Below are 57,671 nucleotides of genomic sequence, written 5' to 3'. Positions count from 1 at the left end.
GGGTCCTGTTCCATGCCCGCGGCGAGGGGAGAATCACGCGGATATGGATGACCGCCCCGCGCGCGGAGCTCGACAAGCCGGGCCAGGAGATCTGGATCGAGATCGACGGGCGCACGGCCTTCCGCGGCTCACCCCACGACTTCTTCGAGGGCCGCGGCCCCTGGAAGCCGCCCCTCGTGCTCGGCGTCGACGCGAGCTCCGGCGCGTTCACCAGCTACGTCCCCTTCGCCTGGTCCAGCGAGGCCAAGGTCCGCTTCCGGGGCGTCCCCATCTATTACCAGGTCACCTACCGCGAGGGCCCCGGCGCCGCGTCGGGGCCGACGCCCGAGGAGCTCGCGGGGTTCATGACCGAGGACTGGACCGCCGCCCTGCCCGCCCCGACGCACCGGCAGGCCCCGAGCCCCGGCGCACCGCTCGTCCTGGCGATCGGCCCAGCGACGGTATCGGGCCTCGATCTCCGGATCCCTGCGGGAAGCCTGAAAGACCTGGACGTGAGGATCGGTGAGCAGCCGCCGGTGCCCGCGTCGTTCTTCTTCGGCCTGGCCAGCACGGGCGCCGAGGCCGACGGCGGATGGACCACGTTCCGGAGCGCGCTGCACGCCGCGCGGGCGCCCGACGCCGCGGGGTTCGGCAGGCTCGCGACGCGCCTGCCCATTCCGCTCGCGGAGGGAGAGGTGCTGTCGCTCGGGGCCGCGCCCGGGTCGTCCATCGCGGGCCTCGAGGCGGCCGTCGATCTCGCGCCCGCCCGCCCCGGCGTGCGGCTCCTCGCGCAATACCGCGATCAGGTGGCCCCCGGACGCGAGACGACGATGCCCCTCTTCGAGGGCGACGGGCCGCTCCAGCTCGTCGCCGTCCTGGAGCACCTCAGCGGCGGCCGGCCCAACGACCGGACCTATCTCGAGGGAGACGAGATGATCCGGACCGACAGGATGTCATACCCCCTGCAGATCGGGACCGGCACCGAGGATTACTTCAACGGAGGCTTCTATTTCCTGGGCGCGCACCATAACCCGTTCAGCGGCCTGCTCCGCTTCATCGTCATCCATCCCGAGAATCGCTGGCGGAACGCCCTGTTCGACCATTCCTTGTACCGCCTGCACGTGGCCGACCCCATCGTGAGCCGCTCCGGCCTGCGCTTCGGCATCGAGGCCGGCCCGACCGGCGCCTATACGCCGCTGCGGGCGCGCTCGCTGGGCCTCGCCTACGCCTTCTCGGATCCTCGGGAGATCGGCGAGCAGGAGGTCCGCCTCGAAGGGAGGCGGCGCCGCGCGCGTCTGGCCTTCGACGCCGAGCGCTCGGAGCTCCGGCGGGTCTCCCGGTCGCGCGAGGGCCGCGGGATCACCCGGATCGAGGTCGACTGCCCGCCGGACGCGCGCGGGCTCTTGCTCCTCCGCGCGTACTCCGCGGCGAAAGCCCCCCAGACGGCGCGCGTGCGGCTCGACGGGCGGGAGGTCGGCGTGATCCACGAGATGCAGGCGAACCCGGTCCGGCCGCTCGCGGAGGACGCGCTCTGGATCGATCTGCTCCCCGGCCAGTGCGGCGCAGACCAGCGCCCGATCCTCGAGATCGACGCGCGGAGCTCCCCCGCGCCGTGGAGCGAGCGCGGCTACACGCTGCGGTTCTTCTCCGGCCCCCCCGCGCCGCACCTGACGCAGGGCCCCGCGAGGAAGATCTTCGACGCCAATGCTCTCCGCGAGGCACCGTCCTACGTGAACGATCACTCGATCGTCCAGCTCTCCGACGGCCGCTGGCTCCTCACGGGCATCTTCAACCGCGAGCCCTATCGGCCGGACACCGAGGTCGAGTTCGTCCTGGCGACGGCGGCCGGGCCCGGGCCGGCGCGCTGGGTCGAAGCCGCCTCGCCGAGCTTCGCGCTGGCGCCCGAGCGCTTCTCCACCCGTGCCCTCCCCGACGAACGCTGGATCTGGGCCCCGCACGTGGTCCGGGACCGCGACGGCAGCCTGGTCATGATCTTTCACGTGGGCACGCCCGACCCCGACCGATCCGGCTTCCGGATCGCGCGCTCGCGCGACGGGATCGCCTGGACCCGCCACGGAGGTACGCTCTTCGAGGACATCTGCGTCGCCCGCGATCCGATGCTCGTCCGGCTCGGCGATCTGTGGGTGGTTTATTATACGCGCTGCGCGTCGCGGGAATCGCGCCGGAGCGGCGTCGCTTACCGCACGTCGCTGGATCTCGTCCACTGGAGCCCGCCGGCCATGGCGCTCACGCTCGGGCCGGAGACCGCGATGAACAACAGCGGTCACACCGAGTCCCCGTTCGTGTTCGCGCGGAAGGGGTGGTTTTACCTGACGATCACGAGCTATCCCGTCGACTACGACGCCACGTTCCTCTACCGCTCGCGCTCGCCGTTCGCGTTCCCCCCGCACCCCGTTGCCCGGCTGCGCGCGCACGCGGCCGAGTGGGTCGCGGAGGGGGGCAGCTTCGACGCGGGGCGCCTGTTCTTCACGCACGCGGGGGCCGGCAAGGGCGGCGTGTTCCTCCAGGAGCTCTTCGGCCTCTGAGCCGCGCCGCGAGGGGGCAAGGCGCCCCCCGAGAAGTTGAGGTCCGGGCACCCTGCCGGTAGGGATCCCCGGGAACCCCGACTGGGACCACCGAAAGGACGGCGATGAAGCTGATTTACTTCCCGATACGCGGGCTCATCGAGCCGGCGCGGCTCCTGCTCGAGCTGGCCGGCGCGCGGTACGAGCTCGAGACGATCCCGATCGAGCTCTGGCAGGGGCCGCAGGGCAAGCAGCGGTTTTTGCCGATCACGCCGTTCGGGCAGCTGCCGGTGCTGGAGGACGGGGCGTTCGTCCTCTGCCAGTCGCAGGCGATCGGCCGCTACGTGGCCCGCAAGCTCGGCCTCTACGGCGGCACGCTCGAGGAGGCCGCGCGCATCGACGAGGTGACCGAGGTCGCGAACGAGATGCTGCGCGACCTCGGCGTGACGTGCTTCGATCCGCGCTTCCACGAGATCCGCGCCGCGCACCGGGCGGCGATGGGCCAGAAGCTCGACCTGCTCGAGCGTTACTTCGCGCGCACGGCCGCCAGCGCGGAGCACTGGGCCCTCCCCGGCCGCTACACGCTGGCCGACGCCACGATGGCGTTCGCCCTGGAGTCGCTGTGGCCCATGCAGCCCGGCCTCCTGGACGAGTTCCCGAAGCTCCGGCACGCGATGACGTCGTTCTTCGCGGCCGAGGGGGTCCGCGGCTACGTGCGCGGCGAGCGGCGGTTCCGCACCTGGACCGCCCCGAGCGCCACGTTCGGCGGGAGGCCCGAGGAGACCTATCACTGGTCGGATTGACCGCGCGACCCCGCGGCCGGCGCGGGGGCGCGCGCGCCGGCCTCGCCGCGCGTCACGAGCCTGTCCCCATCCCGATCGAGCACCCTCAGCAGCTCGCCGACGACCACCTCGGACGGCGTCTCGGCGGTCGCCCGCGAGACGGCCGCCCGCAGCTCGTCGGCCGAGACGCGGCCGTCGCGGTCGGCGTCGATCGCGTCGAAGGGCCCGAGCTGGCGCCAGAGCTCCACGGCGAACGACTCGACGAGGACGAGCTTCGGCTCGCGCCCGGTGTCCGCCGGCGGCACCTCCTCCGGGTGCGCCTCGGCGAAGCGGACCAGCGGGGCGATGTCATCCATGCCGCCGAGGAGCGCTCGCGGGAGGGCGATCCGGTACGCGCGATCGTCGACCAGCGGCAGGCCGCCGATCGCGGTCAGGACGCCCCGGTCGTCGATCGCCATCCGGTCGTCGATCTGGAGGAAGCCGGCGTGCTGGGCGGGGGCGCGCGACCGCGACGCGGCGACGGCCTCGCGCGCGACGCGGCCGGGGAGGCGGACCACAACGAGCTCGTTGCTGAAGGGCACCTCGGCCTTCAGATCCCCGTAGGTGAAGCGCTCGCGGTACTCGCGGCCCCCGCGGATGCCGCCGCCGTTGAAGAGGCACCCGTCGGCCTGGAGCGCGTCCCGCATGCGCGAGCAGAGGAGCGTCCCGAGCGAGGTCTGCCGCGTCCGCGTGCCGATCGACGACAGCGCGCTCCCCGGGGGGAGCCGGAGGAGGGTGGCCGCGTCGAGGTCGCGCACGATCTGCATGTGGCGGTCCACGCGCGCGCGCATCGCCGGATCCTCGGGATAGGCGCGGACGTCCTCGAGCCGGACGGTGACCGCGGGCAGGTCGGGCCCCCCGGCGGGCGGAGGCTCGGCGGGCCACGCGAGATCGATGACGGCCGCGCGCTCGGCGTCGGTGCCGGACTTGACGACCCAGCAGCCGTCCACGTCGTCGATGAGCACCTCGTGCTCGTGGCCGCCGAGGATCACGGGAAAGGGCGGGTCGCGCTGCGCCCGCGCGAGCGCGAGATCCGCGTCGCGGCTCTGGTGCGTTATCGGGATCACGCAGGCGCAGCGCTCCTCGCGGACGAGCCGTTCGGCCCAGCGGACGGCCGCCTCGTTCGCCGGCTCGATGGCGCATCCCCCGAACGCGCCCCGCCGGTACAGGCCCTGGACGTGGACGAGCAGGCCGAGGAGGCCGACCCGGACCGCGCGCCCGCCGGGGCTCGCGATCTCGAGGATCTCGTGGGTGGGCAGCGCCGGAGAGAACGAGGGCATGTTGGTGTTGAGCCACGTTCCCCGGAACTCCTGCACCCGCGCCCTGAGCTCCGGGAGCTCGATGTCGGCCTCGTGGTTGCCGAAGATGGTGTGCGTGATCGGCACCGCGTTCATGCAGTCGACCATGCCCCTGCCGTGATCGAGGCTCGAGAGGAGGCTCGGCGCGAGGAAGTCGCCGGCCAGCACGGCGATGAAGCGATCCGCCGGCCCGGCGGCGTGATGCCTCACGAGGCTCGCGAGGCGCGGGAGGTTGTCGAGCGCGTAGACGTCGTTCACGCAGACGATCCGCAGAGAGGGGCCTCTGGGCGTGCCTTGTTCGCCGGCGGTCATGTCCCCTCGAAGATAGCCCAGCGCGCGGGGGTGTGCCCTCCGCGCGCGCGGCGGCGCCCGGGGATCCACCGTCGCGCCGCGGAGGCGTCAGAGGGTGGTGCGCGCCGGCACGCTCTCGAAGGAGAACACGCGCCAGGGATGCGGGCGGCCCGGGCGCGTCGTCTCCGTCGCAGCGCCGCTCGTGAACTCCGCGACGACGCTGCGCCAGAACGGGAGAGCGCCCGCATTCCCCTCGGAGACGCGCACGGTCCACGCGCCCGGAAAGCGCTGCCATAGAAGGACGGCCGCCCGGCGGCCCACGCCGGAACGGCGGTACCGACGCACGATGAAGAACTCGGCGACATCGAGGACATCCGGGTTATCCGCTGCCGGTGAGCCCCGCGTCGCCAGGACGAAGCCCGCGATGCGCCCGTCACACCGGACGATGAGGGCGAACCGGCGCTCCCGCTCGGACCAGTAAAGAGGGAGCTTGTCGTACCCGAAGCGCCCATCCGGCCCCAGCTCGAGGCCGGGGAACACGTCGCTCAGGTCGTGAATGTACAGCTCGAGGAGGTTGGACAGCAGCAGGGCATCGGCCGAGGTCGCCTCCTCGAGAGCAACTGTGTTGAAATCCGCCATGGCAATTCCTCTGGCCTGATCAGACCCGATGACCGATTCGCCGCAAAGGCCACCGGGACGACACCGCAGGGTAGCAAGGCGCGCGGTCGCCGCGCCAGGGCGGGAACGGTCGAGGCGCGTCGTCGCGGCGTCGGGATGAATGCGGCGCTCCTATCGAGCAACGAAGCGGCCATGGCCGAGGACATGGAACGTCGTGGCTCGCGCCCCGGGGCTCGCCTGTGGGCCGCGTCCGCCCTGACCATCGCGGCGCTCGCGGGCCTCACCGCGTGCGAGCCTATTGGCCGCGGAGGGGACAGCGGCGGTGAAGCAGGCCCGGGCGGCAGCGGCGGCTCTCCGGGGGTAAGCAGCGGCGGCGTCGCGGATGGCGCGGGTGGATCGATCAACGATGGCGGCGCGCCTGGCACCGGCGGCGAGGGCGGCGCCCCTGGCACTGGCGGCGAGGGCGGCGCCCCTGGCACCGGCGGCGACGGCGGCGCCCCTGGCACTGGCGGCGCTCCCGGTACCGGCGGCGCCTCTGGCACCGGCGACGGCGGCGGCGCCCCTGGCACCGGCGGCGACGGCGGCGCCCCTGGCACCGGCGGCGACGGCGGCGCCCCTGGCACCGGCGGCGACGGCGGTGGCGCCCCTGGCACCGGCGGCGACGGCGGCTCGCCGAGCACGTGTATGCCGGGCTCGGTCGTCGCCTGCTACACCGGCCCTGCCGGGACGAACGGTGTCGGGAACTGCGCCTCCGGGACGCAGACCTGCCGCCACGACGGCTTCGGCTACGGCCCATGCACGGGCGACGTAACGCCCGCTCGAGAGCGCTGCGCCACGCCGGAGGACGAGAGCTGCGACGGCGAGCCCCGCTGCGCTCAGCCGCCGCCCTGGGCGCGGGGCTTCGGCGGCCCTGGCATCGACGAGGGCTGGGCCATCGCGAGCGACGCCTACGGCAACTACTACGTCTCCGGCTCCTTCGAAGGAACCGTCGACTTCGGTACCGGCCCTCTGACCAGCGCCGGACGGTCGGACATCTTCTTTCTCAAGCTCGACGCCGCGGGCTCGGTGCTCTGGAGCCATCGCTTCGGGACCGAGGACAACGAGCACGGAGGCGCCCTGACGGTCGACGAGAACGGCAACGTCCTCCTCACCGGCACGTACCGCGTCCTGCCCGAGCAGCCGGGCCTCGATCTGAACGGGTGTCATCTCCCCGCCGTCAACGACTATTACACCGCCTTCTTCGTTACCCAGTTCGATCCCGACGGCAACCCCATCTGGTGCAATGGCCCCTATCCTTCTTCGGACACGCGCTCCGTCGAGCAAATCGCCGTCGACGCTCACGGCGACATGTACGTCGTGTACCTCCAGTGGGAGAGCGCCTATCTCTTGAAGATCGACGCCGCGAGCAAGAGCACCCTTTGGGTAGAGGGGCTGCCAGGATACTACGTCGGCGGCGCGCGGCTCGCGCTCGACAGCGCCGGCAACCCAGTGGCGGTCGTGACCGAAGGCTCGAGCATCACTGACCTCTTTCCGAGCCAGTTCGTCGTCTCCAAGTACGCTCCGACGGGCGATCTGCTCTGGTTGCAACACTACCAATCCAGCTCGGACCCTTGGATGGGCGGCGGCGTGACGGCGCACGCGGTAGCGATCAATGCGGAAGACGAGATCTTCGTGACGGGCGACACGGATGGATCCATCGACTTCGGCAGCGGTGTCCTCCCCGCCGGCTCCGTCCTCGTCAAGCTGGATGCCGCGGGCGAGCCCATGTTCAGCCGCTCGGTCCGCTTCGGCGACAGGATCGCGCTCGTCCCTTCCGGTGATATCGTCATCGGCGGAGTCGGCCTCGCGCAGCTCGACGCGAGCGGGACGGAGCTCTGGTCGGTCAACTTCGATGCCCATGCGCAGGATATCTCCTGGTCCCCGAACGGCGCGGTCGCCGTCGTCGGCCGCTCGGCGGGCCCCGTGGACTTCGGGACCGGCCCGATCACCTATGGTGGAGGGTATGCCGACGCCTATGTCGCCACGTTCAACCCGCCAAGGAGCGGCGACGGCACGATCGCCCTCACCGGCGCTGTCGAGCGGGCCACCGACTTCGGGGACGGGCCCATACCGTACGCGGCCGGCACCGACGCCTTCGTCGCCACGATGACCCCCTGAGCGCCCCGGCGCCGTCGACCTGTGTCGAGCTCCAGCACGGGAATACGACTGCACAGCGATGCTCGCAGCTGCGGGACCAGACGAGGACTCGAACCGTTCTCTCGTCGAGGCCGCATGAATGCGGCGCTCCTGCCGGGCAACGAAGCCGGCATGGCCGGGTACAATGAACGTAGCGGTTCGAGCCGCAGGGGTCGCCTGCGGTCCGCGTCCGCCCTGACCGTCACGGCCCTTGTCGGCCTCGCAGCGTGCGAGCCCACCGGCCCCGGCGGGGACGGCGGCGGCGGAGCAGGCACTGGCGGCAGCGGCGGCTCTCCGGGGGTAAGCGGCGGAAGCGTGACCGATGGTGCGGGAGGCTCGAACGGCGACGGCGGCGCTCCTGGCACCGGCGGCGCTCCTGGCACCGGCGGCGCTCCTGGCACCGGCGGCGCGCCCGGCACCGGCGGCGCTCCTGGAACCGGCGGCGCTCCTGGCACCGGCGGCGACGGCGGCGCGCCCGGCACCGGCGGCAGCAGCTCGAGCAGCGGCGGCGGCTCGCCGAGCACGTGCGTGCCGGGCTCGGTCGTCGCCTGCTACACCGGCCCTGCAGCGACCAGGGACGTCGGGCGCTGCGCCTCCGGGACGCAGACCTGCCGCCCCGACGGCTTCGGCTACGGCCCATGCACGGGCGAGGTGACGCCCGCTCGAGAGCTCTGCGCCACGCCGGAGGACGAGAGCTGCGACGGCGAGCCCCGCTGCGCTCAGCCGCCGCCCTGGGCGCGGGGCTTCGGCAGCCCTGGCATCGACGAGGGCTGGTCCATCGCGAGCGACGGCTCAGGCAACTTCTACGTCTCGGGGTCCTTCGAAGGAACCGTCGACTTCGGCGCCGGCCCGCTGACCAGCGCTGGACGGTCGGACATCTTCTTCCTCAAGCTCGATCCCTCGGGCTCGGTGCTCTGGAGCCAACGCTTCGGGACCTACGACAACGACGAGCGCGGAGGCGCCGTCACCGTCGACGAGAACGGCGACGTCTTCCTCACCGGCGTGTACACGGGCGGCAGCTCGAACCTGGGCCCCGAGCTGGGCGGATGTCCCATCTCCGCCAATTTCACGTCCTTTTTCGTGGCCCAGTTCGATCCCGACGGCAACCACATCTGGAGCGATGGCCCCTATGATCTTCTTTCGGTGCGCTCCGTCCCGCAGATGGCCATCGATGCTGCCGGCGATATCTACATCGTCGCCCTCGATTCGCATGCGACGCTCGTCAAGCTGGACGCCGCGAGCAAGGCCATCGTCTGGACGCGGAGGTTGCCCGGGCCCATCAGCCATGACGTGCACGACGCGCGGCTCGCGCTCGACAGCGCCGGCAACCCGGTCGTGGTGGTGAACCTACCCGGGGAAGGCTCCACCTATGACGGGCCCAGCTTCGTCGTCTCCAAGCTCGCTCCGACCGGCGATGTGCTCTGGGAGCGAGTGTTCATGTCCAGCGCGTACGGTTTGTACAGCGGCCCGACCGCCGACGCGGTGGCGCTCAATGCGGCAGACGAGATCCTCGTGACCGGCGAGACGGATGGATCCGTCGACTTCGGCAGCGGGACTCTCCCCGTCGGCCCCGTGCTCGTCAAGCTGGACGCCGCAGGCGAGCCCATCTCCAGCCGCTCGGTCCGGTTCGGCGACAGGATCGCGCTCGATCCCACAGGCGACATCGTCGTTGCGGGGCGCGGCCTCGCGATGCTCGACGCGGGCGGGACGGAGCTCTGGTCGATCAACTTCGATGCCGATGTGCAGGATATCTCCTGGTCCCCGAGCGGCACGGTCGCCGTCACCGGCCGCGCGATCCGCCCCGTGGACTTCGGAACCGGCCCGATCGCCCATGAAGGAGGCATATTCGACGCCTACGTCGCCACCTTCAATCCGAAGGAGAGCGACGATGGCGACGACGGCGACGATGGCGACGGCGCAGGGTCGACCGGCACGGGCGGCGGCGACCCGCCTGCGACGTGCGCGCCTGGCTCCGTCGTCGCGTGTTACACCGGCGCCGCCGGGACCCGGGGCGTCGGGCGCTGCGCTCCTGGCGCGCAGACCTGTCTTCCCGACGGCGCTGGCTACGGTCCCTGCGTCGGCGAGGTGACGCCCACCGCGGAGGACTGCGCGACGCCGGAGGACGAGGACTGCGACGGCGAGCCCCATTGTCCTCTGCAGCCGCCGTGGTCGCGAGGCTACGGCGACTCCGGCGCCGACGCAGGCTGGTCGATCGCGAGCGACGCCGCCGGCAACTACTATGTCACCGGCTCCTTCGAAGGGACCGTCGACTTCGGCGCGGGCCCGCTGACCAGCGCCGGCCTCACTGACGTGTTCCTCCTCAAGCTCGATCCCGCCGGCGCGTTGCTCTGGAGCAAGCGCTTCGGCAGCCGCTTCCAGGAAGCAGGCCAGGCTGTCGCCGTCGATGAGAGCGGCAACGTCTTGCTGGCCGGCACCCACAAGGCGAACGCGACGTCCGGCATCAGCTTCGGCGGCTGCGAGCTCCTGTCCACGGACTACCTCGACGCGACCTTCGTCGCCAAGCTCGACCCCGAGGGCAATCACCTCTGGAGCCGGGGGTCCGTCACGCCAGGCGCGCGCCTTTACCGACCGTTCGAAGCGTTCGCCGTCGACGCGCTCGGCAACGCTTATGTGACGGTCGTCGCGCAGAGCACGAGCTGGTTGGTGCCCACCCTGGTGAAGCTGGACAGCGCAGGGAACCTGCTCTGGAGCAAGCCGCTCACGGCGGCAGTTCCGTACCATGTCGATGGCCAGCATCAGAGCGACAGCGCCCTCCTCGCGGTCGACAGCGCCGGCTTCGTGATCACGGCGAGCTCGTCCATCACCGAGGACCCGTCCTGCCCCTGCGCTCACCGGTTCACCGTCCAGAAGCTCACCCCGACCGGCGACGTGGTCTGGAGCCGCCAGCTCGGCCCCTCGGACCCCGCCGGCACGGACATCGGAGCGTCCGCCCTCGCGCTGGCCGTCAACGCCGACGATGACATCCTCCTGACCGGCTACACCGACGGGACCGTCGACTTCGGCGGCGGCGTGCTCCCCGAGGGACCCGTCCTCATCAAGCTCGACGCCGCGGGCGAGCACGTCTTCAGCCTGCCCATCCCCTTCGGCGACGCGCTCGCCCTCGAGCCCTCGGGCAGCATCGTCATCGCCGGCGACGGCCTCGCCAGGCTCGACCCCAGCGGCACCGCCCTCTGGACGAGCAGCTTCGACGCCAGCGCGAAGGACATCGCCCTCGCCCCGAACGGCACCATCGCCCTCACCGGCGCTGTCGAGGGGGCCACCGACTTCGGCAGCGGGCCCATACCGTACGCGGCCGGCACCGACGTCTTCGTCGCCACGATGACCCCCTGAGCGCCCTGGCGGCGGCGGCGGGCGCTACCACCGCGCCCGGTCCGCCGTACGGCCGCGGAGCAGAGGAATTCTCGAACGATCATCCGAAGGGACGCACCGGTGAGGTGCGGGAGGTAAGGACAAGTATGCGAGTCATCCGCTTTCTGCTGGCGTCGCTGCTCTGCGCGCTCGCCATGCTGCCTGCGCGCGCGGCCTGGGCAGCCATCGCTGTGACATTCGTGGAGCCCGGGCAGCGCGCATGGAGCCACACGTATGTCAATATCCACGTCGAGGTGAGCTCCACGCTCCAGATCGCGCGCGTTCAGGCGCAGCTCGGCGCAGGATCGGTGATCCTCACGAACACCGGAGGCGTCACCTACAAGGCGGGCATCTCGACCTTCGGGCTGCCCTATGGCGAGCACGTCCTGACCGTCACGGCGACCGACGTCGAGGGCACCAGCGTGTCCGCGCAGCGCACCGTGTTCCAGGACCAGATACCCACCGCCCAGGTCCTGGCGCCGACGCACGAGGCGGTCGCCCATCCGTCGCTCCGGCTCGCCGCCACCTGCGTCGACGACCACCCGGCGGACTGCTCCATCCGGGCCACCGCCAACTTCTACGACACGAACCCGTCGACCTCGGTCGAGCTCGCGCGGGCCACCGCGGCGCTCGACACCGTCGTCGACCTCAGCGCGTACAGCGGCCGTAAATTCGATCTGAAATTCCAAATGGTGGACATCCATAGCAGCATGATCCTCCTCGGGCCGACGATCCAGGTCGAGACCAGTCCGCTGCTCGAGCCGATCGACGAGGTGCCCGGGCGCATCCTCGATTTCGACGGGACGCGGATCCTGTTCGTCAAGAGGCGAGAGGAGCTCTTCGTGCTCGATCGGGCGACGCGGGCCACCACGCGGGTCATGAAGTTGCCCTATCCGTACCAGTTCAACGACGCCACGAGGGCGTTCCTCACCGGCGCCGGCGCCGTGATGGAGGTGCCGGCGCCGCCCACCATCGATCGCCCCCCGAGCGCCGTCTACGAGTGGCGCCACGGCGCCCTGCTGAAGCTGACGGAGAACGGCCGCGTCGCGTTCGTGAGCGGCGATGCCATGGCCTACTCGGGCAGCGGTACGTACGTGCGCGATCTCGCGTCGGGCACCGACGAGCTCGCGCTCGGGGCCGCGCTGGACCGCCCCAGCATGGATGTCGCCGACGACGGGCTCTTCGCGTATGTGAATGGCCGCTGGTCGCTCTACACGCGCAGGAATGGAACGAGCACGCTGCTGGCCACGAGCGGAGATGAAATAACGCGCCCCGTGACGGACGGGATCAATGTCGTATTCACGAAGATCCTCAGATCCGGCCAGCCTCAAAGCATCCTGGCCGCGCCCTCCGGGCAGGTGCCGCTCGGCGTCGTCCCCGTCGCGCGCCCCGAGGGCGCCCAGACGGGCGCCTACCAGCTCCACGCGGGTTACATCGCGTTTCTCAAGGGCTCGCGCGGCGCGGAGCAGGTCTGGCTCCGGACCCCGAGCGGCGCGCAGCACCAGCTCAGCTCCAGCACCCCCAGCCAGCTCGACGATCCGCCCGCGCGCCTGGGGCACGACGGCATCAGCGACACCGGCGAGGTGATGTTCCTCACCCCGCCGAAGCGCTACCTCGGCGCCGCCGGCGCCGCTCCGCGCGAGATTGGCTCGCAGCTGGGACACGCACGCTGGTTCGAGGGCGCCTGGTACGTCGTGATGGGAAACACGCTGTTCCGGGTCGATGACGGGTCGAGCGGCGAGGGCGAGGGCGAAGGTGACGGCGAGCGCGAGGGCGCCGGCGAGGCGGGCGGCTCCACCGGCGCGTCGTTCGCGAGCGCGCGCGCCGCCCTGTCGACGATGAGGATCGGGGAAGCGGGCGCGCGCGCGGCGAGCGCGCCCGCGGCAGCGTCACCCGACCTTCCAGAAGGCGAGCTTCCGGCGTCCAGCGGCTGCGCTCTCGCGGCGCGAAAGCCCGGGCTCGGCGGCGCCCTGGAGGCCGCCGTCCTCGCGGCGCTCGGCCTCGCCATGGCGGCGCGGGGGCGACCCAGGCTCAGGCGAGATCGCGGAGGAGCGGACGCCACGCCGTCGAGGCGAGCGACGCGGCAGCAGGGCTCGGACCCGCCGAGCCCCAGCGCGGCCGGCTACTCCTGCGTGCGCGCGTCGCCCAGGTAGTAATCGCGCTGCGACGGGTAATAGTCGGCGAAGCTCGGCAGCGGCGCGCCGAGCCGGGAGGCGACCAGCATGTCGAGGTAATACTCCCAGCCCGGCCCGGTATCGCCGGCGAGCGCGGGGTCGGTGAGGTGCTGGATGAAGGTGAGCTCGGTGGTCTCGCCCTTCGCCGCGAGCGACAGCTCGAGCCGCCACTCGCCGTAATCGTCCTTGGCCGTGAGCGCGAGGCGACGCGGCGGCTCGCAGGCGTCGATCGTCATGTCGCACCACGGCGCGCCCTTCTCGAACGCCATCTGGAGGCGCGCCGTCTTGCCGGGGCCCGCCTCCCCCTCCCACGGGCCGATCCAGCGCGCCGTGCTCTCCGACGCGGTGACGCTCTGCCAGACGTCCTCGATGGGGGCGCGGAAGCTTCGTTGGATCACGAGATCGGCGCCTGTCGCCGTGCTCCGGACGCGGCCGGTGGGTCGGGGGCTCATGCTGTCTCCTTTCTTCGCTTCGTCTCGTTCTGGGACGGGGTCGCGGCCGCCATGCGCCGCTGCCGGCCGACGCGGTGCACCTCGGTCTCGAGCGCGTCGAACCGGCGGTACCACGGGCTCTCCTCGCGCAGCTCTCGCAGGAACGCCTCGAGCTCGGCGAGCGCGCCGAGATCCAGGCTGTACTCGCGCTCGCGGCCGCGCTGCACGTCGCGCACGAGGCCCGCCTCGCGCAGGACCCGCAGGTGCCGGCTGACCGCCGGGCGGCTGACCGAAAACGCGCCGGCGATGCTGCCGGCCGCAGCGGCGCGGCCGCGCAGCATCCGCAGGATTTCCCGCCGGATCGGATCCGCCAGCGCCTGGGCAACCGCGTCCATCGGCGAACGTGTAACCGATATGTTACGCGTCGTCAAGCGGCGGCGGGTGCGGCGCTCGGGCGGCTCTCGATCGGCGCGCGCGCGCGAATGAGCGCCGCGCCCTCCGAGGCGCGATGTGCAGCTCGTCGCGCAGGACGCTGGAGCTCCCAGCGCCGCCAGGTCCGGACGAACCCGGCGGTGCTGGGATACCGCATCTCACCGGTTGGGGTTCTTGAGATTGGGGCAGCCGCAGCCGCAGCCATGCAGATCGACTGCTCCACCAGCCACGATATCGAGATCGTCGAGCTCAAGCTCGATCTCCGCGACCTCCTCCATTCCAATCACCGTCTCTTCGGTCCTTCCAATCGACTTGTCCACCATGGTGATCTCCTCTCTGCCGGATCACCTCGATCCGGCGGCGGCTCCCCAAGCGAGCTTCGTGCCAGCGATCGAAGCTCGCGCCGCGCGCCGCCGATCCCCGCGATCGCAGTGCCCAGTAGGCTGGCTCGCACGCCCGATCGCTTCCGCCGGCCGAGCGCGGCGTACCCCGTGAACGAGAGCAATCCGTTGCGCGATAGAGCAACTCATCAGCTCAGCGCCCTGCGCGAGCGGCGCTCTCCAGCCCACCCACACCGGCACATGCGTTGCAACCCCGGCCACCATGCTCTGGCCCTTCAGGAATCAGCAGCTCGCCATTACCGGCGCTGCCGTCGCCGTTCCGCTCGCCGGCGCGCTCGCCCTGGCTGGCCTCCGCGCGCCGGACGTCGCGGTCCTCGAGCCGCACCTCGGCGCCTTCCGCGCAGCGGTCCTGCCGGCCGCTCCTACCATCGATGCATCTCCCCCGGACAAGAGCGAACCGCCGCCCGCTCACCGCGGCTTCGTCGGCGTCCTCCTCTCGCATCGATCGGTCGACCTCGCGGCGCGCAACGAGGGGCGCCTCCGCGCCGTTCACGTGCGCCTCGGCGATCGGATCGCTGCCGGCGATCTCCTCGCGACCCTCGATCTCCAGACCCTCCGCTCCGACGCCGCCATCGCCACAGCGGCCCTCCGGGGGGCGGAGGTCGCCTTGAGCCGAGCCAGGGAGGAGCTCGCCGAGGCCGCAGAGCGCCACCGTCGAAAGCAGGCGCTGGCCGTCGAGGGGCTCGCCTCGGGCGAAGACCTGTCGGCCGCGGAGCACCAGACCGCCGTGGCGAGGCTCCAGGTCGACGCCGCCGCCGCAGAGCTCCGCGAGAAGCGCGCGCGCGTCGGCCATCTCCGCAAGGTGGAGGCAGACGCGGAGATCCGCGCCCCCTTCGCCGGCCGGGTCGTGGCCCGCTACGCCGAGCCGGGCGAGAGCGTCGGCACCACGCTGCCCATCCTGCGGCTCATCAGCGACGACGGGCTGCTCGTCCGGTTCGGCGTGCCCGAGGAGCAACGGGGCGAGGTGGACGAGAACGCCAGCGTCCGCGTCCGCGCCGGCGGCGTCGAGCTCCGCGGCACCGTCGAGACCATCGCGCCGGAGATCGACGCCGTGTCCCGCGCCGTCGTGGTCGAGGCGCGCATCGAGCCCGGCGACGCGCCGCGCGAGCTGCTCGTGGCCGGCGCGATGGCGCGCGTCTTTCCGGCAGCGGGCGCGCCGTGAGCCGCGCCGCCAGGATCTTCCGCCCCGAGGCGCTCGAGTTCACCGCCGCCGGCAGGAGCGCCGAGGGCGAGGTGCTCGCCCTCGCCTCCCCCTGGACCGGCTGGGCGTACTGGCTCGTGCTGCTCGCCTTCGCCGCCGCGCTCCTGCTCTGCGCCGTCGCCCAGGTCCACCAGATCGCGAGCGGCCCCGCCGTCGTCCAGATCGCCGGCAGGAGCGACGTGACCGCCGCGGTGCCCGGCTCGGTGAGCGCGATCGAGGTCCGCGCCGGGCAGCGCGTCGAGGCAGGGCAGCCGCTCGTCCGCCTCGAGGCCGCGCGCGAGTCGGCCGAGCTCGAACGCCTCCAGCGCGAGCTCGACGTCCAGCTCGTCAAGCTGCTCCGCGAGCCGGCCGACCAGGCCGCGCAGCAGGCGCTCGCCTCGCTGCGCGCGGAGCGAACGCTCGCCGCCGCGAAGCTCGAGGAGAAGACGATCCGCGCGCCGCACGCAGGGCGCGCCGGCGATCTCCGCATCCGCAGCGGGCAGCGCCTCGAGGCGGGGGACGTGGTGCTCACGCTGCTCGGGGACGACGCGCGCGGCTCGGTCGTGGCCATGCTCCCGGGCCAGCACCGCCCGCAGCTCCGCCCGGGGATGCCGCTCCGCTTCGAGGTGACCGGGTACAGGTACGCCTACCTCGATCTCGAGATCGCGTCGGTGGGCACCGAGCTCATCGGCCCGGGCGAGGTGCGCCGGTCGCTGCGTCAGCCCATCGCCGACACGGTGAAGATCGACGGCCCCGTCGTGCTCGTCGAGGCGCGCCTGCCCTCCGGCGGCTTCCGCGTGGACCAGCGGTCGCTCGACTTCTACCCGGGGATGAGCGGCGTCGCCGAGGTGAAGGTGCGCTCCGAGAGCCTGCTCGTCGCGCTGATCCCCGGGCTCCGCCTGCTCGACGGAGGCGGCCGATGACCGCCCTCGGCGACGCCGGCGGGCTCGTGGCCCGGCTGCCGGCCCTCAAGGGGCTCCGGATGACCGCGCGACCCAGGCGGATCCCGTTCGTGCAGCAGCTGACCGACACCGAGTGCGGCGTGGCCTGCCTCGCGATGGTGCTCGCCTACCTCGGAAAGGGCGTGGGCCGCGACGAGGTGCGCGCGGTCCTCGCGGCCGGGCGCGACGGGACGACCGCGCGGAAGCTGGTCCAGGCCGCTCAGCACTTCGGCCTCCGCGCCCGCGCGGTGAGGCTGAAGCTCGAGGCGCTCGCGCACCTCGCCCCGGGGGCGATCCTGCACTGGGGCTTCAACCACTTCGTCGTGTTCGAGCGGCTCGGCGGGCGCGGCGTGGACATCGTGGATCCCGCGGTGGGCGGCCGCCGGGTGCCGCTCGCGGAGGCGAGCCGGCTCTTCACCGGCGTCGCGCTCGTCTTCGAGCCGTCGGAGCGGTTCGAGCCGGGCGCCGCGGCCAACGGTCGCCGCCCGGTCCACCAGATGCTCCTCGCCTCCGGCAGCTGGGCGCGCATCTTCACCACCTCCTTTTTCCTCCAGCTGCTCGCGCTCGCCTTTCCCCTGCTCACCGGCGCCGTCGTCGACCGCGTCGTGCCCCGGGCCGATCGCCACCTGCTGCTCGTCGTGTCGGTCGGGCTGGCGTCGATCGTTTGCTTCCATTTCCTCGCGTCGATGGTCCGCTCGCACCTGCTCCTGAAGCTCCGCGCGATCTTCGACGCGAGGATGACCGCGAGCTTCCTCGATCGCCTCATCTCGCTCCCCTACGCCTTCTTTCAGCGGAGATCCGCGGGCGATCTCATGATGAGGTTGAACAGCAACACGACCATCCGCGAGATCCTCACCGCCAGCGTCTTCTCGGCGCTGCTCGACGGAGCGATGGTCCTCCTCTACCTCTTCCTCCTGCTCCTGGTGAGCGCCACGCTGGGCGCCGTCGTGATCGCGCTCGGCGCGCTCCAGATCGCGGCCGTGCTGCTGGTGCGCCCGAAGCAGAAGGAGATCAACGCCACCTTGCTCACGAAGCAGGCGCGCCTCCAGGGCTATCAGATCGAGATGCTCGCAGGGATGGAGACGCTCAAGGGCATGGGATGCGAGCAGCGGGCCGAGGTCCACTGGTCGGACCTCTTCGTCGAGGTCCTCAACACCTCGCTGCGGGGCGGCCGGCTCAGCGCGCTCTCCGAGTCGGTGAACGCCACGGTGACCATGGGCGCGCCGCTCGTCGTGCTCTTGATCGGCGCCGGCCAGGTCCTGACCGGCGAGCTCTCGCTCGGATCGATGCTGGCCCTCAACACCTTCGCCGTCGGCCTGCTCGGCCCGCTGTCGAGCCTCGCCGCCACCGCCGCGCAGCTCCAGCTCCTCGACGGCTATGCGGAGCGCATCGACGAGGTGCTCCGGGCGCCGCTCGAGCAGGAGCCGTCCGCCGCGCGCGCGTCGCAGAGGCTCCGCGGCGCCATCGAGCTCGACGGGGTGTCGTTCCGCTACGGGCCGCTCGATCCGCTCGTCGTGGACGACGTCTCGGTGCGCGTGGCCCCCGGCCAGCTCGTCGCCGTCGTGGGGCGCTCCGGGTCGGGCAAATCGACGCTAGCGAGCCTCCTCCTGGGCCTCTACGCGCCCTCGTCGGGCCGCGTCCTCTACGACGGCGCGAACCTGCGCGAGCTCGAGCTGCGCTCGGTCCGGCGCCAGCTCGGCATCGTCGCCCAGCGCCCTTATCTCTTCGGCACCTCGATCCGGGACAACATCGCCTTCTCCGATCCGGATCTGACCTTCGAGGCGGTCCAGCGCGCGGCGGAGCGGGCGCAGATCCACGACGAGATCGTGAAGATGCCGATGGGCTACGAGACGCTCCTGCTCGACGGGGGCGGCTCGCTCTCCGGCGGCCAGCGGCAGCGCGTCGCGCTCGCCCGCGCGCTCGTCCGCGAGCCGGCCATCCTGCTGCTCGACGAGGCCACGAGCGCGCTCGACGCGATCACCGAGCGCAAGGTGCAAGAGCAGCTCGCGGGCCTCCGCTGCACGCGCATCGTCATCGCCCATCGGCTGAGCACCATCCGGGACGCGGACGTCATCCTGGTCATGGACCAGGGCAGGCTCGTAGAGCGGGGGACGCACGCCGAGCTGGTCGCGCAGCAGGGCGTGTATGCGGAGCTCATCGCGGGGCAGCTCGCCGCGCGCGAAGTTGTAACCTGAGCCACCCGTCCTGCCCGGGGTGAGCACGATAAGCGGGCGACTCTGCGGCGCAATCGGCGCCCGCGCTCATTCCGCCAATGCATGCGTCGATCCAGGAGCGCCGCTCCCGCGGGGGACGAATGCGGGGCCGCGCGCATCGACGAATGCACGAAACACTTGATTCCAGAGCGCAGCCGTGCGGTTCTATCCTGAGGGGATATCCCGTTCTTAACCCCGCAAGGAGGTCAGGATGCTCCTACATCGTGATCCACGCTCTCCCAGTTCCCTGCTGGTCACCGCCGCCGCTTTCGCGGGCCTCCTGGCCGGGCGCCAGGCGGAGGCCGCGCCTTCGTATACGCTCTTCGAGAGCGGCCAGGTCAGGCCGCTCGCGCTCTCGCCCGACCGCACCCTGCTCCTCGCGGCCAATACGCCCGACAATCGCCTGGAGATCTTTCGCGTCACCTCGGGCGGCCTCTCCCACCTCTCCTCCGTCAGCGTGGGCCTCGAGCCCGTCGCCGTGGCCGCGCGCAGCGACCACGAGGTGTGGGTCGTCAATCACCTCTCGGACAGCGTCAGCGTCGTCGACGTGTCGTTCCCGCGGTATCCGCGCGTCGTGCGCACGCTCCTCGTCGGGGACGAGCCGCGCGACATCGTCTTCGCGGGCCCCGAGCGCTCGCGCGCCTTCATCACCACCGCCCACCGCGGCCAGAACGCGCCGTTCGATCCGCAGCTGACGACGCCCGGGGTCGGCCGCGCGGACGTCTGGGTGTTCGACGCCGGCACGGCCGTGAACGACGCCTCGCTGGGCGGCTCGCCCCTCTCGATCCTCACCTTCTTCACCGACACCCCGAGGGCGCTCGCCGTCAGCCCGGACGGGGCCTCGGTGTACGCCGCGGGCTTCCACACCGGCAACCGCACCACCGCCGTGCACCGCGTGCTCGTGGAGGAGGGCGGCGGGCTGCCGCCGCCGCTCACCAACTTCCTCGGCGAGCCGCAGCCGTCGACGTCGCTCATCGTCCGCCAAGACGGCGACCACTGGGTCGATATCGCGGGCCGCGCCTGGGACGACGAGGTCATGTTCTCGCTGCCGGACAAGGACGTCTTCGTCATCGACGCCATGGCGACGCCCCCGCAGCAGCGCCCCGGCAGCGCCGGCTACTTCACCGGCGTGGGCACCATCCTCTACAACATGGTCGTCAACCCGGCGAACGGAAAGGTCTATGTCTCCAACACCGAGGCGTTCAACCTCGAGCGCTTCGAGGGCCCGGGCATCTTCGCCGGCTCGAGCGTCCGGGGGCACCTGCACGAGAGCCGGATCACCGTGCTCGGCGGCGGCTCCGCCCTGCCGCGACACCTGAACAAGCACATCGATTACTCGACGTGCTGCGCCCCCGTGCCCAACGCGGAGAGCGAGAAGAGCCTGGCCACGCCGGTCGACATGGCGGTGACCAGCGACGGCTCGAAGCTCTACGTGGCCGCGTTCGGGTCGAGCAAGGTCGGCGTGTTCGACACGGCCCAGCTGGAGAGCGACACCTTCACGCCGAGCCTCGCGAGCCAGATCCAGGTCACGGGCGGCGGGCCGAGCGGGCTCGCGCTCGATCAGCCGCGCGGCCGGCTGTACGTGCTCACGCGCTTCGACAACTCCATCTCGATCGTCGACACGGCTACGCGCGCCGAGCTCGCGCACCTCCCGCTCCACAACCCCGAGCCGGAGAGCGTGGTCCGCGGGCGGGTTTTCCTCCACGACGCGCGCCTCTCGTCGAGCCACGGCGACTCGTCGTGCGCGAGCTGCCACGTGTTCGGCGATCTCGACAGCATCGCCTGGGACCTCGGCAACCCGGACGCGACCACCCAGGCGAACCCCGGGCCGTTCACGAGCATCAACCCGCCGTTCCCCGCCGACACCTCGCTGAAGCCCATGAAGGGGCCGATGACGACCCAGAGCCTGCGCGGCATGGCCAACCACGGGCCGATGCACTGGCGCGGCGACCGCACGGGCGGCAACGACGAGCCCACGGCGCAGCCGGACAGCGGGGCGTTCGACGAGCGCGCGGCGTTCAAGAAGTTCCAGACCGGCTTCACGAACCTGCTCGGCCGGCACGCGCCCATCCCGGACGAGGACATGGAGGCGTTCACCGACTTCATCCTCCAGCTGACGTATCCGCCGAACCCGATCCGGAACCTCGACAACTCCCTCACCCCCGATCAGCAGGCCGGGCGCGATCACTTCGTCCGCGAGGGCGGCGACGGCACGTTCTCGTGCGCGACCTGCCACACGCTGGACCCCGACGGGAACGCCGCCGCCGGCGAGCCGTTCCCCGGCTTCTTCGGGTCCGACGGCTCGAGCATCGGACAGGAGAACGGCCAGAGCTTCAAGAACCCCCACCTGCGCAACCTGTACCAGAAGGTCGGTATGTTCGGCATGGCCGCGGTCCCGAGCCTCTTCCACCCCGGGGACAACGGCTTCATGGGCGACCAGATCCGCGGCTTCGGGTTCATGCACGATGGCGTCATGGACACGCTCTTCCGGTTCCACCAGGCGATCGGGTTCGAGGAGAGCGTGTTCTCGCCGAACGGCTTCCCGCTCGGCCCCTCCGGGGAGGTCCTGCGCCGGCAAGCGGTGGAGTTCATGCTCGCGTTCGACACGAACCTCGCGCCGATCGTCGGCCAGCAGGTCACGCTCGGCGCGCACAACGCGGCGGCGGCCTGGCCGCGCGTCGACCTGCTCGTCGACCGCGCCGAGGCCGGGGAGTGCGACCTCGTGGCGAAGGTCCCCTTCCTCCTGGAGGAGGTCGGCCTGCTCTACGTCGGAGGTGGCCAGTTCATCACGGATCGGAGCGCGGCCCCGCCGGTCGGCGACGTCGGCCTGCGCTGGTTCTCGGTGCTCACCGGCCACCGCGTGACGTACACGTGCATGCCGCCCGGCGCGGGCCCGCGGTGCGGCGTCGACCGCGACGGCGACGGCATCCGCGACGGCGACGAGCGCGACGCCGGCACGGACCCGGCGGATCCGTCGAGCCCCGGGTGAGCGGGCGGCGCGCGCCTCGCCGCGCGCGCGACCCGGCCGGCGCGGCGCGGGGCCTCAGCCGCGCCGCGCCGCGCCCGACCCGAGGCGCGCCGCGCCCGACCCGAGGCGCGCGTCGCTCGACCCGCGGCGCGCCTCGCTCATGCACCAGCGGAGCGCCTCCTTCAGGCTGCGCAGCGTGCATACCTGCGAGAGATCGAAGCCCAGCCCGACCATCGTCTGCGCGACCGGCGGCCGGATCCCGGTGACCACGGCCCGGCAGCCGAGCAGCGTGAGCCCGTTCGTGATCTTGATGAGGTGCTGCGCCGTCGTCGTGTCGACCGAATCGAGGCCGGTGAGGTCGAGGACGGCGAAGGCCGCCTGCCGCTCCACGACGGCCGCGAGCAGTGACTCCATCACCATCGCCGCGCGCTCGGCGTCGACCGAGCCGATCAAGGGGACGATGAGCACGTCCTGCCAGACCTCGATGATCGGGCTCGACAGCCGCGCGATCGACTCCTGCTGTTGCTGGGTGAGCCGCAGCTGCTCGCGCAGCTGCTGGTCGACGCGGCGCTGCTGCGTGACATCCTCGCTGATGGCGCCGACGCCGATGATCGCGCCGAGGACGTCCTTCTGCGGGACGAACCTGGTCCGCCAGATCCTGTCTTGCCGGATCTGCTCGGTGTGCGCGATCTCCCCGGCGAGGGCGCGCTGGAACGCCTCGCGCACGTCGGGCGAGCTGCCGCAGAGCTCGAGCATGTGCTTGCCGACGCCGTTTCGCTCCACGGCGTCGACCTGCGCGAGCGCCCCGCCCTGCGCCACCATGCAGATGCCATCCTTGTCGAACGCCCAGATGATGATCGGCATGCTGTCGATGCACGTGCGGAGCAGCTCCGCCTGCGCGGCGAGGGTCACGTGGTCGGCCAGGTTGATACCGAACGTCTGGACGCCGTCGACCTCGCCGTCGTCGCCGCGGTGGGGCGCGTAGTGCACGATCCAGTGCACGCCGTCGGCCACGGTGTCCGTGCGGATCGTCTCGCCGGCGAGCACGCGCCTGCACAGCTCGAGGACCTGCGAGCCCTCGCCATAGAGATCGCGCATGGTCATTCCGACGATCTGACCTGGCTTGATCCCGAAGTGCGCGAGCCCGTTGCCGTCGGAGACCCGGAGGACGCCCTCCTTGTCGGTGGCCCAGATCACCGCATCCATGGTCTGGAACACGTCGACGAGGATGCGCGCCTGCGTCTCCCACGCCTCGCGATCGGGCTTCACGGCGGCCCAGAGCGCCGTGTCGTCGGCGCGCCACAGGGTCCATTGCATCGAGGTGACCTTGCCGCGGGCGTCCACGAGGCGCGCCGTCGCGGAGGTGCTGCCCGCCGCGTCGCGCGCGGCCGCCATCCGCGCCGACAGCTCGCCGCGATCGCCCTCGTGGACGCGCTCGAGGAGCAGCCCGGGAGGGCCGACGCGCTGCTCCCAGGCGGGGCTGCAGGCGATCACCTGCCCCGTGCCGGAGAGCAGGGCCATCGGCGTGGGCGTGCCGTTCAGCAGCGTCGTCGACGAGAGCGAGCCGAGCCTGTTGTCCATCGGTTCCTTGCAAGGCGGCCAGAAGTGGCGATTCCCGGCGCGCCTCCGCAGGCCCCTCGCGATGGGGGGACAACCGAGCGCCGATCGAAACGAGCGCCGATCGCCGTCGAGACACCAGGTGCGAACAGGTAGGAGAAACCCGTGAATACCTTGATGCTGGAACGGTCGAGCCTAGGAGCAAGCGAGCCGTGACACGGTGATACCATTTGACAGCGCGCGGGCGCTAGATCCATTGCCATGGAGCGCGGTCGACCCGGGTGGTGCCCGCCCCGCTCCGGGAGCGCGACGAAAGGTGGGAGATCGTTGAGAGGTTCTCCTCGCGCTCATGTCGATTCGGATGTGGGTATCGGGGGTCGGCTCGGCGGTCGCGCCCACGGTCTCCTGCTTTCGCAGGAGCCCACACGCTGGTCCCTGGCGTCACACGTCGCATGGGTGCAGGGCTCGGCGAGCCCGCCCTGACGCGCAATTTTTTCGTGGCCTCGTGACCTGCAGAGTCGCGCGGCGCGCGAGGGTCACATCGAGTTCCCGCGGCTCCGCTCCGCGCGCGTCAGGGCCACGAGCTCGTCGACCGACCACTGATCGTCGACGTGCTCGCCGTACTTCACGGCGAGCACCCGCCCGTCGCCCGCGATCAGCAGATCGGCCGGCAGGCCGAGCCGGCCGCCGTGCGGATTGCGCGAGGGGGCCGGCTGCCGCCGCGCCAGGACCGCGGGCAGGCTCGCCGCGATCGCCCTGAGGATCGGCCAGTAGGCGCGCGGATCCAGGAGCGCGCGGGGCGCGGACTCGACGCCGAACTCGCCGTACAGCCGCTTGTCCGGGTCGGCGACGACCGCGAACGGCAGGTCGGCCACGTGCGCGCGCAGCTCGTCGGCGGGCGAATGGAACAGCACCACCTCGACGACGCCCGCGGCGGTGACCTCGGCGTGGCGACGCGCGAAGGAGCGCAGGTGCAGGTTGCAGACAGGGCAGCCGGCGAAGCGCCGGAACTGCAGGTGCGTCAGCCGCGCCGGATCCGGGACGCGGACGGGCGCGCCGGTGACGCTCACGAGATCCCGACCGGCGACGACGGCGCCGGGCTTCAACCGCTCGGACATCGAGCTTTCCTCCTCCCGCACGCGCCTCGTCACTTGTCGGCGGTCCGTAGGCGTACGGTGTATACTTACCCAACATACGCGTACGCGGTACGCTGTCAAGGCCATGCCCCGATCGCGCTCGCTCACTCAGCCAGGCATCGCCGCCGCCGCGCTCGCGGTCATCGACCGTGAGGGGCTCGCGGCGCTCTCGATGCGCGCGGTCGCCGGGGAGCTGGGGATGAGCACGATGGCGCTTTACCGGTACGTGAGCGATCGCGAGCAGCTCGAGCGGCTGGTGCTCGACCTGGTGCTCGGCGCCGTCGACGTCGAGGTGCCGGCGCGCGCCGCGTGGACGCAGCGGGTGACGCTCCTCGTCGCGCGCGTGCGCGACGCCGTGCGCGCGCACCCGTCGGTGGTCCCGTTGACGCTGACGCATCGGCACAGCTCCGAGGGGGTGCGCCGGTTCGGCGAGGCGTTGCTCGGGGTGCTGACCGAGGCGGGCTTCGCCGGGGCGCAGCGGGTCATCGCCTTTCGCAGCCTGATCAGCTACGTCATCGGCGCGCTCCAGGCCGAGCACCTCGGGCCGCTCGCGGGCGAGGGCACGACGCAGCTGGCGGCGCTCTCCGAGGAGGACTACCCGTTCCTCTCGGCGACGGCCCGCGACGCGCGGCGCGTGCCGCCGGAGCAGGAGTTCTTCGGTGGGCTCTCGATCGTGCTGCGCGGCCTCCACGCAGGCGAGCAGCGCTCGCGGTAGCGCGGCACGCCTGCGTGGGGCGCGAGCCTGCGTGGGGCGCGAGCCTGCGTGGGGCGCGTCCAGCCTTCGTGGGGCGCGTCGAGCCTGCGAAGGCGTCAGTACTCGGTGTTGTTCGAGGTCGTGATCCGGGACGACGACAGGCCGATGAACAGCGCGTCGCCGATGTCGCTGTAGCGCGTGTTCCTCATCGTGACGGTGCTGGTGCTGCTGTCCGTCCTGAAGATGGCCTCATCCATGTGGGAGATGTCGCAACCGTCGATGACGACGTCGACCTTGAACGTGGTGCCGCCGTTCTGCCGGATGAACTTGCCCGCGTTGGACGCCCGGAAGTTCGAGACCCGGAAGGTGCTGGCCGCGTTGATCTGGAACACCTTGTCTTCGCCGTTCACGGCCGAGCCGCCGTTGAGCACGACGGTGCCGGAGGCCTTGACGGTGAGGGCGTCCTCGCCGATGTCCTCCCAGACGATGTTCTCCAGCGTGACGTTCCCGTAGGTGTGGATGCCGTCGGCCGCCGGCGCGCCGAGGACCACGTTCCTCAGCACCGCGCCGTCCTCCAGCTTGAACACCGGCTTCTGGCTCTCGGACTGGCTGCCGTCGCCGAGCGCGCTGCCGGCGATGAACCGCCTGCCGCCGCCGTCGTAGACCTGGCCGGATCGCACGACGATCGTCGAGTCGACGACCCCGCCGCTCCCGGTCGTGGTGCTGCCGCCGCTCCCGCCCGCGCCGCTCGACGAGGAGCTCGACGCCGAGCTGCTGCTGCTCGAACCGCTGCCGCCGCTTCCGCCGGTGCCGCTGCTGCCCGTCGGCACGAGCTCGATGTAATCGATCTTGATATCGTAGTCCGTCGCGCTGGAGCTCTTGCCCGTGGACACCAGCTTGAACGCGACGTTGCCCGAGAGGCTCCTCGTGCCGAGCGTCGCGGTCTTCCAGCTGTCGCTCGACGAGGAGGAATAACCGTCGAGGTTCCCCGCGGAGGAGCCGTTCAGATCGAGCCGGTAATTGCCGTAGATGTTCCGCTGGGCATACCGCACCACGACCCTGTACTCACCCGCGGCCACCGACTTCGAAAACTGGAAGTAGTCGCCGCTGGCGTTCGCCTTGAGCCGCACGGAGCTCGAGCTCGCGTCGATCCCGTCCCCCGACGAGGTGGACCACGACTGCGACTCGCCCTCAAGCCGCGCGGTGCTCGCCGCGCCTTCCACGGTGCCCATCTCCAGCAGGGCTTCCTCTTCGGAGAGGCAGCCGGTCGCGACGATACCGGCGGCGCCAAGGGCGAGCAGCACATGACGAGCGAACGTCGATCGAAGGTTCATCGTTCCAATCCTTTGTCCAAGTAAGTTGAAGATCTGACGGCGCCGCGCCAGCGCCCCCGGTCCGGAGGAGCTGTGCGCTTCGCTCGCCACAGCAGGCTTCTAGCAATGCGCGGTCCACACGCCAGGTCGCCGGCGACGACGGCAGATATCCGATATCGTTGGATGATTTCGCCAGGAATGCGTGGTCGCGCTGCGTGGAACCAGCGGCGCGCCCGGAGTCGTCACGCGCGGCAGTACACAGTGTCAACCCGGAGTTGACGCGGCGAGCGCTCGATCGCGTGGGGGCGCGTGGAGCGCTCGACGGCATGGGAGCACATGCGAGCACATGAAGCGCTCGACCGCGCGAGCCCATGCGCGCCCATGGGGCGCTTTAAGCGCGCCGTTCCGAGGGGGCGCAATCCGTCGGATCGAATTCGCGGGGCCCAACGGTAGCGAACCGTCACATACTCTTCGGCCAAGCTCGACACCGTACGTCGGCGGCCCCGCCGAGACAACAGCTGCGCCGAGCGGTTCGAGTGCCTTGAGGAAGAGCGCTTTGCTCGCCGCACGGTCGGTGACTCAGAATTTGACGTGGTCAAGCGTGAGCTCTCCTGAAGTGTGTGGGCCGGGTATGCTGCGGTGCGCCGTGCCGAAGTAGGGTGCGGATCGTGTGCCAAAACCGTGCTGCGCCAGACGTTGCGAGAGTCGCTGCAGATCGATCTCATAGTTGTGCGGCATCGTGCTTGGTTTCCACGGTCGGCGCCCCGAGACGCGTCGCCGATGATCGACTGGCATGGTCCGACTGGGGCCTCCGCCTCCGAACGTCGCAATCAGCTGCGTCGCAGGGCCTAGCGGCGGGTCATAGCATGTAGACGGCGAGGCACCGCGGCCAATCTCCGTATTCCCACGAACAGGTCGCGGCGCTCCGCGGCATATCTGCGCATCCCCTGAATAGGCAGCGGCTTCCGCGACCTATCTACGCATCTCCGAAGATAGGCCGCCGCTGCGGAGACCCGGCGAGGGCGGGGCATCGGCAACCCCGCGGATCCTGCTAGCTGGGGCTCGTCGTCAGAGCTGCGTGTCGCGCGATTCGGGCATGGCCGAGCATGGGTGCAGATTGCTCTTCTCATGCTGGCCATGTAAGATTGCTGGACCAGTAAAGTGCATCCGCAGGTGCTGGCATGATCCCGGCGGGGTGGCCGTCTTGCGGTGGCACGGAGCGGAGGGTCTCCGCGGCGGAGCGGGAGCGGCGTGCGGGGCAGCGACCTGAAGAAGCGGCAAGACGCGTTCGGCATAGGGATGCCCTATCCCCGCGTGATCCCACACAGCGATGGCGCGGAACCATCGATGACGGTTTTAGACCGCTCAAGCGAAGGCGAGGAAAATCGCTATCCTCGAGCGCTCTTCGGCCTCCGGAAAGATCCGTCGGGCCGCCGGTCACACTCCCGCCTGCCGCCCCGATGGTCCGGGCATGAGAGCCGCCGCCCCGACCGCCCTCGCCCTCGTCCTCTCCGCCTGCACCCCCGCCCCGCGCGACGCGCCCCCGCCTTCGCCGAGCCCCCCCGCCGCCGGCTCGACGCCTCCGCCCTCCCCTCCCCCCTCCTGCGCCCGGCGCGCCCCTGCCCCCGCGCCCGCGCCGCTCGATCCGACGCATACCGGCTCCGGCGTCGCCCTCGCCGAGCTCGATGGCCGCACCCTCGCCTTCGTCGCCGACGAGGACGATCGCGCGCTCCACACGGTCGACCTCGACGCCCGCGCCGCCCTCGCGCGCACCCCGCTCGCGGGCCGGCCCGCCCAGGTGATCGTGCTGGGCGACGGCCGCGTCGTGGCCTCGCTGCGCGATCGCGGCCTGCTCGAGGTGCTCGAGCCGACCGACGCCGCCGCCCCGCTCGCGCGCCGCTGCCTCGTGCCCGTGGCGCGCGAGCCGGTGGGCCTCGCGATGACCCCGGACCGCGCGACGCTGCTCGTCGCGAGCCGGTGGGAGCCGGCGCTCACCAGCTTCGCGACCGCCGATCTCCGGCGCCTCGGCGAGCTCCCGCTCGCTCGGGATCCCGCCGCGGTCGTCGCGTCGGCCGACGGCCGGCGCGCGCTCGTCGCCCACGCGGTGGGCGGACGCATCAGCGCCGTGGCGCTCGCCGATGGCGGCGCCCCGACCGCGGCCCGGGAGCTCTCGACCGACGGCGTGGAGTGGCGCCGTCGGACCGTCGTCGGGAAGAAGCCCACGGCTCCGCGTCTCATGCCGAGCGGGGCGCTTCGGAGCGCGCCCCGCGGGCTGGAGGGCCTCCTGCCGTCCGACGCGCCCGCGCGGGTGCGCGTCGAGCGCCGCGGCTCGCAGGGCTTCGCGCTGGCGCGCGCGCCGAGCGGCGCGGTGTTCGCGCCCATCGCGCTCGTGGACCCGGGGCGCGAGGCGAACAGCGGCGGCTACGGGGCCGCGCTCGCCCAGACCGTGATCCATCAGATCGCGGTCGTCGACGCGGCGGGCGAGCGCGCGGACGTCCCGCCGGTGTCGACCCACCTCGGGACCCACGGCTGCCAGCTCCCGCGCGCGGCCGCGATCGCGCCCGCCGAGGAGGTCTTGCTCGTCGCCTGCCTCGGCCGCGACGAGGTGATCGTCTACGACGCCCGCGCCGCGATCCCCGGCCAGCCGGGCGCGGCCGGGTCGGCGCGGGATCGCGAGCTCTACCGCGCCCGCGTGGGCTTCGGGCCCACCGCCATCGCCGTCGACGGCGCGCGCGGGCGCGCCGTGGTCTTCACCCGGTTCGACGGCGAGCTGACGATCCTGCCCGCCGTCCGCGCCCCGGCGTCGGCCGTGATCAGCGCCCCCAGCAAGGAGCTCTCGGGCGAGCTGCCGGTCGTGGTCCTGCCCCGCGCGTCGCGCCTCGACGAGCAGCGCGCGGAGGGCCAGCGGCTCTTTCACGCGGCCGGCGGGCGGCGCATCGCGTTCGACGGCCGAGCGTGCGCGAGCTGCCACCCCGACGGCCGCGACGACGCGCTCACGTGGTCGACGCCCGAGGGCCCGCGCCAGACGCCGATGCTGATGGGGCGGCTCGTCGGTACCGCGCCGTACGGGTGGTTGGGGGACAAGAAGGACCTGGAGGGCCACTTCGCCCGGACCCTGTCGCGGCTCGGAGGCGCCGGGCTGACCGCGGGCGAGCGCGACGCGATCTTCGCCTACCTCCGCGCCATGGAGCCGCCCGGCGGCGCGGAGGACCTCACGGCCGAGGAGCGCGCCGCGCTCGTGGCGCCGCCGCCGGCCGGCGCAGAGGGGGCAGGCGCCGCACACGCAGGCGCCATGGCGGCCAGCGCGCGCGCCGCCCTCGCCGCGCGCGGCGAGGCGCTGTTCCATGCCCGCGAGGCGGGCTGCTCGAGCTGCCACCTGGGCGACGAGCTGACCACCGACGGCGCGCGCCACGACGTGCGGAGCGCGACCCGCTTCGAGGCCGTGCGCGCCTTCGATACCCCCTCGCTGCGCTTCGTCGGCAGGTCCGCGCCGTACTACCACGACGGCCGCTACCCGACGCTGCTCGCGCTGCTCCAGGGGGTGGACGGCTCCATGGGACACACCGCCCACCTGTCGGCCGAGGATCGGCGCGCCCTCGTCGCCTATCTCGAGTCCCTGTGACGGCGTCGCGACGCGCGCGCTCCCGCGCGCCGCCCCAACGCGCGCGCTCCCGGCGGCCACGAGTTGCCGCCAGCGCACCGGAGGCGATACGTTGGACTCCCCTGCTCGTGAGGCCCGACCAAGGTGTGCTGTCATGGGAAATGAATTCTCCGGTAACCCCTCGCATTCGGCCGAGTACTTCGGCGACACGCGCGACGGCTGGTGGAATCGCGACTACGTCGAGCTCCTCGCGCGGCGCTGGGGCCTGAGCCGCGTGCGCGAGGTGCTCGACGTCGGGTGCGGCGTCGGGCACTGGGGCCGTGTGCTCGGCGGCGTTCTGCCCAGGGCGGCCCGCATCACCGGCGTGGACCGCGATCCCGTCTGGGTCGAAAAGGCCGCCGAGCGCGCGGCGGCGCGCGGGGAGGCGGAGCGGTTTCGCTATCAGGTCGCGGTCGCCGAGCGGCTGCCGTTCGAGGCCGACACGTTCGATCTCGTGACGTGCCAGACGGTGCTGATCCACGCCGCGGATCCGGGCGCGATGATCGCCGAGATGGTCCGGGTCGCGAGGCCGGGCGGGCTCGTGGCCGCGGCCGAGCCGAACAACTTGGCCGGCGCCCTGCTCGACGCGGCCGCGCTGCGGGCGCCGGTGGAGCAGACCGTCACCCTCGTCCGCTTCCAGCTCCTGTGCGAGCGGGGCAAGGCGGCCCTCGGCGAAGGGAACAACTCGATGGGCGAGCTCGTCCCCGAGCTCTTCGCCAGGCACGGTCTCATCGACATCCAGGTCTATCTCAACGACAAGGCGGGCGCGGTCCTGCCGCCCTATGCGTCCGCGGAGCAGCGCGCGACCGTGGAGGAGATCGCCGACTTCGCCCGGCGCGACTTCTGGATCTGGAGCCGCGCCGACACGCATCGCTATTTCCTCGCCGGCGGCGGCGAGGAGCGCGAGTTCGAGGACTGCTGGGCGGCGGCGATGGCCGCCGTCCGCAGCAACGCGGAGGCGATCGCCCAGAAGACGTACGCGAGCGCCGGCGGCAGCGTCGGATACATCGTATCCGGGACCAAGCCGTCGCCGCCGTCGAGCCGACACCTGAGCTCCCCGGACCTGCGCCGGGATCGATGACGCCGGCGAGGTGACCGCCGACCCCGGGCCCCGCGCTGGTTCCGCGCGGGCCCTTGAGGTCCAGAAAGAGCTGTCGAAGTTCGTGATCAACCTTCAAGGCGACGCATTTCCACCCGTCACGCGCTGCGAACCAGGTCACGTCGACTCTACTGCGCTGTAACGCTCGCGAGCTAGCGAGGCGCGCGTGCCCCCGGTTGTGTCCGTGCCAGCGTGCCAGCGTGCCAGCGTGCCAGCGTGCCAGCGTGCCAGCGTGCCCCGGCGACCTGCGCGCGGCGCGCGCTCGCTGCCCTCGCTGCTTTCACGGAGGAGTTCAGTCGTCGGGACGCTTCTCTCCGTTCGATCCCGCACAGTTCTGCACGATTCGCCACGGTGGCGCCCCGGTGCTCTCTCACGGGGCGTCGTGGGCCGGGCGGGACATCCGCGGAGCATCGCCCGGCATGGGCGTTGCGTGGATACCCGGGGAGCGCGGAAGCGCCGAGGAGCGGCAGGCCATGCCGCGACCGTGACTCCGAGAGCTCGCCAGCACGGCCCCACGCAGAGGAAGGCATGGGGGCAATCGTCCGATGCCGGCCACCGAGAGATGGCGGCGAGGAGAAAAAGATGAAGACGATCGTTCGGTTAAGGTTCGCGATGCTCGCGGCGGCGCTTGCTGGCTGCGTCTCCGAGACCCCGGAGACCGAGAGCTCCGACGCCGCGGACGCCGAGGAGGTGCAAGCGTCCCAGCTCGCGCTGGACCTCGGCATCGCCGGGAACTTATCAGGCCGCGTCGGCCGCTGGAGGGTAGATGGCGCCAACAGGTGTTCCGCCGTGTTCCTCCCGGACCATCTGCTCGAGGCCGGCAGCGACTCGAACTGGGTCCTGACGAGCGAGGGCTGCGCCCATGACCTGGACGCGACCTACTCGGTGGTCTCCACGACCGGCGTCGTCGCCAACGTGGACAGGATCTACAAGCACCCGCTTGCCGACTGGCACCTTGGCTATCTCGACGGCTACGGCAAGGTCGACGTCGCGCTCGCTCACCTCGCGAGCACCGTGCACCTGGACGCCCCTGCGATGACGTTCTCGTTCTTCAGGAGCGAGAGGGGAGCGATCGAGGAGAGCGCGCTGGACGACGAGGTGTGGGGGTTCTCGTACGACGACACGGCGGGCGTCAAGCCGGACACCCAGACAAAGTCTCACATGATGGTGACGGGCGTGGTGTGGGACTACATCTCCGGCGATCAAGGCGGCCCCATCTGGCAGAGCGCGCACCCGAACGGCGAGTGGACGCTCGAGGGGATCCACGCGTCTTCCAACTTCAACATACACAGCTACAGCTTCGCGGCATGGGTCATGGACGCGCTCACGTGCGGGCCGTTCGACACCAGCGACATCGACGATGGTTTCTGCTCTCCCGATTGCAAGTGCGGCGTTGGCGAGGGCGACTGCGACTCGGACTTCGATTGCAAGACCGGCCTCGTCTGTGGCAGCAACAACGGCGCCCTCGTGGGCTTGCCCGACGTCTTCGACGTCTGCGTCGAGCCCGGCGCTCGCCAGTCGAGCAGCGCGAGCGGGTACTGCGCTTCGGTCGGCGGGTGCCAGATCTACGAGGGGAACTGCAACAAGCACGAGGAGTGCAAGGCGGGTCTGGTCTGTCGTCCCGACGTCGGGTACGCCATCGGCGAGAGCGACACGACCAACGTGTGCGACCTGCCGTGGATGCCGGGGCTCAAGGAGTTCAACGAAGACCGCGTCTCGACGTCGGGGCGGTGCACGTTGGACGAGCCGTGCGCTCTCGGCGACGGCGACTGCGACCCCAACAATCACGGGACGTGCCGCGGTTTCCTGAAGTGCAAGGCGAACGTCGGCCACCACTTCGGCTTCGACAACAACGGGGTCGACGTCTGCGTGCACCCGGACTTCTACTAGAACAACGATCACGTTGATCGACCGAGAAATGAACCGCCAAGGACGCCAAGAACGCCAAGAAGAGAACAAAATCTTGGCGTCCTTGGCGCCTTGGCGGTTCGAATTTCTGCTCATTCGAGCGGTTTCAACCCGTTTGTCGCTCTAGGGAGCGCAAGGGCGCAAGGGCGCAGGACGCCTGTCCGCTGTTGCGCCTCTGCGTCCCTGCGCCGTTTGCGTCGAGATCGTTCTCCGGAGCATTCTGTGCGTGCAATGACGACATCGACGAAAGGGAGCTTACGACCGTGAGGTGGCCCGATCCGAGGAGCCGGATGCTAGCTTCACGAAGGCGCGTACAGCGCCGGCGGTCTCGTCAGCGCGGCCGATCAGGAGCAGCTCGGCGAAGACGCCCTTCGGCGCGACGAACGGACGATAGGCGATGCGAGGGACCTTCACCTGAATCAGCGGTTTTGGAGCCAGCGCCACGCCCAGCCCTGCGCCGGCCAACGACAGCATGCTCAAGGTGGTGTCGGCGCGGTGGACCCGGCGCGGCTCGCGTCCCATCACGAGGATCACTCTCTTCAGCGCGTCGTCGCCGGCCTCTTCCGATGGGAACATGATGAGCGGCTCTCCGGCGAGCATCTTCGGCGTCACGCGCCTGTGCGCCGCGAGCGTGTGCTCCTCTGCCATCGCGACCACCAGCGGCCAAGCGCCGATCGGTCGTACGCTCAACCGCGGATCTACCTTGAGAGCGAACGCCGCGCAGTAGCCGACGTCGACCTCGCCGGTCAACACGGCTTCCGCCTGTCTCGAAGGTGGCATCTCGCGCAGCTCGATCTCCGCGGCAGGATGGGCTTCGCGGAACGCTCGCAGGTGGTCCGTCATCTTGCCAGTGAGGACCGCGTTGCCCGCGTAGCCGATGCGAACTTTGCCGATGTCGCCGCGCAGCGATTGCTGGACGATCGCCTTGGCCCGCTCCGCCTGCGCGACCGCCCGCTGCGCCTCGACGACCAGCAATGCGCCGGCTTCGGTCAGCTCCACGCGCCGACTCGTCCGCACGAACAGCGCGCCGCCGATCTCGTTTTCGAGCGCCCGAATCTGCATGCTCAGCGCCGGCTGAACGATGTGCAGTCGCCGCGCGGCGCGGCCAAAATGGCGCTCCTCGGCGACGGCCAGGAAATAGCGGAGGTGTCGCAGGTCCACGACATTCGACCGTACCACGGATCAATCATCAGATCAAATCGATCTATTGGATCAATATATTGTTATTTTGGTCAATGGGCGGCTATGGTCTTACTCACCGAGGAGAGCCCATGAACAATCATGCGCAGAAGGGAAAGCTCGGGCTCACCGCCATGTCGGTCGCATCGATCTCAGGGACGTTGGCCTGATGAGGGAAGCGGGCTATTTCGACCAACGAGAATCAGGAGCCTATCACCATGAACCGAAGCACCCTGGGAAGAGTCGTCCTCACGTTCGTTCTGGCGAGCAGCGCCATCGTCGCCGTCGGCGTGGACTGGAACAAAACCCACCTGTTCAACCCTGCATGGCATGAGCACGCGCGCTTTCATGGCGCCCTCATGCTGCTCATCCTGTGTGGCGTGACGATCGTCGGATTGTGGATGATGTGGCGGCGGTCCATGGAGCCGCAGGTCGGGTTCAACGTGGCGGCCTGGATCGTCGTCATCATCTGGACGCCCTTCTTCTACATTACGTGGCTCATCCCGGGGACCAGCCTGCTCGCGGGACCCGACGTGCCGCTCCCGGTCGTCGCGGGCGTCCCGCTCTACCCGAACGTGCTCATCGCAGGTACCGAGCTCTTGCTCGCGGCGCTCGCCTACAAGCTCTTCCACAGCGATCCTGCATCGACGGCAGCGCGCGCGGCGAACGCCTGACGAGGAGAGGCGCTTCATGAAATCCACGATCCAAAAGACGATGGGATGGGCCTCACGTCCCGGCGCGCGCGCCCTGCTCGTCGCCACGCTCGTCTCGTGGCCCACCGTGAGCTGGGCGCACCCGGGCGGCGCCGATGCGGGATTTCTGAAGGGCCTCTTTCATCCGGTGTTCGGCGCGGACCACCTGCTCGCGATGGTGAGCGTCGGTGTCGTCAGCTCGCAGCTCGGCGGAAAGCACCTCCTCCGGATCCCCGCCACCTTCGTCGCCGCGATGCTGGTCGGCGGCCTCCTGGGAATGGCGCGATGGCCCATGCCCCTGGGCGAGCTTTGCATCGCGGCGTCGGTCGCGGCGCTCGGCCTCGGCATCGTCACCACGACCCGTGGCTCCTCACCGTTCCTACTCTCCGGATGCGTGGCGATGTTCGGTGTCTTTCACGGACATGCCCACGGCCTGGAGATGCCTCATGCGGTCAGCCCGGCGCTGTATGCCATGGGCTTTCTGCTGAGCACGACCGTGCTTCATCTCTGCGGTCTCGTCCTCGGCGAGCTCGCCGCTGGTCGAGAGTCCCTGTCGCGGGGGCTGCGCTATGCCGGCGCCGCCGTGATGGGGACGGGGATGGTCCTTCTGGTGCGCGGAGCCGGCATCTGACGGGAAGCGGCTCGCCGCGACGGATGCGGAAGGCGAAGAGGGGGGCCTCGGGATCCGCGATGAACTTCGCCATCATCTGCGTGCCGCAGGGCGCCGCACCGGCGGGCCTCGGACGCGACGTCCGTCTCGGTCAGGGGGAGGTCGTCCACCCCTCCCGTGCACGCCGAAAGGATCGCTGCACTTTGCCCCCGGGCTCGCGCCTACGGAGGTGCGCCGAGCGGCGGCGCCGCGACAGGTGGTCAGCTCGCCGTCCAGGTGCCATTCACTCCTTCGCAGATCGGCTTCACGACATCCTCCGTGACCATCTCCGAGCTATAATAATACAGCGTCATCGTCTCGCCGTCGCGGGTGAGGATGCAGGTGCCGAGGACGTCGTCCCTAGAGCAGCTATCGACGAGCTTGGCCTCGACGTCTCCGGAGCTCTTGCACTGGCTCTCCTGTTCACCCGTGCCGTCGTCGTCGATCTCACCGCAGCTATGGACCGTCACACCGCTGGCGGTGCCGTTGAAGTCGCAAGCGACCTTGCCCGCGACCTGAGCATCATCGCCACACCCTGCGATGAACACGAAGACGGTGATAAGAATGTTGCGCATGACGAATACTCCTTGATCAGCGCCCGAAGAGGCGCGAAATGGTGACGATCACTGCAGCCCCCGCTGGGCCCTCCCCAATCGACCGAGGAGAGCCCGGAGCGATGGCGGGCCACGACAGGGGCCCACCGGGCGCCGGCCCCGGAGAGAGCAGCTTGGGAGGCGCTCGAGGGACAACCCATCAGAACGTGCCCGAGGCCGTGAGGCCCGCGCTGCCGTCGGGTCCCGACGGCGCGACGCGCAGGCCGGCCCTGCGCAGGTCCCGCTCGTAGGACTGCGCCGGATGCTCGCGCTCGAACATGGCGGCGATCGACCAGGTGGCGTTGAGGAGACCGAGCGACAAGCTCCACATCCGCTGTCCCACCGGCAAATCGCCGTCGAGCGCCGGCACGGTGGCCGCGACGCTGCCGAGCGCGACCGGAAGGTAGATCGCCCAGCTCGGGATCGCAGGCGCGGTGCCCAAAAGGTCCCGCTCGATGCTCGCGATCTGCGCGCCGGACAGCCGCGCGCGCCACGCGGGCGTCGCCACCAGCGCGTGGTCTTCGCGAAGCCGGGAGACTGGCGTGTAGTCGGACAGCGCCAGGTTCAGACCGGAGAGCAGGCCGGCCGCGTAACAGCCCGCCGAGAGCGCGACCGGCGTCACCCTCGCGGACGGGGCGTCCTCGATGAACGCGAGCCCGAGCCACAAGCTCCCTTGCGAGAGCAGCGTGGTGGCCGCGAGGGTGTTGAGCCGGTAGGTCTCCGGCACGGCCAGCGAGGCGAGGCCTCCGGCGAGCAACGTCGCGGAGCCGGAGGCGAAGGCGATGAGCGGCGGCGCACCCAGGTCCCCGGCCAGGCTCATCGCGAGGCTCACCCCGCCGATACCGCTGACGAGGATCGGCAGCGCTTTCCCCATGGAGTGCAGCCTTGTCGCGTCGTGGAAGTGCGTGGCCAGGAGCGCGGCGCGCTCGCGCCGCTCGGCGATGTCGTCCCGGAGCTCGGTCTCTTCCCACCCCGGAGCGAGCGCCTGCTGCGCCGCGGCGCTCGCCGGCAGCGAGAGGCCCGCCACCGCCGCTCCGAGCGCGGCTGCCTTCCGCGCGCGGCGCATGATCCATGATGACCAAACCATGAGAGACCTCTCCGCTGAGCTACCGCGTGTCGACTGCGCTCGACACGTCAGACGAACCGACCACGATAGGCCCACTCTCCGGGGCCCTCAAAAGCACGTTGCCGCCGGCGCGCGCGCGAGGAGCCATGTCCGCGCGCGCCGCTCGATCACGGCTCCGTCGTCGCGCCGAGGAGCGCGCGCACGCCGGCGGCGTGCGGGCTCGTCGGGCGCGAGGCGAGGAATCGCTGGCCGAGATCGGCCGCGCGGGCCCGATCGCCGAGGCGGATCAGCGCCTCGATGCGGAGCACCGTGGCCTCCTCGCCCATCGCGCTCCGGGGGAACCTCCTGTCGTAGGCGTCGAGCGCCGAGAGACACCCCGCCGCGTCGCCGGCGCCAAGGGCGTCGCGCGCGCGATCGATCATGGCGACCTGCTCGCCGAGCGTGTCGGTCGACGCGACAGGGGCGGAGCGCGAGCGCGGCGCCGCGCTCTTCGGGCGCGGCGGGCTCGCGGCGGCAGCGGGCGCTGGGCTCGGGGGGGCGCTCGCCTGGACCGGGATCGGCGCGCGCGTCGCAGGCTCGGAGGGCGCCGGCGCCGGCGCGGGCGCGGGCGCGACGGGCGGTGCGCTCACGGCCGGCGGCTCGCCCGCGGTGGGCGGCGCGCTCACGGCCGGCGGCTCGCTCGAGGTCGCCGCCGCGGAGGAGGGCGCCGAGGGACGGAGGAGCGCGACGCCCGCGCCGACGAGCCCGACGCCGATCGCCGCCCCGAGGCTCCACTTCGCGAGCGAAAGCAGCTTGCCGGCCGCCGCCTTCGGCGCGGGCGCGGCGGATGCGCCGGGCGCGCCGGGCGCGCCGGGCGCGGCGCTCGTCCCCACAGCGAGCCCGGCGATGGCGAGCGCGCGCGCGCGCGCCGAAGCAGGCGGCGCCTCGCGCTTCCACGAGCGGAGCAGCGCGCGCTCGAACTCGGTCGTCTCCTCTTCTCCGAGCCGCTTCGGATCGGTCATCGCTTGCCTCCGCCGTGCAGCGCCCTCGCCTGGACGCGCCTCGCGATCGCCCGAAACTCCTCTCGCGCGCGGCGGAGGCGGGACGCCACGGTCCCCTTCGCCAGCGCGAGCATCGCGGCGATCTCCTCCGTCGGCACGCCCTCGAGCTCGAAGAGGACGAAGACGACGCGGAGGTCCTCCTCCATCGCGTCGAGCACCTCGTCGAGCAGCGCGCGCGCCTGCTTCATCTCGACGAGCTGCTCCGGGTTCGGCGCGCCGTCGACCGCGATCGCCGTCGCCTCGTCGTCGCAGAGCTCACGCCGGCGCGCCCCGGCCCGGCGCGCGTTCGCCGCGACCCCCAGCGCCGTCCCGAAGAGGAACGAACGCTCGCGGCCGGGCGCGATCTCGCCGAGCTTCTGGTACGCGATCAGGAAGACGTGCTGCGCGGCGTCGTCGGCCGACCCGGCGGGGACGCCCAGCCCGCGCAGCGAGCGCCAGATGAAGTCGAAATGCGCGTCGACCATCGCGCGGTAGCGCTCCGCGGAGGGCGGCGGCGCGCCCTGCTCGGCGCGCTCCGCGTGCGCCGTCATGGCCGCGTCGCGCGCCGCCTCCGCGCGCGCAGGGTGGCCGGCTGAGATCGCGCTGTTCATGGTCTGCTGCAGCTATGTTCGGAGGCGGGCGCCGGGATCACGGAATCGTGAGCCCGAGCCCGAGCGCGGAGACGCCCTCGACCGGCGGCGGGCGGGCGACGACCTCGGCGCCCTCGGCGAAGAAGCCGTCGCGCAGCAGCGGCATGCGGAGCCCGGCCTCGGCGTCGAGCGCGAGCGGGCCCCAGAGCGGCAGCCGAGCGCGCACCGGCAGGGCGAACGCGAGCCACCCGCGCGTCGCCTCGCGCGCCGGGGCGACGCCTCGGCGGCGCGCCGCGACGAGGCCGCCCTCGACGCGCGCGCAGGGGGAGAAGCGCACGGGGCCGAGCCCCGCGCCGATCGGACACGCGTCGGCGGCGAGGGCGGCGAGCAGAAACGACGCCGCGCCGCCCGTCGACGGGGTGTCGGAGGACGCCTCGAGGGCCGCGCCGAAGCGCAGCGGGCCGACGCCGCCATCGGTCGCGGCGAACGGGGGCTCCGCGAAGACGCGCGCGCCGAAGGACGGCGGGCCGATCATCGCGCCGAAGAGGAGCTGCGCGCCGAGCGTCAGGCGCGCCGCGACGTCCGCCGCTGGCGCGGGCGGCCGCGCCCACGCGCTGTCGGCCCGCGGGGCGCTTTCCCGCGGGGTACCTGCCAGCGGGGCGCTGGCCGGCGGCGGCGGCGCGGCGGCGGCGCTCGCGGACGCGGAAGGCATCGGCGCCGCGACCGCGGCGGGCGCCTCCCCGGCCTGGGCGTCGATGGCGAGCGCGGTCACCACCGCGAGCGCGGCGACGACATCGTCGCAGGTGTCACCCGCGACATCGCGATCGGACACCGCCCCGCCCGCCGCGCGGACGCCGAGGCGCCCGATGAAGCGGCGCTCGCTCCGCTCGATGGTCACCACATACGCGCTCGCCGCGTCCCCCTCCCCGACCTGCCGGCGGAGGCGGGCGCCGACGCGCGCGCGAAAATCCGCCTCCGTCGGGCATCCAGCCTCCGCGCGATACTCGACGCGCAAGGGCGCAGCGGGCGGCTGAGCGCGCGCGACCGCGCCGCCGGCGAGCGCCGCCGAGACCAGGAAGAGCCGTGCCGCGGCGCAGCGTGACCTCACGTGGAAGCCACTATGGCACCGCAGGACCGGGATGACGACGATCGATGTGCCCGTCGTCCGCGCGGAGCGGGCGGCGCTACGTGGCCTCGTTCATCGGCCGCATCACGATCTGCACGATGCGCGAGCGGTCGCGCGGCAGCGCGGCGAGCACCACGGCCTCGGCGACGTCCTCCGCGGTGGAGAAGCCCTGCATGCGCTCCGAGCCCGCGGTGCGCCCGTCGCCGAGGGCGAAGTGGGTCTCGACGCCGCCCGGGCAGACGGCGCTCACCTTGATGTTCTCCTGCCAGAACTCGCGGTCGAGCGCCTGCGTCAGGCCGACCTGCGCGAACTTGGACGCGCAGTAGATGGCCTCGTTGGGATAGCCCTGCAGGCCGGCGACGCTGGCGACGTTGATGATGTGGCCGCCGCCCTGGCGGCGCATGTGGGGGATGACCTCGCGGCAGAACAGCCACGTCCCCTTCATGTTGGTCGCCATGATGCGGTCGTAGTCCTCCTCGGACCACTCGAGGAACGGCCGGTAGCCGCCGATGCCCGCGTTGTTGACGAGGATGTCGATCCGCCCGAGCTCGCGGATCGCCCGCTCCACGCACGCGGCCACGGAGGCGGCGCGGGTGACGTCGGCCTCGATCATGAGCCCGCGCCCGCCCGCGGCGCCGAGCTCCCGCTCGAGCGCCGACAGGTCCGCCGCGGTGCGCGCCACGCCGACCACGACGGCCCCCTCGCGGCCCAGCGCGAGCGCGCTGGCCCTCCCGATTCCCCTGCTCGCCCCGGTGATGAGCGCGATCTTGTCCTTCAGCCGCACGTGTCCCCCTGTCTGCCGCGCGCGGCGGCGAGCGAGGCTCCGCTCCCCCCGGGCGCCGGCGGCGGGCACCGTATCACGCGCGCGGGGCGCCGGGGCGGAGCCGGTAGGCGACCTCGGGCGGAGCGCCGCCGTCCAACCAGCCCCGGGCGCGGTCGCCCTCGCTCCCCGGGGCGACCCACGCGATCGTCCGGAGCGCACGGACCCGCCGCGAGGCGCCGGCGAACAGGCCTCCGGCCGCGTCGTCCAGGGGAGGTCGGCGGAGCTGCGGCGGCGCCGCGTCGACCGCGAGGCTCAGGAGAGACGCGAATGTAGATGCATCACATTTGCAATTGACTTTCAGTTGGGCCGATCGCATAGCGTGCGCCGCCGGCGGCGATCGCCCCCGGCGGACCTGCCATGCTTACGGCGAACAAGCTTTCGAAGTCCTACGGGGGCGTCCCCGCGCTCGACGCGCTCGATCTCGAGGTCCCGGCCGGAGAGGTGTTTTGCCTCCTCGGCCCCAACGGGGCGGGCAAGACCACCACGCTGAGCCTCTTCCTCGGCTTCATCAGGCCTTCCTCCGGCGCCGCCCACGTGGGCTCCACCCACGTGGAGCCCGACCCCATCGCGGCGCGGCGGCAGATCGCCTACGTCCCGGAGCAGGTGCGGCTCTATCCGCACCTCACCGGCTGCGAGAACCTCGCGTATTTCCTCGGCCTGTCGCGGGCGCGCGTGCCCTCTTCCGCGGAGCTCTCGCGGCTGCTCACCGCGGCCGGCCTGCCCGAGCGCGCCGTGCACCGCCCGGCGAGCGGCTACTCGAAGGGCATGCGGCAGAAGGTCGTCCTCGCCCTCTCGCAGGCGAAGGGCGCCGGCGCCCTGCTCCTCGACGAGCCGACCTCCGGGCTGGATCCCGGCGCCGTCCGCGAGCTCTGCGCCGCGATCCGGCGCGAGAGCGACCGCGGCGCCGCCGTGCTGATGGTGACCCACGACCTCGGCGCCGTCGCGAGCATCGCGCACCGGATCGGCGTCATGAAGGCCGGCCGGCTCGTCGAGGTCACGGGCGCCGCCGGCATGTCCGAGGCCGACGTCCTCGCGCTGTACCGCCGGCACTTCGACCCTCCCGGCGACGCCGCTCCCCCGCTCCCCCCGCGCAGCGGCGCGGCCGCCGCTCCCGCGCCCGAGGCCCTGTCATGACCCCGCGCGCGCGCACCTCCGGCCTCGCCGCCGCGCTCGCCGCGCTGCTCTCGACCCCCGCCGCCGCGGCGGCGCCCCCCGAAGGCGCGGCGCCGCCGGAAGGCGCCCTCGAGACCGCGGCGCCCGAGGCGCCCGCCGACCTCGGCGAGGAGGTCGTCGTCGTCGGCCACCGGATCGGCCCGCTCGACAGCGCCGACGTCGTGGCCTCGGTCGACATCCTCGGCGGCGAGCAGATCCAGGAGCAGAGCGCGGCCGAGCCGCTCGAGCTGCTCCGGCGCGTGCCGGCGGTTTATATCGAGTCCTTCAACCAGGGCATCATCAACGCCGACATCGGGCTCCGCGGCTTCAACACGCAGGGCGACGTCGCCCACACGAAGCTCCTCATCGACGGCATCCCCAGCAACCACCACGTCGGCCTCCCCGACATGAAGGCCGTCTTCCCGCTCGAGATCGAGCGGATGGAGGTCGTCAAGGGCACGAACGACCCGCGCTACGGGCTGAACAACGTCGCTGGCAACATCAACGTCATCACCCGCAAGACGGGGAACGAGCGCATCGCCCGGCTCCTCGCCGGGAGCTTCTGGACCGTCGAGCCCCAGGTGCTCGTCGCGACCGAGCGCGACGCGCTCAGCCAGACCTACTTCGCCGGCTACCGCGGCTCGGACAGCTACCGCGATCACGCGAGGACCGACCGGGTCGCCGGCTCGGCCAAGTGGTTTTACGAGCCGTCCAGGGAGCTCCGGGTCGGGCTCATCTTGCGCGGCATGCTCCTCGACGCCGACGCCCCCGGCTACCTGTCCGGCGACGACGCGCGCTCGCGCCCCACGACGTCGCCCGCCCACGCGGCCACCGACGGCGGCCGGCAAACGACCCTCCACGCGAGCGTCCACCTGGATCACGAGCTCGCCGAGGGCCTGTCGTGGCAGCTGAAGGGCTACGGGCAGGCGTTCCTGCGGGACCGGTGGGTGAAGTTCGATCCCGACCTCGACCAGCAGCTCCGGGTCGAGGACGACCGGCAATACGGCGCGATCTCGGTCCTCACGTACCGCGCGCGCGACCCCCGGGCGCTCGGCCTCACCGTCGAGTGGGGGGTCGACTACCAGCTCCAGGACAGCCGGTACCAGCGCATCCCCACGGTCGAGCGGAAACGGCAGGGCCCCGCGTTCCGCGACGAGGACTTCGCCCTCCACGCCGTCGGCTCCTACGTGCAGGCGAGCGCGAGCCCGATCAAGCCGATCAAGCTCGTCGCCGCGCTGCGGGCCGATCGCCTGGCCGGCGCCGGCAGCTTCCTCGAGCAGCCCGAGGGCGAGGCCGCCCGCAGGGTCGATTACGACCTCAACGACTACGGCTTCATCTGGCAGCCGAAGGCGAGCGTCATGGTCACGCCCGTCAAGGGGCAGAGCCTGTATGCGAATTACGGGCGCACGTTCCAGATCGGCACGGGCAAGGGCGCCTATGCCGTTCAGGGCACGCCGCTCGATCCGTCGATCAACGACGGCTGGGAGGTCGGCCATCGATCGAGCGTCTTCCCGTGGGTCACGAGCCACCTCGCCTATTGGGAGCAGCGCGCGAGCGGCGAGGTGCGGGACAAGGGCGACGGCTCCGGCGACGTCGAGAACGTCGGCGAGACGCTGCGGCGCGGCTTCGACGTCGAGCTCACGCTGCGGCCGTTCGATTTCCTCTCGGTGTGGGGCGCGTTCAGCCGCACCCTCTCCGAGCAGGTCGAGCCCGGGCCGGCGCTCGCCGCGAACGAGGGCAAGGAGCTCAACCACGTCCCGAGCTTCAGCGCCAAGGGGGGAATCGACCTCCACCCCGTGCAGGATCTGCTCGTCTCGCTCTTCTGCTACGCGCAGGGCGATTACTACCTGAACAAGGAGAACTTCACCGAGGAGCACGGCGCGCGGAAGGTCGGCGACTACGTCGTCGTCAACGCGAGCGCGGCCTACGACGTCACCGAGGCCCTCTCGGTCGGCGCCGAGGTGAACAACCTGCTCGACCGGTCGTACGACACGTCCATCTGGTACAAGGACTTCGGCGCCGTAGGGTCCCAGCACAACCCGGGCAACGGTCGCTCGGCGTACGTGACTGGCACCTTGAGCTTCTGACGCTGCCGCGGTCCGACGAGACCCTCAGGGAGTCAGCGCATGAGAGCCCTCTTCACAGCGGCGCGGCACGAGGCGATCCGCGCTTTCCGCAACCGCACCTTCCGCATCGCCGCCGCGCTCGTCGCGACGCTCCTCGTCGCGGCGTTCCTGCTCGAGGCTGCGCGCCACACCGCCGAGGCCCGCCAGCGCGCCGCCCTCCAGGAGCTCGTCCACCGCCAGTGGGTCGAGCAGCCCGACCGCCACCCGCACCGCGCCGCCCATTACGGGTCCTTCGCCTTCCGCCCCCCGAGCCCGCTCGGCTTCTTCGATCCCGGGCTCGAGTCCTTCGCCGGCACATCCATCTTCCTCGAGCCGCACCAGCGCAACGCCCTGAGCTTCAGCGAGGCCGCGCAGTCGAGCGAGCTCGCGCGCTTCGGGACCCCGAGCGCCGCCTTCGTCCTCCAGGCGCTGCTCCCGCTGCTCCTCTTCTGCATGACCTTCGCCAGCGTCGCCGGCGAGCGCGAGGCGGGCACCTGGGCCCTCGCGCTCTCGCAGGGCGTCACCGCGCGCGTCCTCATCGCCGGCAAGGCCCTCGGGGCGCTGCTCGCGGTCGCGCTGTGGCTCGCGCCGCTCCTCGCGCTCGCGTTCGCGGGCGCGCTGCTCACAGGCGTCCTCGACGCCTCCGGGGACACGCTCCTGCGCGCCGCCCTCCTCGCGGGCGGCTACGCCGTCTACCTGGTCGCCTGCGCGGCGCTCGGCGTGCTCGTCTCGTCGTTCCACCGCCGCGCGCAGGCCGCCCTCCTCACGCTGCTCGGCCTCTGGGTCGCGCTCTGGATCGTCGTGCCGCGGCTCGCCACCCAGGCCGCGAGCCGCCTCCACCCGACGCCCTCGCGGGCCCAGGTCGAGCTCGACCTCGCGCGCGCCATCCGCGACGTCGGCGACAGCCACGATCCCAATAACCCCCATTTCCAGGAGCTGCAGCGCCGCACCCTGGCCGAGCACGGCGCCGCGCGGGTCGAGGACCTCCCGGTGAACTACGGAGGCATCGTCATGCGCGAGGGGGAGCGGATCACCACCGAGCTGTTCAATCGTTATTATACGCGCCTGTTCGACGCGCACCGCGCCCAGGACGGGCTCGCGCTCCGGGCGGGCCTGTTCACGCCGCTGCTCGCGATCCGGTCGTTCTCGATGGGGCTCGCGGGCACCGACGCCCACCACCTCGTCGACTTCGAGCAGCAGGCCGAGGCGCACCGCTACGCCTTCATCCAGCACCTGAATCACCTGCACACCACCAAGATCCGCTGGCACAACGACAAGGCGCAGCGGGTCGATCGGGCCGAGTGGGGCGAGTTCTCCCCCTTCGAGCACAGGCGGCCTCCCGCCGTCTGGGCGCTGTCGCGCGTCGCCCCGGCGGGGCTCGCCGTGCTCGCCTGGGCGGCGGCGCTCTCGCTCGGCGTCGCGCTCTTCACCCGCCGAAACGGAGAGGCGACATGAGCCCCTTCCTCGCATGGGCCCGCCTCGAGCTCCGCCAGCTGCTCCGCGCGCGGGTGCTCCTCGTCACCGCCGCCCTCCTGCTCGCGGCCGGCGCCGCCGCCATCGTGGACGGCGCGGCCCGCGTGGCCGCCGAGCGCGAGGTCATCGCGGCGCTCGAGCCCGCGCTCCGGGAGGAGGAGCGCTATCTCCGCGAGACCCACGCGCCGAACGACGATCTCGGCCTCGTCCTCTATTACCTCGCGATGCCGATCGCGCACGCGCCGAACGAATGGACAGCGCTGTCGACCGGGCTGCGCGACGTGCACCCCTACAGCCGGCACCTGCGCTTCATCGGCCTCGTGCCCCAGCTCTACCAGACGGACATCGCCAACCCGCTCAAGCAGCTCGCCGGCAGCTTCGATTGCGGGTTCGTCCTCATCTTCCTCGTCCCGCTGTTCATCATCGGCGTGAGCTACGACGTCCGCTCGCGCGACGACGACCTCGGCACCGAGGCGCTCGTCTGCTCGCAACCGACGCGCCTGTCGCGCCTGCTCGCCGTCCGGCTCGGGCTGCGCGCCGCGCTCGTCTCGGCCGTCGTCCTCGCGCTGCTCGCCTTCGCCGCCGCCTGGCTCCGACTCCCGCTCGACGCGCGCGCCGGCGCCTTCGCGCTCGCCTCGCTCGCGTACATCGCGCTCTGGTTCGTCCTCGTGTTCCTCGTGGCCTCGCTGCGCCGCTCGTCCGCGTGGAACGCCATCGCGCTCGTGGGCGCCTGGATGGCCTTTTGCGTCCTCCTGCCCGCGCTCGTCAACCTCGCGATCCTCACGGCCTCTCCCGCCCGCGGCGGCGTCGAGCTCACGCTCGCGCAGCGCCAGGAGATGAACGCCGGATGGGACCGGCCGAAGCGCGCCACGCTCGATCCGTTCTTCGCGCGGCGCCCCGAGTGGGCCTCTACCCCCGTGCCCGAGGACCGGTTCTCCTGGCCCTGGTACTACGCCATGCACGAGATGGGCGACGCGCACGTCGCCCGGGAGGTCGAGGCGTACCACGCGGCGCTCGCGCGCCGGGAGCGCTGGACCGAGCGGGCCGCGCTCGCCCTGCCGCCCCTCGCGCTGCAGCTCCTGCTCGACCGGATGGCGGGCACGGACATGGCCACGGAGCTCGCCTTCCGGGACAGCATCGCCGCCTACCACGAGCAGCTGAAGCACTATTTTTATCCGCTCATCTTCAACTACAAGGGCCTCGCGGCGTTCGACATCGACGCCGTCCCGCGCCACCGCTTCGCGGGCGCCGGGCAGCCGGTGCACCTCTCCGCGCTCGCGGGGCTCCTCGGCATGCTCGCGCTGCTCGGCGTCCTGCTCCCGCGGGCCGTCCGCCGCATCGACGCGACCCCGGCGCGGGAAGAGGCGGCCGCCGCGAGGAGGGGTCCGGTCCCGCCGGCCGCCGGCGAGGAGCCCCCGAGTCGCCGCTACGGGCTGCTGACGCGCGACACGGACGCGCGGGAGACGTGAGCCATGGATGATCGAACGCCGCGAATCGAGGACATCGACGGTCTGCTCTTCACCCCTTTCGAGCTCGCCGCGCTCGGCGAGCCGCAGAGGGCCCTCTATCTCTCGTTGCCGCCCACGCTCCCCGCCGAGGAGATCGAGCGGGTCAACCGGGGCACCAAGGTCGCGGGAGGCGACTACGCCTACCGCGGGCTCGAGTTCGCGGTCCCGCCCGGCGTCCTCGTGCCGGGCGGCACGAGCGAGGTGATCTTCGACGCCCTCCACGACGGGCTCGTCGAGACGCGGGGCGCCTCGGTCATCGTGATGGGGTGCGGCGCGGGCGTCGAGCCCGTCCTCGCGCGACGGCGCGGCGCCCGGGAGATCCATGCCATGGACATCCACGAAGCGAGCGTCGCGTCGAGCCTCGCGAGCTTCGAGCGGCACACGGGGCCGCGCGACCCCGACCGGCATCGCTTCCTCGTCTCGGATCTCTTCTCCGCGCTGCCGCGCGGCGAGCGCGCCGACGTGATCGTCTTCAACCCGCCCGCCAACCCGCTCCGCTCGGACGATCCCGATCTCACGCGCGTGAACTTCTCGGGCTCGGCCATCATGGTCCGCTTCTTCGACGAGATCGCCTCGCGGGAGCTGCTCGCGCCGGGCGGCAGGGTCGTCACCGTGCTGTCCAACGCGAGCGACCTCCGGGGCATCGTGGCGCACGCCCTGCGGCGGGGCTTCAGGCTCGAGATCTTGAGACGGAAGACCTGGTCCGCTCCCTACGACAGGATCCTGACACACCTCCTCTCCTTCACGCTGGACGAGCGCTGACGAGGATTCGACCGATGGCCCAGCACCGAACCGAGCCCGGCCAGCCGCCCTTGAGCTTCGGGTCGTACTGGAGGCTCGCGATTCCCCTGACCCTCGCGGGGCTGTCGGGGCCGATCATGAACGCCACCGACACCGCCGTGATGGGGCATTTCGGCGACGCGGCGACGATGGGGGGAGTCGCCGTGGGCAGCCAGATCTTCAACACGCTCTACTGGCTCCTCGGCTTCTTCCGGACCAGCACGAGCGGCTTCGCCGCCCAGGCGCGCGGCGCCGAGGACCGCCGCGAGGCGGCCTTGCAGCTGCTTCGCCCGCTGGTCTTCGCCGGGCTGGTCGGCTGCGTCTTTCTGCTGCTGAAGTCCCCGCTGGAGGCCGCCGGGCTCGATCTGATGGGGGCCCACGGAGCGGTCGAGTCCCACGCGGCGACCTACTACGAGGCGCGCATCTGGGGGGCGCCTGCGGTGCTCATGGGCTACGTGGTCGCCGGCTGGCTCATCGGCATGGCCGAGGTGCGGTGGGCCATGCTCCTCGCCGTCGGGATGGACCTCCTCAACCTCGTCCTGACCGTCACCTTCGTCAAGGTGCTCGGCCTCGGGGTGAGCGGCGTCGCCTGGGCCACCGTGCTGGCCGAGGTGAGCAAGGTCCTCGTCGGCTTCCTGGTGATCTGGCAGAGAGGCCACCTGCGCGGCGTCCACCTCCGGTGGCGGGACTTCGCCGATCTCCACGCCATCACCCGGATGTGGCGGGTGAACGGCGACGTGCTGGTGCGCACCACCTGCCTGCTCGGCGTCTTCGGCTGGATCACCCGTCAGAGCGCGCTCCTCGGCCCCGAGGTCCTCGCCGTCAACGCGATCCTCATGCACCTGCAGATCGTCATCTCCAGCGCGCTGGGCGGGCTCGGCAACACCGCGGGGATGCTCGCCGGCCAGGCGATCGGGGCCCAGTCCCGGCAGCGCTTCCACGACACGCTGCGGCTCTCGTTCTGGACGGCCGCGATGTCCGCGCTGGCCATCAGCCTCGGTTGCATCGCCGCGCAGCCGGCCATCCTCGGGCTGTTCACACCGGTGGAGTCCATCCTGCAGACGACGGGTCGCTACTACGTCTGGATGGTCCTGTTCCCGCTCGCGATCTTCTGGAGCATGATCCTCGAGTGCGTCTTCACGGGCGCGACCCGCGCTGGCCCCGTCCGCAACTCGCTGCTCGCCGCCACCGCGGTCTTCTTCGCCGCGTGGCTCGCCTTCTCGACCCGCTGGGGCAACCACGGGCTCTGGATGGCCTTCCTCCTGTTCAGCCTGACCCGCTCTCTCTACCTCCACCTGGCGCTCCCGAGGCTCGTGCCGCAGGCGTTCCCGGCGCGCTCGCGAGCGCCCGTCACCGCCTGACGCCCGCCCCCCGCGGGCCGCCGTCCCTCCTCCGAAGGAGAGTGCTCGATGTGTTCCATCGCCGGCATCTTCAACAAGAAACGGCCCATCGCGGCCGCGCAGCACGACGAGATGGCCTCGCTCCTCGAGGCGATGCACCACCGCGGGCCGGACGCGCGGGGCGCCCTGCAGTGCGCGAGCTGGGCGCTCCTCGGCAGCAACCGGCTCCGCGTCACCGACGCCGGAAACCCGGGCGCGGACATGCCGCTCACCTCGATCGATGGGCGCCTCGCCATCGTCTATAACGGCGAGATCTACAACCACCGCGACCTGCGAGGGCGGCTGTCGGGCTTCCCGTTCAGGACCGCCTCGGACACCGAGGTCATCCTCGCGGCGTACGAGGCCTGGGGGCTCGCCTGCCTGGAGCAGCTCGAGGGCATGTTCGCCTTCGCCCTGTTCGACCGCGCGACGCAGACGGGCCTCATCGCCTGCGACCCCACCGGGCAGAAGACCGTCTATCTGTGGGAAGACGACGACGCCCTGGTCTTCGCCTCGGAGATCGATCCGCTCATCAAGGACCCTTACCGGAGGAAGGACTGGGATCTCGACGGCCTCGCGGAGTTCACCGCCCACCGCTTCATCCTCGGCAGCGGGACGCACATCCGGCAGATCCGCAAGCTCGAGTCCGGCACCTGGCTGGCCAGGACGCCCGAGCGGCAGGAGACGGGGCGCTTCTACAGGATCCCGCGCGGCGACCTCTCGAGGACGGACGTCCCCGCGATCAAGCAGGAGATCGAACAGGCCGTGGTCGACGGCTGCCGCAGGACGTTCGATCTGGAGGTCCCCTACGGGCTCCTGCTGAGCGGCGGGATCGACTCCACGGCCGTGCTCGCGGCGGCGCGCCGGGCGGGCCTCGAGATGAGGACCTTCTCGATCGGCTTCCGGCCGACGGGTCGGCTCCTCCCGCGGAGCGCCAGCGTCTTCGACGAGTTCGCCTACTCGCGAGCGCTGGCCCGGGAGCTCTCCTCGAAGCACACCGAGATCACGCTGTCGGACACCGACTACTGCGCTTACCTCGACCGGTGGATCGCCATCGCCGGCGAGCCGCTGGGCTCCCAGGAGGCGCCGTGCCTCATCCGGCTCTTCGAGGAGGCCGGGCGAGAGGCGCGCGTCATCTTCTCCGGGAGCGGGCCCGACGAGATCTTCGACGGTTACTCCTACGGCCGGGCGATGGCGGACGTGCCCCTCTCCGATCTCCCCGAGCGCTACGACGCGACCTTCCGCTGGTGCGGGGCGGCCGACCTCGGGCAGCTCATGCCCCACCACGACGCCGCGCGGCTGACGACCGCCAAGGTTCGCGAGGTCCTCTCGCTCTACCGCGACTGGCCGCTCGACAGCCTGCAGGCCGTGCAGCTCCTTCACTTCCACGGCCGGCTCGTCGTCTACGAGTTCCGGCAGATGGATCTCATCAGCATGCGCCACAGCGTCGAGGCCCGCTCGCCCCTCGCGAGCACCGGGCTCGTCCGCAGCGCCTTCGCCTTCCAGAGCAAGCTGAAGCAGCTCGACGGCCACGAGAAGGGAATCTACAAGCAGGCCCTCGCGGATCTCGTTCCCCCGGTCATCGCCTCGCGAAAGAAGCAAGGCTTCCCCATCCCCGCGGAGATGTGGTTCTCGAGGCCGTTCCTGGAGAGGGCAGCCATCCTCTTCGAGCCGGGCTGCGTGCTGAGCGGCGCCGGCCTCATCGATCAGCGGACCCTGCGGCGGCTCTGGGAGGACCCGGACCCCGCCACGCGCAACCTGTTCTCCCGCCTGTACACGGCCGAGGGCATCCTCCGGCGCCAGGCGCCGCACCTCGCGCCGTCGCGGGCCGCCTGATCCGGGTCGCGCCGGGCCGGGGAACGACGCGCCGGCCCCGACACGCGCGCACGTAATCGCAACTGTTTTGCAATTGACATTTGTTGTCTGTTGTCGCATAAGGGACCGGCCGGCGGCAGCAAGCCCCCGGCGGTCCCGTCATGCCCCTGGCGCAGCGACGTCTGGAGCCGCGCGGCGGGGCCCCCGCGCGCGGCGCGCCCGATCTCGAGGTCGCACGGCACGCCCGAGGAGCTCGCGCTCGACCCCCGTCGCGCGTCTGTGGCGGCGTCGCGCGCGCTGCCGCCGGCCGACAGCGGCGCTGTGGTTGACGCGCACGTAGCTTGAGAAGGGAGTCCTTATGAATGTGATGGATGAGCCGATCGCGACCCCTCCTCCGGCGGCGCTGCCATGGAGGACAGACCGAGGGCGCCTCCTCGCCGAGGGGTACACCGTGGCTCCCAGCGTCCTCGATCCCGACGAGGTGCGCCGGTACCAGGCGCTCGCACGCGGGATCCTCGCGCCGCAGCAGGCGAGGGACTACCAGGAGAAGTACGCCGCGATCGGCAGCCTGCTCGACATCCTGCGAGAGCCGGGGTTCGTCGATCTCATCGGACACCCGCGGGCCCTCGCCGAGCTCCGTCGCCTCGGCTTCGACGAGCCGCGCTACGAGCACGGCATCCTCTTCAACAAGCTCCCGAGGACGCCGCGGACGTTCTGGCACCAGGACTGCACGATCTGGAGTCACCCGGCCGCGTACGAGCCGGAGCCGCACGAGCTGATCCTCATCTATTACCTCGTCGACACGACACCCCACAACGGCTGTCTCCGCGTCATCCCGGGTAGCCACAGGAGGCGTCACCCGCTCCATGAGCCGCTGCGCGGCGCCAGCATCCCGGACCTGGAGCGCATGCGGGATCCGAGCTCACCTGCCTTCCACAGCTACGCCGACGAGGTCTCGATCCCGGTCAAGGCGGGCGATCTGGTCATCGTCGACGTTCGCCTCCTGCATGCCACGCACGCGAACGACAGCGACGCGGAGCGAACCGCGCTGAGCCTCTGGTACATCCCGGCCTGCCGAGATTTACCCGAGTGCGTCCGCGCCCGCTTCACGCTCCGGGCGGGCCTCGATGAGCGGCTGCCGTACGTGCCCGCGGGCTGGCCCGGCGAGGCCGCGGCGCGGCTCCGCGCGCTCTTGCCGCCTGCTTACGAGGGGAGCGCCGCGCCCTTGCCCTGGCACACCGACCCTGACGAACGGCTCCGCTGATCTGGAGGGCCTCATGAACCCGGTCACCGATTCTTCGCTTTCAACACGCATCCAACGCATCTATCAGGAGCTCGCGACCATGGGCTCCCTCGAGCCGAGCCAGCGGGTGAACCACCTGTTCAGCGAGCTCGTGAGCATCTCCATGTCCCGGTCGCGCGGCGAGGTCGACGAGGTGCTCGGCGATCCGGTCGTGAGCGCGATCCGCGAGGGCCTGTGGCGCGTCTGCTCGCGCGGCGAGTTCGAGCTGGAGCGCCACTGGGCGCGCCGCATCGCCGCCGCGGACGACCCGGCGGCCGAGCTCCGGAGCTTCCCCTACGCCCTCAATTACGAGAAGCTGACCCGGCTCGAGCTCTCCAGCCTGCGGGGCGTGCGCGACGAGCTGCCGCGGCGCGTGCTGTTCATCGGCTCCGGCCCGCTCCCCTTCACCTCGATCCTGCTCGCGGAGCGCTATGGCCTCCCGGTCAGCAACATCGACGTCGACGAGGAGGCGTGCGCCGCCGCCCGCGCGCTCGCGCGGCGGCTCGGGCTGTCGGAGAGGCTCGGGTTCGTCTGCGCCGACGCCCTGTCCTGCTCCGATCTCTCGGAGTTCGACTGCGTGTTCCTGGCCGCGCTCGTCGGCATGAACCGGCGCGAGAAGAGCCGCCTGCTCCACCACCTGCACGGGGCCATGCGCCCGGGCGCGCTGCTCCTCGTCCGCAGCTCGCAGCGCCTGCGCACGCTCCTGTACCCCGAGGTCGACATCCACGGGATGGCGCCGTTCGATCCGCTCCTGGAGATCCACCCGCACGACGAGGTGATCAACTCGGTGATCATCGCCGAGCGGCCTGGGCACGACCGGCGCGCCGGCTGAGGCGGCCGCGTGCTAAGGTCCCGGCCTGTCGAAACCCGGCCGAGGAGACCGCCATGACCACGCCCCTGCTCCCCTCGAAGCTGCCGTCGACCGGCGTCAGCATCTTCACGGAGATGACGCGCCTCGCGAACGAGCACGGCGCCATCAACCTGTCGCAGGGCTTCCCGGATTTCGACTGCGCGCCGGAGCTCGTCGAGGCCGTGGCGCGCCACATGCGCGCCGGCCACAACCAGTATGCCCCCATGCAGGGCGTGCTGGCCCTGCGCGAGGCGCTGGCGGTGAAGATCGAGCGGCTCTATGGCCGCCGCTACGATCCGGCGACGGAGATCACGGTCACCTCGGGCGCGACCGAGGGCATCTTCAGCACGATCACCGCGTTCGTCCGGCCCGGGGACGAGGTCATCCTGTTCCAGCCCTGTTACGACTCGTACGCGCCCGCCGTGCAGCTGAACGGCGGAACCCCCGTGTTCGTCACGCTCCGTTTTCCGGAGTACCGCGTCGACTGGGACGAGGTGCGGCGCGCGCTCACGCCGCGCACGCGGCTCTTGCTCATCAACTCGCCGCACAACCCGACCGGGACGGCGCTGTCGGCCGACGACATGCGCGAGCTCGCGAAGGTGGTCGACGGGCGGGACGTCCTCGTCGTCGGCGACGAGGTCTACGAGCACATCCTCTTCGACGGGCGCCGGCACGAGAGCCTCGCGCGGTATCCGGAGCTCTCGGATCGCTCCGTCGTCATCAGCTCCTTCGGCAAGACGTACCACACGACCGGCTGGAAGGTGGGCTATTGCGCGGCGCCGCGGCAGCTCTCCGCCGAGATCCAGCGGGTGCACCAGTTCGTGACCTTCGCGGTGAACGCCGCCATCCAGCACGCGTATGCCGAGGTCGTGACGCGCGACCCGCTCGCCGCCGATCTCGCTGCCTTCTACCAGGCGAAGCGGGATCGGTTCCTGAGGCTCATCGAGGGCTCGCGGTTCCGCCCGCTGCCGTGCGAGGGCACGTATTTCCAGCTGCTCGATTATTCGGCGATCACGGCCGAGCGAGACGCCGACTTCGCGCTGCGCCTCATCCGCGAGCACGGCGTCGCCTCGATTCCCATCTCCCCGTTCCTCTCCGGCGTGGAGCCAGGGCCCGTCCTCCGGTTCTGCTTCGCCAAGCGGGACGAGACGCTGGAGCGCGCGGCGGAGAGGCTGCGCCGGGTCTGAGGGGTCCGCCGCGCTGGTCTCGACTTGAGCGCACTTGCCCGGTGTCAGACAGCTGTGTCCAAGTCGAGACCAGTCAAGCGCCCGCGTGCGTCCGCTCCGGGAAGAGCGACCGCAGCCCGTCCGGCGAGGCCTCGCACACCCCGCGCTCGGTGATGAGCGCCGTGACCAGCCGCGCGGGCGTCACGTCGAAGGCATGGTTTTCCGCCGGGCTCCCCGGCGGCGTGATCCGCACCGTCGCGAGCTCGCCGGACGGCAGCCGCCCGGTCACGTCGCAGAGCTCCGCGCCGTCGCGCTGCTCGATGGGGATCTCGCGCACGCCGTCCTGAAGGGCCCAGTCGATGGTGGGCGACGGGAGCGCCACATAGAAGGGCACGCCGTTGTCCTTGGCCGCGAGCGCCTTGAGGTAGGTGCCGATCTTGTTCGCCACGTCGCCGCGCGCCGTCGTGCGGTCCGTGCCCACGATGCACAGGTCCACAAGGCCATGCTGCATGAGGTGGCCCCCCGCGTTGTCGGCGATGACGGTGTGCGGCACGCCGTGCTGGCCCAGCTCCCACGCGGTGAGGCCGGCGCCCTGGTTGCGCGGTCGCGTCTCGTCCACCCAGACGTGAACGGGGATGCCCGCGTCGTGCGCCATGTAGATGGGCGCGAGCGCCGTGCCCCAGTCCACGGTGGCCAGCCACCCCGCATTGCAGTGGGTGAGCACGTTGACGCGCCCCTCGCGCCCTCTGCGCGCCCAGACCTCCTGGAGCAGCGCTAGCCCGCGCTCGCCGATGGCGCGGTTGATGGCGACATCCTCTTCGCACAGCGCCGCCGCGCGCCGGTAGGCGGCGGCCGCGCGCTCGGGCGGCGGCAGCGGCGCCACCGCGCGCCGCACCTCGTCGAGCGCCCAGCGCAGGTTCACGGCCGTGGGGCGCGCGCTGCCGAGCAGCGCGTACGCCCGCTCCAGCGCCCCGTCCGACGCATCCTGCCGCAGCGCGAGGCACATCCCGTAAGCCGCCGTCGCGCCGATGAGGGGCGCCCCGCGCACCAGCATGCTCCGGATCGCGCGCGCGGCGTCGTCCGCCGTGGCCAGCCGCGCCGTCGCGAAGCGGTGGGGCAGCCGGGTCTGGTCGATGACGCCGACGGACCAGCCGTCGGCCTCGACCCAGATCGAGCGCATGGCCTTGCCGAGGACCTTCATGACTCGAGCCCCCATCCGGGCAGCGCGCGCAGCCGAGGCGAGGCCGTGGGCCGCGGCGTGACGACCGTCCACGCCACGCTCACGGCACGTACCTGGGGAACAGGTCCGCGATGGCGCTGCCGGTGAAGTCGCCCACCCAGCCCTCCGGCCGCTCGAAGAAGCGGATGGCCGCGAACAGGGGCCGGGGTCCCATATCGAACCAGTGCCGCATCCCGGCGGGCACGCTGATGAGATCGCCGCGCGTGCACACGATCTGGAACACCCGCTGCCCGGCGTGCAGGTAGAAGCAGCCGCTGCCTTCCACCAGGATGCGGGACTCGTCCTCGGCGTGCGTGTGCTCGGAGAGGAACTTCTTCCGCGCCTCTTCCGCGTTCGGCGCGTCCGGCTTCATGCGCACCACGTCCACGATCTCGTAGCCGCGCGCCGCGCGCTCGGCCTCGACCACGTGGCGGTAGGCGGCGAGCACCTCGTCCTGGCCGGCGCCGTCCGGCAGCGGAATGGACGCGTCCACGCGCTCGAAGCGGACGCCGACCGCGCCGAGCTCACGGCGGATGTCACCGACATCGGTGTACACGCCCGACGGCGTATCCGGCTGATCGTCAGGATAGATGGTCAGATGGCTCATCGGCGCAACCTCATCTTCTCGAGCTCGTAGGTGAGCAGGTGTTCCAGCGCCACCGTGTGGCGGCGCGCCTCGCGCATGGAGCGGCCCCAGGCATAGAGCCCATGACCCGCGATGAGGTAGCCCACCGCCTCCGGGCGACGGGCCAGCTCCGCGGACACGCGCTCGGCGAGCCGCGGGACGTCTTGGTCGTTGGGGAAGACGGGGACCACGACGGTGGCCTCGTGGGTGCGCGTGTCGCCGAGCGCCTTGAGCAGCTCGAAGCCGCGCAGCGGGATCTCCCCCTCGGTCTCGCGCAGCGAGGACAGCAGCGCGCTGACGATCGAGTGGGTGTGCAGCACGGCGGCCACCCCGGGGCGCTCGCGGTAGAGATGGAGGTGCAGCGGCGTCTCCGCCGAGGAGCCCGCGGGCGGCGGCTCGTGAATGTCCACCATCAGGATATCGGCGTCGGTCAGCTCGCCCTTGTCCACACCGGAGCGCGTGATCGCCGCGGTGCGCGCGTCGAGCCGGCGCGAGAGATTGCCGCTCGTGGCCGGCACGGCGTCGCGCAGGCTCAGGAATCGACCCGCCTCCACGAGCTCCCGGGCAGCCTCGGCCAGGGGGATCGAGGCTGGGGAGGCCGCCACGGGAGAAGCTGCCGAGATGATCACCTGTCCTGTCCTCGACCGCCATCTACGACGGGGCTCACAAAAATGCAAATCGATTGCAGGTACACCCTCACCGCTCGGGCGCCCCCTGGTCACCAGCGCGGGGGCGATCGCTGGCCCCGCCCTACGTACACTCAATTTCATTTGCAACCAAGTTACCTTGGTAGTACCAGGGGTGCGCCCGGGCTCACGCCCGATCGCCGGCGCGCGCCGCGGCGGCCCATCGACATCGATGGGCGTGACTCGCCCGCCATCCACCCTCGCGCCGGGCGCCGCCGAATGGAGGCCTATGCTGAAGTACACGTCCCAGCTCAGAGAGATCCCCCGCGACGTCGTCGCCGGCATGCTCGAAGACGTCGCGCGCGCCGACATCCCGTGGACCGAGAACTACTCGCGGTATCAGTCGGGCGGGTGGAAGACGGCCGCGCTCTACAACGCGAGCGGAGACTCGCAGGAGAACGATCTCGCCGACTGCGCGCCCGTCCCCACCGAGGTCGTCCCGCGGTTGCCCCGGGTCCGCGCCTTCGTCGAGGGGTCAGGCCTCAAGCTGATGTGGGTCAGGCTGCTGCGGCTCGATCCCGGCGCGTTCCTCTGGGAGCACACCGACTACGGGGCTCACAACCTGAGCCGCGTTCCCCGGCTGCGGCTCCACGTCCCCCTGAAGACCAACCCGGACGCGGTCATCGTCCTGCCCTCGCGCTCGGTCCACATGAAGAGCGGGTTTCTCTGGAAGCTGTCTCCTCACCAGACGCGCCACGGCGCCTGCAACCGCGGCTCCGAGGACCGGATCC

43 protein-coding genes and 2 pseudogenes (2 of these 45 only partly in view) are annotated in these 57,671 nt (G+C 71.5%); 26 read left to right on the top strand and 19 right to left on the bottom strand.

Annotated elements, in window-relative coordinates:
- Both WMF26_RS49105 and WMF26_RS49100 read left to right on the top strand, forming a co-directional pair.
- Positions 1–2,525 carry the 3' portion of a DUF2961 domain-containing protein gene (locus tag WMF26_RS49105; RefSeq protein ID WP_437998340.1) on the top strand. 247 nt of this gene lie to the left of the window's left edge, so the window shows 2,525 of its 2,772 coding nt (coding positions 248–2,772); its start codon lies off the left edge, out of view; it ends in the stop codon at positions 2,523–2,525.
- Positions 2,526–2,629: 104 nt separating this feature from the next.
- Positions 2,630–3,307 (top strand): glutathione S-transferase family protein, encoded by a 678-nt coding sequence (locus WMF26_RS49100; RefSeq protein ID WP_437998339.1) that lies wholly within the window; start codon positions 2,630–2,632, stop codon positions 3,305–3,307.
- Here WMF26_RS49100 and WMF26_RS49095 read toward each other — a convergent pair.
- Complete coding sequence (locus tag WMF26_RS49095; RefSeq protein ID WP_437998338.1) at positions 3,292–4,935, bottom strand: 5'-nucleotidase C-terminal domain-containing protein; 1,644 nt, start codon at positions 4,933–4,935, stop codon at positions 3,292–3,294. The genes WMF26_RS49100 and WMF26_RS49095 overlap by 16 nt on opposite strands.
- An 87-nt stretch (positions 4,936–5,022) precedes the next feature.
- Entirely contained in the window at positions 5,023–5,553 is a 531-nt protein-coding gene (locus WMF26_RS49090) for a GNAT family N-acetyltransferase (RefSeq protein WP_437998337.1), read from the bottom strand.
- Between the two features lie 171 nt (positions 5,554–5,724).
- On the opposite strand from WMF26_RS49090, the gene WMF26_RS49085 reads away from it, so the two are divergent.
- The 3 genes from WMF26_RS49085 to WMF26_RS49075 all read left to right on the top strand — a co-directional run bounded on the left by WMF26_RS49085 (position 5,725) and on the right by WMF26_RS49075 (position 13,229).
- A complete protein-coding gene (locus WMF26_RS49085; protein WP_437998336.1) occupies positions 5,725–7,689 on the top strand; it encodes a hypothetical protein in 1,965 nt (654 codons plus the stop codon).
- A gap of 333 nt (positions 7,690–8,022) precedes the next feature.
- The gene (locus tag WMF26_RS49080) at positions 8,023–11,058 is read left to right on the top strand and encodes an outer membrane protein assembly factor BamB family protein (RefSeq protein ID WP_437998335.1); all 3,036 of its coding nucleotides are present in this window, start codon (positions 8,023–8,025) and stop codon (positions 11,056–11,058) included.
- Positions 11,059–11,183: 125 nt separating this feature from the next.
- The gene (locus tag WMF26_RS49075; RefSeq protein ID WP_437998334.1) at positions 11,184–13,229 is read left to right on the top strand and encodes a hypothetical protein; all 2,046 of its coding nucleotides are present in this window, start codon (positions 11,184–11,186) and stop codon (positions 13,227–13,229) included.
- On the opposite strand, the gene WMF26_RS49070 is transcribed toward WMF26_RS49075, so the two are convergent.
- From WMF26_RS49070 to WMF26_RS49060, 3 genes are all read right to left on the bottom strand, one after another.
- A complete protein-coding gene (locus WMF26_RS49070; protein WP_437998333.1) occupies positions 13,199–13,702 on the bottom strand; it encodes an SRPBCC family protein in 504 nt (167 codons plus the stop codon). The genes WMF26_RS49075 and WMF26_RS49070 overlap by 31 nt on opposite strands.
- Positions 13,699–14,076, bottom strand: coding sequence for an ArsR/SmtB family transcription factor (locus WMF26_RS49065; protein ID WP_437998332.1), 378 nt, complete (start codon positions 14,074–14,076; stop codon positions 13,699–13,701). Before WMF26_RS49065 ends, WMF26_RS49070 begins: the two co-directional genes overlap by 4 nt.
- A gap of 195 nt (positions 14,077–14,271) precedes the next feature.
- Positions 14,272–14,436, bottom strand: a complete 165-nt coding sequence (locus WMF26_RS49060) for a hypothetical protein (RefSeq protein WP_437952954.1) — start codon at positions 14,434–14,436, stop codon at positions 14,272–14,274.
- 280 nt (positions 14,437–14,716) lie between these two features.
- On the opposite strand from WMF26_RS49060, the gene WMF26_RS49055 reads away from it, so the two are divergent.
- The 4 genes from WMF26_RS49055 (at position 14,717) to WMF26_RS49040 (ending at position 21,837) form a co-directional block, all read left to right on the top strand.
- A complete protein-coding gene (locus WMF26_RS49055; RefSeq protein WP_437998331.1) occupies positions 14,717–15,676 on the top strand; it encodes an efflux RND transporter periplasmic adaptor subunit in 960 nt (319 codons plus the stop codon).
- A complete protein-coding gene (locus WMF26_RS49050) occupies positions 15,673–16,617 on the top strand; it encodes an HlyD family efflux transporter periplasmic adaptor subunit (RefSeq protein WP_437998330.1) in 945 nt (314 codons plus the stop codon). Before WMF26_RS49055 ends, WMF26_RS49050 begins: the two co-directional genes overlap by 4 nt.
- Positions 16,614–18,830: a peptidase domain-containing ABC transporter gene (locus WMF26_RS49045; RefSeq protein ID WP_437998329.1), complete on the top strand. Its 2,217-nt coding sequence runs from the start codon at positions 16,614–16,616 to the stop codon at positions 18,828–18,830. The genes WMF26_RS49050 and WMF26_RS49045 overlap by 4 nt, the downstream gene beginning before the upstream one ends.
- Positions 18,831–19,059: 229 nt before the next feature.
- The gene (locus WMF26_RS49040; RefSeq protein WP_437998328.1) at positions 19,060–21,837 is read left to right on the top strand and encodes a hypothetical protein; all 2,778 of its coding nucleotides are present in this window, start codon (positions 19,060–19,062) and stop codon (positions 21,835–21,837) included.
- A 54-nt stretch (positions 21,838–21,891) separates the two neighbouring features.
- On the opposite strand, the gene WMF26_RS49035 is transcribed toward WMF26_RS49040, so the two are convergent.
- Together WMF26_RS49035 and WMF26_RS49030 are read right to left on the bottom strand one after the other, a co-directional pair.
- Complete coding sequence (locus tag WMF26_RS49035; RefSeq protein WP_437998327.1) at positions 21,892–23,397, bottom strand: PAS domain-containing protein; 1,506 nt, start codon at positions 23,395–23,397, stop codon at positions 21,892–21,894.
- Between the two features lie 512 nt (positions 23,398–23,909).
- Positions 23,910–24,491: a peroxiredoxin-like family protein gene (locus WMF26_RS49030; protein ID WP_437998326.1), complete on the bottom strand. Its 582-nt coding sequence runs from the start codon at positions 24,489–24,491 to the stop codon at positions 23,910–23,912.
- Between the two features lie 103 nt (positions 24,492–24,594).
- Here WMF26_RS49030 and WMF26_RS49025 point away from each other — a divergent pair, with 103 nt between their 5' ends.
- Positions 24,595–25,224: a TetR/AcrR family transcriptional regulator gene (locus WMF26_RS49025; RefSeq protein WP_437998325.1), complete on the top strand. Its 630-nt coding sequence runs from the start codon at positions 24,595–24,597 to the stop codon at positions 25,222–25,224.
- Between the two features lie 95 nt (positions 25,225–25,319).
- Here the strand turns inward: WMF26_RS49025 and WMF26_RS49020 are convergent.
- Together WMF26_RS49020 and WMF26_RS49015 are read right to left on the bottom strand one after the other, a co-directional pair.
- Positions 25,320–25,928 (bottom strand): annotated as a pseudogene (locus tag WMF26_RS49020) (pectate lyase); the annotation flags it as partial.
- Between the two features lie 1,065 nt (positions 25,929–26,993).
- Positions 26,994–27,149: pseudogene (locus WMF26_RS49015) on the bottom strand (VOC family protein); the annotation flags it as partial.
- Positions 27,150–27,987: 838 nt separating this feature from the next.
- On the opposite strand from WMF26_RS49015, the gene WMF26_RS49010 reads away from it, so the two are divergent.
- From WMF26_RS49010 to WMF26_RS49000, 3 genes are all read left to right on the top strand, one after another.
- A complete protein-coding gene (locus WMF26_RS49010; protein ID WP_437998324.1) occupies positions 27,988–30,138 on the top strand; it encodes a cytochrome C peroxidase in 2,151 nt (716 codons plus the stop codon).
- A gap of 133 nt (positions 30,139–30,271) precedes the next feature.
- Entirely contained in the window at positions 30,272–31,237 is a 966-nt protein-coding gene (locus WMF26_RS49005) for a class I SAM-dependent methyltransferase (RefSeq protein ID WP_437998323.1), read from the top strand.
- Between the two features lie 600 nt (positions 31,238–31,837).
- Positions 31,838–33,145 carry a hypothetical protein gene (locus WMF26_RS49000; protein WP_437998322.1) on the top strand — a complete coding sequence of 436 codons (1,308 nt, stop codon included), beginning with the start codon at positions 31,838–31,840 and terminating at the stop codon, positions 33,143–33,145.
- 273 nt (positions 33,146–33,418) lie between these two features.
- On the opposite strand, the gene WMF26_RS48995 is transcribed toward WMF26_RS49000, so the two are convergent.
- The gene (locus WMF26_RS48995) at positions 33,419–34,342 is read right to left on the bottom strand and encodes a LysR substrate-binding domain-containing protein (protein WP_437998321.1); all 924 of its coding nucleotides are present in this window, start codon (positions 34,340–34,342) and stop codon (positions 33,419–33,421) included.
- A 218-nt stretch (positions 34,343–34,560) separates the two neighbouring features.
- Here WMF26_RS48995 and WMF26_RS48990 point away from each other — a divergent pair, with 218 nt between their 5' ends.
- Positions 34,561–35,016, top strand: a complete 456-nt coding sequence (locus WMF26_RS48990) for a DUF6640 family protein (protein WP_437998320.1) — start codon at positions 34,561–34,563, stop codon at positions 35,014–35,016.
- A 16-nt stretch (positions 35,017–35,032) separates the two neighbouring features.
- Positions 35,033–35,665 (top strand): HupE/UreJ family protein, encoded by a 633-nt coding sequence (locus tag WMF26_RS48985; RefSeq protein WP_437334828.1) that lies wholly within the window; start codon positions 35,033–35,035, stop codon positions 35,663–35,665.
- A 239-nt stretch (positions 35,666–35,904) separates the two neighbouring features.
- Here WMF26_RS48985 and WMF26_RS48980 read toward each other — a convergent pair whose 3' ends face one another.
- From WMF26_RS48980 to WMF26_RS48955, 6 genes are all read right to left on the bottom strand, one after another.
- Positions 35,905–36,258 carry a hypothetical protein gene (locus WMF26_RS48980; RefSeq protein ID WP_437998319.1) on the bottom strand — a complete coding sequence of 118 codons (354 nt, stop codon included), beginning with the start codon at positions 36,256–36,258 and terminating at the stop codon, positions 35,905–35,907.
- 178 nt (positions 36,259–36,436) lie between these two features.
- Positions 36,437–37,363, bottom strand: coding sequence for a hypothetical protein (locus WMF26_RS48975; protein ID WP_437998318.1), 927 nt, complete (start codon positions 37,361–37,363; stop codon positions 36,437–36,439).
- A gap of 146 nt (positions 37,364–37,509) precedes the next feature.
- The gene (locus tag WMF26_RS48970; protein WP_437998317.1) at positions 37,510–38,343 is read right to left on the bottom strand and encodes a hypothetical protein; all 834 of its coding nucleotides are present in this window, start codon (positions 38,341–38,343) and stop codon (positions 37,510–37,512) included.
- Positions 38,340–38,972, bottom strand: a complete 633-nt coding sequence (locus WMF26_RS48965) for an RNA polymerase sigma factor (RefSeq protein ID WP_437998316.1) — start codon at positions 38,970–38,972, stop codon at positions 38,340–38,342. The genes WMF26_RS48970 and WMF26_RS48965 overlap by 4 nt, the downstream gene beginning before the upstream one ends.
- 37 nt (positions 38,973–39,009) lie before the next feature.
- Entirely contained in the window at positions 39,010–40,059 is a 1,050-nt protein-coding gene (locus tag WMF26_RS48960; protein WP_437998315.1) for a hypothetical protein, read from the bottom strand.
- Positions 40,060–40,135: 76 nt separating this feature from the next.
- Positions 40,136–40,861 carry an SDR family oxidoreductase gene (locus WMF26_RS48955; RefSeq protein ID WP_020741903.1) on the bottom strand — a complete coding sequence of 242 codons (726 nt, stop codon included), beginning with the start codon at positions 40,859–40,861 and terminating at the stop codon, positions 40,136–40,138.
- 396 nt (positions 40,862–41,257) lie between these two features.
- Here WMF26_RS48955 and WMF26_RS48950 point away from each other — a divergent pair, with 396 nt between their 5' ends.
- The 10 genes from WMF26_RS48950 to WMF26_RS48905 all read left to right on the top strand — a co-directional run bounded on the left by WMF26_RS48950 (position 41,258) and on the right by WMF26_RS48905 (position 54,431).
- The gene (locus WMF26_RS48950) at positions 41,258–42,034 is read left to right on the top strand and encodes an ABC transporter ATP-binding protein (RefSeq protein ID WP_437998314.1); all 777 of its coding nucleotides are present in this window, start codon (positions 41,258–41,260) and stop codon (positions 42,032–42,034) included.
- The gene (locus WMF26_RS48945) at positions 42,031–44,139 is read left to right on the top strand and encodes a TonB-dependent receptor (RefSeq protein WP_437998313.1); all 2,109 of its coding nucleotides are present in this window, start codon (positions 42,031–42,033) and stop codon (positions 44,137–44,139) included. Before WMF26_RS48950 ends, WMF26_RS48945 begins: the two co-directional genes overlap by 4 nt.
- 39 nt (positions 44,140–44,178) lie before the next feature.
- Entirely contained in the window at positions 44,179–45,612 is a 1,434-nt protein-coding gene (locus WMF26_RS48940; RefSeq protein ID WP_437998312.1) for a DUF3526 domain-containing protein, read from the top strand.
- Positions 45,609–47,099 (top strand): DUF3526 domain-containing protein, encoded by a 1,491-nt coding sequence (locus WMF26_RS48935; RefSeq protein WP_437998311.1) that lies wholly within the window; start codon positions 45,609–45,611, stop codon positions 47,097–47,099. Before WMF26_RS48940 ends, WMF26_RS48935 begins: the two co-directional genes overlap by 4 nt.
- Positions 47,100–47,102: 3 nt before the next feature.
- Positions 47,103–47,900: a methyltransferase gene (locus tag WMF26_RS48930; RefSeq protein ID WP_437998310.1), complete on the top strand. Its 798-nt coding sequence runs from the start codon at positions 47,103–47,105 to the stop codon at positions 47,898–47,900.
- Between the two features lie 14 nt (positions 47,901–47,914).
- Positions 47,915–49,279 (top strand): MATE family efflux transporter, encoded by a 1,365-nt coding sequence (locus WMF26_RS48925; RefSeq protein ID WP_437998309.1) that lies wholly within the window; start codon positions 47,915–47,917, stop codon positions 49,277–49,279.
- A gap of 48 nt (positions 49,280–49,327) precedes the next feature.
- On the top strand, positions 49,328–51,133 hold the full coding sequence (gene asnB / locus WMF26_RS48920; protein ID WP_437998308.1) for an asparagine synthase (glutamine-hydrolyzing): 1,806 nt from the start codon (positions 49,328–49,330) through the stop codon (positions 51,131–51,133).
- Between the two features lie 337 nt (positions 51,134–51,470).
- The gene (locus WMF26_RS48915; RefSeq protein ID WP_437998307.1) at positions 51,471–52,376 is read left to right on the top strand and encodes a phytanoyl-CoA dioxygenase family protein; all 906 of its coding nucleotides are present in this window, start codon (positions 51,471–51,473) and stop codon (positions 52,374–52,376) included.
- A 79-nt stretch (positions 52,377–52,455) separates the two neighbouring features.
- Positions 52,456–53,226 carry a nicotianamine synthase family protein gene (locus WMF26_RS48910; RefSeq protein WP_437998306.1) on the top strand — a complete coding sequence of 257 codons (771 nt, stop codon included), beginning with the start codon at positions 52,456–52,458 and terminating at the stop codon, positions 53,224–53,226.
- Between the two features lie 53 nt (positions 53,227–53,279).
- Positions 53,280–54,431 carry a methionine aminotransferase gene (locus tag WMF26_RS48905; RefSeq protein ID WP_437998305.1) on the top strand — a complete coding sequence of 384 codons (1,152 nt, stop codon included), beginning with the start codon at positions 53,280–53,282 and terminating at the stop codon, positions 54,429–54,431.
- A gap of 73 nt (positions 54,432–54,504) precedes the next feature.
- On the opposite strand, the gene mtnA is transcribed toward WMF26_RS48905, so the two are convergent.
- From mtnA to WMF26_RS48890, 3 genes are all read right to left on the bottom strand, one after another.
- On the bottom strand, positions 54,505–55,611 hold the full coding sequence (gene mtnA / locus WMF26_RS48900; RefSeq protein WP_437998304.1) for an S-methyl-5-thioribose-1-phosphate isomerase: 1,107 nt from the start codon (positions 55,609–55,611) through the stop codon (positions 54,505–54,507).
- A 79-nt stretch (positions 55,612–55,690) separates the two neighbouring features.
- Complete coding sequence (locus WMF26_RS48895; protein ID WP_437998303.1) at positions 55,691–56,236, bottom strand: 1,2-dihydroxy-3-keto-5-methylthiopentene dioxygenase; 546 nt, start codon at positions 56,234–56,236, stop codon at positions 55,691–55,693.
- The gene (locus WMF26_RS48890) at positions 56,233–56,859 is read right to left on the bottom strand and encodes a methylthioribulose 1-phosphate dehydratase (protein ID WP_437998302.1); all 627 of its coding nucleotides are present in this window, start codon (positions 56,857–56,859) and stop codon (positions 56,233–56,235) included. Before WMF26_RS48890 ends, WMF26_RS48895 begins: the two co-directional genes overlap by 4 nt.
- A gap of 310 nt (positions 56,860–57,169) precedes the next feature.
- Here WMF26_RS48890 and WMF26_RS48885 point away from each other — a divergent pair, with 310 nt between their 5' ends.
- Positions 57,170–57,671: the 5' portion of an aspartyl/asparaginyl beta-hydroxylase domain-containing protein gene (locus tag WMF26_RS48885; protein ID WP_437998301.1), read on the top strand. It continues 353 nt past the right edge of the window; only the first 502 of its 855 coding nucleotides appear in the window; it begins with the start codon at positions 57,170–57,172; its stop codon lies beyond the right edge, outside the window.

The sequence above is a fragment of the Sorangium sp. So ce185 genome (genome assembly GCF_051526825.1).
GTDB classification, from domain to species: Bacteria; Myxococcota_A; Polyangia; order Polyangiales; family Polyangiaceae; genus Sorangium; species Sorangium cellulosum_D.
This window is presented reverse-complemented; position numbering and strand designations above follow the sequence as displayed.

Bases quoted from the DNA above. Each gene is read 5' to 3' on its own strand.
- WMF26_RS48975 (WP_437998318.1), bottom strand. From the start codon at position 37,363: ATGGTTTGGTCATCATGGATCATGCGCCGCGCGCGGAAGGCAGCCGCG.
- WMF26_RS49090 (WP_437998337.1), bottom strand. From the start codon at position 5,553: ATGGCGGATTTCAACACAGTTGCTCTCGAGGAGGCGACCTCGGCCGAT.
- WMF26_RS49075 (WP_437998334.1), top strand. From the start codon at position 11,184: ATGCGAGTCATCCGCTTTCTGCTGGCGTCGCTGCTCTGCGCGCTCGCC.
- WMF26_RS48945 (WP_437998313.1), top strand. From the start codon at position 42,031: ATGACCCCGCGCGCGCGCACCTCCGGCCTCGCCGCCGCGCTCGCCGCG.
- WMF26_RS48985 (WP_437334828.1), top strand. From the start codon at position 35,033: ATGAAATCCACGATCCAAAAGACGATGGGATGGGCCTCACGTCCCGGC.
- asnB (WP_437998308.1), top strand. From the start codon at position 49,328: ATGTGTTCCATCGCCGGCATCTTCAACAAGAAACGGCCCATCGCGGCC.
- WMF26_RS49065 (WP_437998332.1), bottom strand. From the start codon at position 14,076: ATGGACGCGGTTGCCCAGGCGCTGGCGGATCCGATCCGGCGGGAAATC.
- WMF26_RS49095 (WP_437998338.1), bottom strand. From the start codon at position 4,935: ATGACCGCCGGCGAACAAGGCACGCCCAGAGGCCCCTCTCTGCGGATC.
- WMF26_RS48965 (WP_437998316.1), bottom strand. From the start codon at position 38,972: ATGAACAGCGCGATCTCAGCCGGCCACCCTGCGCGCGCGGAGGCGGCG.
- WMF26_RS48905 (WP_437998305.1), top strand. From the start codon at position 53,280: ATGACCACGCCCCTGCTCCCCTCGAAGCTGCCGTCGACCGGCGTCAGC.
- WMF26_RS49100 (WP_437998339.1), top strand. From the start codon at position 2,630: ATGAAGCTGATTTACTTCCCGATACGCGGGCTCATCGAGCCGGCGCGG.
- WMF26_RS48990 (WP_437998320.1), top strand. From the start codon at position 34,561: ATGAACCGAAGCACCCTGGGAAGAGTCGTCCTCACGTTCGTTCTGGCG.
- WMF26_RS49070 (WP_437998333.1), bottom strand. From the start codon at position 13,702: ATGAGCCCCCGACCCACCGGCCGCGTCCGGAGCACGGCGACAGGCGCC.
- WMF26_RS48925 (WP_437998309.1), top strand. From the start codon at position 47,915: ATGGCCCAGCACCGAACCGAGCCCGGCCAGCCGCCCTTGAGCTTCGGG.
- WMF26_RS48980 (WP_437998319.1), bottom strand. From the start codon at position 36,258: ATGCGCAACATTCTTATCACCGTCTTCGTGTTCATCGCAGGGTGTGGC.
- WMF26_RS48970 (WP_437998317.1), bottom strand. From the start codon at position 38,343: ATGACCGATCCGAAGCGGCTCGGAGAAGAGGAGACGACCGAGTTCGAG.
- WMF26_RS49010 (WP_437998324.1), top strand. From the start codon at position 27,988: ATGAGAGCCGCCGCCCCGACCGCCCTCGCCCTCGTCCTCTCCGCCTGC.
- WMF26_RS48895 (WP_437998303.1), bottom strand. From the start codon at position 56,236: ATGAGCCATCTGACCATCTATCCTGACGATCAGCCGGATACGCCGTCG.
- WMF26_RS49045 (WP_437998329.1), top strand. From the start codon at position 16,614: ATGACCGCCCTCGGCGACGCCGGCGGGCTCGTGGCCCGGCTGCCGGCC.
- WMF26_RS49035 (WP_437998327.1), bottom strand. From the start codon at position 23,397: ATGGACAACAGGCTCGGCTCGCTCTCGTCGACGACGCTGCTGAACGGC.
- WMF26_RS48915 (WP_437998307.1), top strand. From the start codon at position 51,471: ATGAATGTGATGGATGAGCCGATCGCGACCCCTCCTCCGGCGGCGCTG.
- WMF26_RS49040 (WP_437998328.1), top strand. From the start codon at position 19,060: ATGCTCCTACATCGTGATCCACGCTCTCCCAGTTCCCTGCTGGTCACC.
- WMF26_RS49000 (WP_437998322.1), top strand. From the start codon at position 31,838: ATGAAGACGATCGTTCGGTTAAGGTTCGCGATGCTCGCGGCGGCGCTT.
- WMF26_RS48930 (WP_437998310.1), top strand. From the start codon at position 47,103: ATGGATGATCGAACGCCGCGAATCGAGGACATCGACGGTCTGCTCTTC.
- WMF26_RS48950 (WP_437998314.1), top strand. From the start codon at position 41,258: ATGCTTACGGCGAACAAGCTTTCGAAGTCCTACGGGGGCGTCCCCGCG.
- WMF26_RS48935 (WP_437998311.1), top strand. From the start codon at position 45,609: ATGAGCCCCTTCCTCGCATGGGCCCGCCTCGAGCTCCGCCAGCTGCTC.
- WMF26_RS49060 (WP_437952954.1), bottom strand. From the start codon at position 14,436: ATGGTGGACAAGTCGATTGGAAGGACCGAAGAGACGGTGATTGGAATG.
- WMF26_RS49030 (WP_437998326.1), bottom strand. From the start codon at position 24,491: ATGTCCGAGCGGTTGAAGCCCGGCGCCGTCGTCGCCGGTCGGGATCTC.
- WMF26_RS49005 (WP_437998323.1), top strand. From the start codon at position 30,272: ATGGGAAATGAATTCTCCGGTAACCCCTCGCATTCGGCCGAGTACTTC.
- WMF26_RS49055 (WP_437998331.1), top strand. From the start codon at position 14,717: ATGCTCTGGCCCTTCAGGAATCAGCAGCTCGCCATTACCGGCGCTGCC.
- WMF26_RS49085 (WP_437998336.1), top strand. From the start codon at position 5,725: ATGGCCGAGGACATGGAACGTCGTGGCTCGCGCCCCGGGGCTCGCCTG.
- WMF26_RS48910 (WP_437998306.1), top strand. From the start codon at position 52,456: ATGGGCTCCCTCGAGCCGAGCCAGCGGGTGAACCACCTGTTCAGCGAG.
- WMF26_RS49025 (WP_437998325.1), top strand. From the start codon at position 24,595: ATGCCCCGATCGCGCTCGCTCACTCAGCCAGGCATCGCCGCCGCCGCG.
- WMF26_RS48940 (WP_437998312.1), top strand. From the start codon at position 44,179: ATGAGAGCCCTCTTCACAGCGGCGCGGCACGAGGCGATCCGCGCTTTC.
- mtnA (WP_437998304.1), bottom strand. From the start codon at position 55,611: ATGAAGGTCCTCGGCAAGGCCATGCGCTCGATCTGGGTCGAGGCCGAC.